Below are 57,671 nucleotides of genomic sequence, written 5' to 3'. Positions count from 1 at the left end.
GGCCATACTGCAGCTGCATCACATTCTCGGGGGCATACCACTGGTCGTAGAATTTCAGCAGATTAATGGGGCTCTCGCAGGCGGAGGTGATGCTCAGGTTGCCGGAGTTGATGCCGCCGCCGTCACGCACGGTCACGTTGCTGGTTCCATCCGGGCCGGCCAGCACAGGCAGGAACACATAGTCGGAGGCATGGTCGCCCATCAGCTCCTCAATGTACCACCAGGTGGCAACGCCAACCTGACCCTGGGAGCATTTGGCCATGTACTGGGTATCGGTCTGGCTGAAGGCCTCCTGATCGATCAGGCCCTCGCTGAACCAGTTGTGGAAGTATTCCAGCGCGGCGCGATAGTTGTCGTCGTCGCTCACAAAGTTCACGGTACCGTCCGGCTGCAGCAGCAGGTCGGCGCAGATGTCGTTGGTCCAGTTGGTGAAGCCGAAGCCGGCATAGAAGATGTTCTGACCCCAGCACCACTGGTCGATGCCGAAGGACATGGGAATGGTGGAGCCCGCATCGTTGCCGTAATAGGTGGCACTCATGTCGTTCTCCTTGAAGGCCACCAGCACATCGTGCAGCTCATCCAGCGTGGTGGGAACCTCCAGGCCCAGCTGATCCAGCCACGCTTTGTTGATCATGGAATACTGGGGAATGGTGTAGATGTTGTAATCCTCTTCCTTGCCGATGCCCGCGGTACCCATCTGCTCGCCGGCAGGCAGGCCGTAGATGCAGCCATCGTCCATGGTGATGGCCGCCCGGATGTCCGGGTGCTCCTCCAGGATTTTGGTCAGGTTGGGCATGTATTCCTCGGTGATGTAGGGGGTCAGGTCGATCAGTGTGCCGTCCTGACCGTAGTTGGTCAGCTCGTAGTTGGAAAAGCCCACCGCGTTGAAGGCGTCGGGCAGATCGCCGCCGGCGATGCGGATGTTCACCTGCTCGGTCAGCGAATCGCTCATGGTGTCCCAGGTGATGCTGATGCCGGCGTTCTCGGCCATGGTGTTCAGCACCTCGTTGGAATCATATCCGCCGGACAGTGCGGAAATACCGCTGATAATGTTGAAGGAGGTCTGCTCGGTGTTGGGATTGATGGTGCCGGGCTCCACAGTGGGCGCCTTGCTGCCGCCGCAGCCCACCAGGCTGGCGGTGATGCCCAGCACTGCAATGGCAGCGCCGATGCGTTTGACAGTCGTATTCATAAGTGCGTCTCCTTTTCATTGTATTGTTTCAAAGCCACGGGCCCAATGCCAGGCCGCAGTGAGGGAATCAACCCTTCACTGCGCCGGCCAGAAAGCCCTGCTCAAAGTACTTCTGAACAAAGGGATAGATAATCAGCATGGGAGCGGCCGCCACGATAATGGAGGCGAATTTGATCATCTCGGTGAGCTTGTTCAGTTCCGCATAGCCGCCGGAGATCATGCTGGCCTGGCTGGCGGAGGTCTCGCTGGCAATCAGGATATTGCGCAGCACCAGGGGCAGCGGGGCCCGGCCCTCGCCGGTCATGTAAATCAGGGCGGTGAACCAGTCGTTCCAGTAGTCCACCATGTTGAATACCACCATCACCGCCATGATCGGGCGGGACAGCGGGATGATCACATTGATGAACAGCCGCAGCTTGGAGGCACCGTCGATCTCGGCGGCTTCCTTCAGTTCCCGGGGAATGCTGGTTTCAAAATAGTTGCGGGCGATGATCATATTGGACACCGCCACGCCACCGGGCAGGAACATGGCCCAGATGGTATTCAGAAGGCCGGTGTCCTTTACGATCAGGTAGGTGGGGATCAGGCCGCCACCGAAATACATGGTGATCACGAAGAAGATATTAAAGAACTTGCGCCCGGGCAGATCCGGGTTGGACAGCGGGTAAGCGGTGATGTAGATCATCACCACCGAGAAGATGGTGCCCGCCACGGTGTATTTGATGCTGTTCCAGTAGCCCACCAGAATGCTGTCGTCGGAAAAGACCGCGGCATAGCCGTCCAGCGTGAACTGGCTGGGCAGCAGGAAGGTCTTGCCGGCGTAAACGTCGTAGGGATCGGACACTGAGGCCACCAGAATGTAATACAGCGGGTAGGCAACCACCAGCAGAATGGCGACGCACAGCACCACCAGAACCACGTCGCTGGCACGATCGGAAAGGCCGCCCGGCTTTTTGCCCGGATGCTTGGTTTTTGCGAACATGGCGTTCTCCCTCCTTTATACAAACTGCACGTCGCTTGCCTTTTTGGCGATGCGGCTCACGATGATCAGCAAAACGATGTTCACCGCCGTGTTGAACAGTCCGATGGCGGTGGAATAGCTGTATTCCGCGTGCTGAATACCCTGTTCGTACACATACACGGCAATGATGTCGCTGGTGGCCTTGTTCAGATCGGTCTGCAGCAGGAACACCTTTTCAAAGCCGATGTTCATCAGATTGGAAGCGCTGAGGATCAGCTGCAGCACCGCCATGGGCACCAGCGCCGGCAGGTCGATGTGCAGAATCCGCTGGAACACCGAGGCACCGTCCACCTTGGCCGCCTCATACAGCGCCGGATCCACACTGGACAGGGTGGCCAGATAGATGATGGTTCCCCAGCCGGCCTCCTGCCAGATGCCGCTGGCAACGTAAATGGTGCGGAACATGGTGCTCTGGTTCAGAAAGTCGATGCTGGTGCCCAGCAGCAGGTTGATCAGACCGCCGGTGGGGCTCAGGAAGATGCGGAGCATGCCGCAGATAATCATGGTGGAGATGAAGTGGGGCGCATACAGCACCGTCTGCACCACCCGTTTGAGCTTGTGAAACTGCAGCTGGTTGAGTGCCAGAGCCAGAAGGATGGGCACCGGGAAGCTCCACAGCAGACTGTAAAGGCTGAGCAGAACGGTATTCTTGATCATCCGCCAGCAGTTGGGCGAGGTGAAGAATTCCACAAACCATTCCAGGCCCACCCATTCGCTGCCGGTGATGCCCCGGCTTGCCTTGAAATCACGGAACGCGATCTGGATGCCGTACATGGGGCCGTATTTATAAACAATGGTAACGACCACCGGAATGAGCAGCAGCAGATACAACTGCCAGTTTTCTGTGATGCGCTGCTTGAGCGGCTTGCGGTGTACGACCGCATCGCCGTAAACTGCGGCAGCCCTGGGCTCAGCGGCCTTGGGCGCGGCGCGCAACTTGTTCATAGCTGATTCCTCCTTAACGCCAATCGTCGTGAACTCCTTTTTCGTGAATCGTTTCACGCTCATCGTGAAATCAAAATACCACCCGCGAGCAGGATTGTCAATGGAATTTCCGCCGCTTTTTTGCAATTTAGCGGATTTCACAAGATAAAATCCGCTGAATTGGTTGTTTTTACTGTGAACAAATCGGTGAAGCCCGTGAAATCATTCTAATAATTTCATGAAATCTATTTACATCCCCTTGCAACAGGAGTATAATAATGGTAACAAGAAATACGAGGTGAACCATTTATGAAAGGAGCAAACCAAACCGCCACCATGAGCGATGTGGCCCGGGAAGCGGGCGTGGCGCTGGGCACTGTGTCCAAAGTCATCAATGGTCTTCCGGTGGGCGAAAGCTATCGCCTGAAGGTGGAGGCCGCGGTGAAAAAGCTCAACTATCAGGTGAACCCCAGCGCAAAGGCACTCAAAAGCAATCGCACCAGTACCATCGCACTGATCATTCCCAACACCATCACGCCGTTTTTCGCCCTGCTGACCCATCATGTAAATGTGGCGCTGGAAAAGCGCGGCTATAAAATGATGCTCTGCTTCACCGAATACGATCGGGACCGGGAACAGGAATTTGTGAGCATGGTGGTGCACAACCGGGTGGACGGCATCATCGCCCTGACCTACAACCCCACCCTGAAAATCCCCGAGGGGATCCCCTTTGTGACCATCGACCGCTTTTTCAGTGTTTCGGTGCCCTGCGTGGCCTCCGATAACTTCGGCGGCGGTCAGCTGGCCGCCCAAAAGCTGGCCGAACTGGGCTGCCGCCGGGTGGCCTGCCTGCGCACCGGCTCTTCCCTGACCAACGAGCCCAGCAAGCGCAAGGACGGCTTCGTCAGCGGCTGCATGGAGGCCGGTATCCCCTTCGAGATGTGCAATCTGCCGGACGGCTCGCCCCTTTCCGCCTTTGAGGTATTCCTGCGCCACAACCTGCTGGAAACCGACACCCCGCTGGACGGGCTGTTCTGCGGCACCGATCTGATGGCCTGGCAGGCCGCACGCATGGTCCGCTCGCTGGGTCTTCGGGTGCCCGAGGACGTGCAGATCATCGGCTTCGACGGCGTGCGCATGTTCGGCGACAAGGACTATATCTGTTCCACCATCGTGCAACCGGTTCCGGATCTGGCGGAAACCGCAGTGAGCATGGTGCTTTCCACCGACTTTACCGGGCTTCCGCCCCTGGTCTGCCTGCCGGTGCGCTATCAGCCCGGCGGCACCACCCGGGACTCGATACCCGAAACCTGAGCAAAGGAGGGGCACATGAATCTGTTTCGTCCGTTTCAGATGGGTGAACCCCAGCGGGATGAACGGGGTCGCCTGGTGGGCATCGACCGGTATCAGGACGTATTGGGCCGCTGCTGGAAGCGGTTCGCCCTCACCGGTTTCGCCACCATTCTGGGCTGCCTGCCCCTGACCGCCGGGATAGCCTGGGCCATCCTCAGCAGCAGTGTGCTGGTGCTGGTTCCCGCCGCGCTGGTGGGCGGCGCCATCGCCGGGCCCTTCCTGGCCTGCCTGTACGACACCGTACTCCGCGCTTTGCGGGATGCACCCGGCTCCTGGGCCAAAAATTACCGGCGCAGTTTTGCCCAGAACGCCCGGGCATCGCTGCTTCCGGGGGCCTTGACCGGCCTGTTTCTGGGCAGCTCCGCCTTCACTGGCATGCTTTTCTTCGGCTGGGGGCTCGCTGCTCCCTCGACAGGCACCGTCGCTCTGTTCCTGTTCAGCTGGCTGGTATTTCTGGTGCTGTCCACCCTGTACTGGCCCCAGCTGGTGCTGTTCGATCAGCGGGCTTCGGTGCGGTTGCGCAATGCGCTGCTGTTCACCATCCGGCACTTCTGGCTCACACTGGGCGTGGCCCTGCTGCAGCTGGTCTGGTGGCTGCTGATGGTGCTGTTCGCCCCCTGGACACTTTTGCTGCTGCCCTTTGTGGGCGTCTGGTTTGATCTGTTTGCCGCTCTGTTCCTGCTGTACCGGCCGCTGGACGAGGCATTCTCCATTGAGGATTCCATCGCCCGGGCGTTTCCGGAGCAGGCGCCGCGGTATGAGGAATAAGGGAGGTTTCTATGAAAGATGTTGTTGCTTTGGGGGAACTGCTGATTGACTTTGCCCCCGTCTCCACCGACGATGCCGGTTATCCCACCCTGAAGGCACAGCCCGGCGGTGCGCCGGGCAATTTCCTGGCGGCGCTGCAGCAGTATGGCTGCTCCACTGCCCTGATCGGCAAGGTGGGCGACGATGCCTTCGGCCGGCTGCTCATCGGCACACTGGATTCTCTGGGCATCGGCACCCGGGGCATCATCGCGGACGCCTGTGCCTTCACCACCATGGCCTTCGTGACGCTGGACGGCACCGGCAACCGGTCCTTCAGCTTTGCCCGCAAGCCCGGCGCGGATACCTGCCTGCGCACCGACGAGATTAACCGATCTCTGATCGAGGAATGCCGGGTGTTCCATTTCGGTACCCTGAGCCTCACCGACGAACCCGCCCGCTCTGCCACCCAGGCCGCTGTGGCCTTTGCGAAAGAGCAGGGCAAACTGGTCAGCTTCGACCCCAACCTGCGCAAACCCCTGTGGCCCAGTGAGGATGCAGCCAAAGAGCAGATCGAATGGGGCCTGCACCAGGCGGACATCGTGAAAATCAGCGACGAGGAAATTGAGTTTCTGTGGGGCCTGAGCCCCGAGGAGGGTGCTCAGAAACTTCTGCGGGAATACGGCGTCAAGCTGGTTTACGCCACCCTGGGCCCCAAGGGCTGCCATTTCGCCAACCGGCAGGGCTGCGGTCAGGTGGATTCCCCCAAGGGCCTGCATGTGGTGGATACCACCGGCGCCGGCGACATCTTCGGCGGCAGCGCCATGAGCCAGTTTTTGCGGCTGAACAAGGCCCCCGAAGAGCTGACCGTGGAGGAAATGCGCGCCGTGACCCGCTTTGCCTGCTGTGCAGCCTCTCTCTCCACCCAGACCCACGGCGGCATCACCAGCGTGGTGCCGGAGGAGCAGGTGTGTGCAATCCTGTAACGTTTTTCCTTTTTCCCTGTATACTGAAAAACCCGGCCCCGCATCATCGGTATAAGATGATGCGGGGCCGGGTTTCACTTTTTCGTATTTTGGTCAGAGCGCTCTTACACTCTCTGATAAAGATTCACGCCATACGTGTCCTTGCCATAGTACACAACGCCGGGAATGGCGCCCCGGTCAACCATCTCGCGGAACCATCGCCCCCACAGCGCCTGCGGGCAGGAGATGCAGTCCCGCAGATAAAACACGTTTCCGGCCTTGAAACCGCGAATGGTCGTCTGAATCTGTGCAAGGCGACTGAGCCATATCTTACTCATTGCATCTTTCCCCTTTTCTGATTCTCCAGAATTTCACACAACATCTCGTAAATTCGATCCAGTTTTTCCCCGTTATCCAGGCAGGCAAACTCCATTTCCTCAGCCGTTTTCGTCCCGGAATCTGTTTGAGCAGGAGTTTCATCCCTCCGACTGGACTGCATTTTGAACAACCGCTTGTTTGTAACAAATGCACTCAGGTTCCCGGGGGTCGTTTCCGCCGCCAGATACTGACTGAACAGTCGGAGCGCTTTGGACGCCGTAGCCTCCTGAAGCTCGTTTTTGCTGTTCAGTACCACCTCCAGCGTCCGGCTGTCCTTCAGGCGGTACGAAACAATTTCCTTTGGATTCAACGCCATTCTGGAATGAGCGTTGTAGTAGTCCACAGCTCGCCCGATTACTTCCATGTGCTGATCCATGGCAGGGGCATCGCCTTTCATGAATTGAATCAGAATCGAATAATGAAACATTTTATTCCCTCCATCCGCTTTCCATTTTGTTCCCTGCTGCCTCCCATAATATCACCTTGAATTCATCTTGTCAATGGCGTGACGATTGCGTAAATAGTTATCATTTTGCCTGTATCAACGCAAAAAGAGCCCTTTCCAATGTTGGAAAAGGCTCTTTTGCAGGTTTATTCAATCTGTTTGTCCGTTCTTATTTTCACCCTGTTCTTCGCAGGACCAGATGCGCACCATCAGCTCCTCGCTTTTCGGGATCGGTTCCACCAGCCCCTGCAGCTTTCCCGCAAAGAGCGGGGCAAGCGTCGGACTGTCGGTGATCACCGTGGGCGTGGTATGAATCGGCCCCGGTCCCGGTGCCATCAACAGGGCGGAATTTTCCACAAAAATTCTGCAGGGTGCTCCGGTACCGTCAACTCCCTCCAGCATATAGCGTGCGGAAAGCGTCAGCCTTCCGCTGGATTCCGTCTGTGTATCCACTCCGCCGGGCAGAACCCGCCCTTTGAAAAAGCGGGAATCCGCATCGCCGTCGAACAGGATCATCCGGGCGGTTGAATTTCCGTTACACACCTCCTGCATCTGAAGGATGCGAATCCGGATCTTCAGCAATTCAGTCAATGCGCTCCTCCCCTTCCATCTTTTCCGGCGAATGCATCTGCTTGCGATACTCATTGGGCGTCAAGCCCGTCTGCTTTTTGAACATGGTTGAAAAATAGGTAAAATTGTCAAACCCCACCGCCAGTGCAGCGTCACTGATCCGGATCCCGGGCCTTTTCAAAAGTTCCCGGGCCTTCTGCAGTCGGTACTCTGTCAGGTAATCTTTAATACTCGTTCCCGTCTCTTTTTTATACATCTTTCCCAGATGCTCCGGAGACAGATACATGGCCGCCGCAATGCTGTTCCGGTCGATGGGCTCGGAAAAATGTGCCCTGATATACCGCTGCACCTTTTGCGACAGAGTCTGCTGCTGTTCCAGCTCCTGCTTTTTGCCGAAGGCCGTGGTGAGCAGGAAGCTGGCCCAGCGTACGAAATCCAGCATGGATTGGGACGCTTTCTGCTCCAGATCTGCCAGCGAACCACCCTGCTGCAGAATGGAAATCTGAATATCATCCAGCGCCAGATAGGCATGCACCGCCTGCGTCAGCTCCGTCTGCATCTGATGCAGCGAGGTCTCGGTCAGAGTTCCGGTGTGCAGGCGCTCCTCCATACGAGCCTTCAGATACTCCAGAATCTGCTTTTTGTCCTGCTCGGCCAGCATGGTTTTGAGGCGTTTCAGATCCAGATGCACCTGCATCGTGGATGCCTGTTCGGCCTTCGTAGCAGCGTGAAACCAGCTGCCATATTTGGCCACATTGTTTCCGATCTGATCAAACGCTTCCCGCCAGGCCCGGCAGAACTGATCCGGCGTACACGGCTGGCTGATGCAGCAGGTCATCACGCCCTGCATCACCCGTTGATAGCTCAGAATCAGCCTTTGGCACTGCTCTTCGATTCGCCTGGCTTCCTGTTCGGGGCAGATGGTGATCAGCACCAGACAGTCCCGTTGCATCCGGCTGAATACATAGTCCGGCTCCAGCTGGCCGGACAGGATCTCTGCATGAATGTTTTCCAGCGCAAACAGCAGCAGCTCCCGGCCAAACCGTTCCAGATCCCGATCGAGATCCGTGATGCGGCTGACCACCAGCTGATACTTTCGTGAGACAGCATCCTCAATAAAATGCTCCTGCATGGCCTTCTGCATACGGCCCGGATTCCCCTCATAATGGCCTTCCAACAGATCATTCCAGAACACGGCCTGCATTTTCCGGCGGTTTTCCCGGCGCAACTGATCCTGCTCGCTTTTGCGCAGAACGATCCGTCGCAGCGCAACTTCCATTACCTCCACTGAAAACGGCTTGAGCAGATATTCTGTGGCCCGGTCATGCAGTGCCTTGGATGCATAGGAAAAATTCTCGTGGCAGGTCAGCAGAATAAACTCGTTCTCCCCGCCGGACTGCCGATACCAGTGAAGCAGATCCAAACCACTGCCTTTGGGCATTTCGATGTCACTGATGATCAGATCCACCGTGCGGGTTGTAATAATCTGTTTTGCCTGGTCGATGTTGTATGCCCGAAGTACCGTTCCGATCCCCAGCTCTGCCCAGTGTACCGCGGAAGCAATGGCATCTACGGTGGGCTGATCATCATCCACAATCAGCACACACAGCGTTGTACCGCCTTTTTCCGGTTTATTCCACTGCATCGGTTGCCACCTCATCCTTTATTATTGCCACCTGCGGGATCCAGAAACGGCTATGGGCACCGTGCGGCTCCAGATTTTCCAGCTCCATAAGATCTGTTCGGCCATACATCAGCTCCAGCATCTTGGCAAGACTTTGCAGGCCAACGTGCTTGCCCTCCCGAAGAAGATCGCTGTTTTCCTGCTTCCGGATCCGTTCCAGAAACTCTTCTGGATAGCCCGGGCCATCATCTTCAATCTCGATGCACAGCATTGTTTCCTGCCCGCCGTGCTGCTCCAGCCGTGCGCTGATCAGCACCGTACAGATGTCACCACCCACCGTCACCGCATATTTATAAACATTCTCCACCACAGTATGGATCAGCATGTGGGGGATGGGCCACTGTTGTGTCTGCGGCTGCGCCTGAATACAGTAGAACACCGTACCGGGATATTTCAGCTCCTGCATTTCGAAATAGGCCTCAATGTTCTGCAGCTCCTCACTCAGTGGCACCGTGCGCATACCGGATTTGAACATGTATCGGATATTCTTGGATAATACATCAATATACTGGCGAATCTCCAAATTCTTCCCCTGCATACTCAAACTGGAAATAGTGGTGATAGCATTCAGAAAGAAATGCGGTTTGAGCTGCAGCCGGATGGCCCGCAGTTCAGCATTGCGCACCTCAATCTGCCGCTCGTAGCTGCGAAAACGCAGGCCGATGTTTTCCTGCATCAGCGTATTGAAGGCATCCTGCAGGATGGAGAATTCTCTGTTTTTGCAGGGAATATGCAGACTCAGATCCTGCTCCTGCGGGTCAATCTGCTGCAGCACGCATACCATCTGTCCCATGGGGGAAAGAATTTGCAGATAGATATACCGCACCAGAATCAGCGCAAAGGTAATGGTGACCAAAAGGATCAGAATCAATCCGATCATATTGCCCTGAAGCGCATCCCACACAAAATCGGTCTTGGTGCAGCAATACAGCCGGATGGCGCCGTCTGCCAGAGGGATTCCGTCCTGCAGGTAGGCTCCCACGGGTTCTTCCTTTATGGTACAGCCCAGCTTAAGCGGCAGCTCCTCCCCCTGCATGGCCCACAGATACCCGCTCGGATCGGTCAGAAGCCAGGTCAGATCCTCATACTCCGCGTTCACATCGGTTTTCCAGAATTCCTGCACCGAGATAAACGCCGCAATTACCTGATGATTCCAGCAATAGGCCCGGTACAGATAAATGGTATCGCCAATCCGGGCGAATCTCCAGCGATTTGCCTGCTGGTTCGGCTCCAGCAGACGGAGCGCAAACTCCTGAAGACGTTCCTTCTGCTGCACCCCCAGCGTGGAATTCTGGGTCATCAATGCACTGTAATACCGGTTTTCCGCCACCAACAGAATTTCCACCGTGTCATCATTGGTGGTGGCAGCCCGCATGGATTCAAACAGCTCCACCCTGGCGTAATAGCGTTCGCTTTCCTTGTCACTGGTGATCAGATCCAACTCGGTACTCTGGTTCAGCGTAATGTTTTCCAGAATGCCGTCCGCCCGCTGGATCCTGTTTTCCAGATTCTGCCCGTACACGGTCAGAAGATTGGACAGCATCTTCTCCTTTTCCACCCGTGCATTGTGGATGGTATATGCAATAACCAGCAGCAACACCACAATCAGCAGCAGGATCTGCGCGGTAAGCATGATCGCCAGCTGTCGGATCAATGAACCTTTTTTCATTTCCCGTCTCCGCATTCCAGTTGATATTCTATCATTCTACCGAAATCTCCTGAATTCAGCAAGAGGAGCCGGCCTCCAGCCGCGCAATATGCTGACAGAGCTCCTCTGCCATCTTCCTATGGGTTGCAGCGCTCGGATGCCCGCAGGCACCAAACCCGTCCGCCGGGCTCATTCGGAGATATTTCAGGCAGGACACATTGAAATCGCCTGTCTCTTCGCAATGCTTCTTCACGGCACGGCAGATGGAATCAAAGAAATAATGATCCATGCTGCCCAACGCACAGATAATGTGGGTGCGAGGGCCGTTGCAGGCCCGTACCATTCCGAGAAAGCGCAGATAGTCCTGCTCAAAGCTCTCGCTTGTGGGGGACGGCACCCCCTCAAAAGCGGCGGCAGTGGAATCGTTGGTGCCCAGATTGATCACCACATAGTCCGCCGGAGCTGCGGCAAAGTCCCACAGCTGCGGCTGCAGGCCCTCGGCCGTCTGGCCGGGATAGTCGGTATAGCGGTACAGATCCTCCATGGCGTAGTCCATGGGCAGGCTTCCCCGACGTGCCAGACAGATGCCGGAGATGCTGATCATCCGCCAATCCATGCCCAGTTTGCGGGCGGCCAGCGGACCGTGTGCCTGCCAGGCATCCTCATCCGCATCATAGAAAAAGCGATCCCGCATATCCGTCAGGTTGCCGAATCCACAGGTGATGGAATCACCCACCAGCTCAATCCGTTTTTTCGGCGGCTCCTCCGGCAGCTGTTCCAGCTCACCCTCCAGCCAGATGCCCCGCAGCGCCAGTCGGGTTTTTGCATTTTCGGTGAGTTTGACGACGTGCAGCGTTTGCGCATCGGTCTGCTGCGCCGCAAACAGCAGCTGGCTGTGCTGGGTTTCAGTAATTTGAAACCGGCGATCCGGGGTTTCTTCGCCGGCGCGGAATACTGCCGCCCAAGGCCAGTTCTGCCGCTTGCGCACGCCCGGCTGATCGGGAATTCCATCCCATTCATCTCCGCATGCGGCGCAAAAATCCGCCACCACCAGGGTGGCCCGCACCCGCAGCGAAACGCCGCAGCAGCTCCAGTTGAAATGCAGCATTTCCGGCTGCTCCCAGCATCGCCCGTGGGTTTTCACCCAGGCGCGCAGCTCCGACCAGGGAATATAACGCATCGCTTACATCCTTTCCGCGTTCAGCATATAGTTGTAAAGATCCTTGGTGGGCAGATACTTCACCGGCAGCGCATGCTCCACCAGTTCGCTCACCCAGTCCGCCGCGAAGCGCATGCCCAGTTCTTCCATATTAAAGTGACCGATATTCATCACCGCCTTGGTCTTGCCCAGCGCCACGGCATCCCGCACATAGGAGAGGGCGGTCCATTCGATGATCTCGCCGGGAATAACGGCATCCACACCCAGGTCCATGGCGTGGATAATCTTTTGACCGTATTCCTCCTTATCGTCGTCGCCAAAACCGGGAAACAGATGCCCAACAATGGCTACAGTCTCTACCACCGCGTCTTTCTTGCCTACAAAGCGGATGCCGTTCAGATCCAGTTTCTTCATCAAATGGGCGGCCAGATCCCCCACCGTGGTTTTTGGCAGGCAGAAAGCGTAGCCCATGGGTACCGGCTGCTGCTCTGGCGCGAGGCGGTAGTCCTCCCACCCCAGATAACGGATTACCCCGGTAAAGATAGAATCCGGCTGATGGGCGTGCATCCGGTCGTGATCCCGCCAGACGGTGATCCCGCACTCTTTCAGCAGGGCTGCTTTTTCCTCCTGAACCGCGCTGAAGAAAGGCTGGCTGCCCTCTGCTGCATCCAGCGAGGTAAAAAAAGTAGGTTCATGAACGACCAGAAGATTGCATCCGGCTGTTGCAGCTCGACGAATTACATCTACCGTGGGCACCAGCGCAACGGCAATGCCGGTGCACTCCGCCTGAGGATCTCCGCATTTGAAGCCATCGCAGCCGTTATAATCCGCCGGGAAAGACGGATGGTAAGCGATGATCCGATCAATAACATCAATAATTTTCACAGAAAAGCCTCCTTATACGCATGTTTCAGGGGTTCAGTCCGTGCATGGCAAGCCATTCAGCGCAAAGCTCACCCCAGTGGGTAATATGTGGAACCTGCTGCTCCAGATCGTTTTGTCCGTCTGCCATGGCCAGACCATGCACGCCCCCCTCGAAGATGTGCAGCTCATAGGGAACGCCGGCATCCTGCAATGCCTTTGCCAGACAAAGCCCGTGGCGTCCGTCATCGCTGAGGGTCTGCCAGATGAAAAAGGGCGGGCTGGCGGGCGACACATGCTTTTCCGTCGCCAGATAGAACCGCTCCTCTCCTTCCCCAAACAGCGGATCCGGCGCAGCACCAAAAGGCGCTGGAAAGGATACTCCGCTCATGGCTCCGTATCCCACCACGCAGGCGTCCGGCCGGCAGCTGAACCGCTCCACCGGATCCTCCGCTTCAAGGCAACCGTTGTCAAAATGAGTGGCGCAGTTACCACTGAGCATCCCACCTGCGGAAAAACCCATGGTCACCACCGCATCCCCAATACCAAACCGATCCTTTTCCGCACGTAACAGCCGCACCGCCCGCTGGATGTCTGCCAGAGCCGCCATGCGGGAATAAGGGCGCAGCCGGTAGGACAGAATCGCGGTGTTATACCCCATCCGGTGAAAAAACCAGGCCACATTCGGTCCTTCGCAACCGGTTCGCCACAGAAAACCTCCGCCATGGGAAATCAGCAAAGTGGGGCGGCCAGGCACCGCTGCCGGAGATGGAACAAACACCAGATATGGTTCCCCCTGCAGCGGATCCCGTTCGTCCCAGCCGGGTGTTTGTTCCCAGAGCGGCGTTTTTCGAAACGGCTCCATGGCCCGATTCCACTGCTCCAGATTTCCCGCCACATCCAACGAACCGTCCGCAAGCCGGTGCCGGGCAATAGGGCGGATAAACCAGCCCTCCTGCACTGCCTGCTTCAGCAGACGAGCATTGCTTGCAAACTCACTCATGCCTTTTCCTCCAGCAGCCACCGGATTGCGGGCTCAATGTGCTCCCGCCAGAAAACAAAGTCATGGGTACCGGGGCCTTCCCGATAAACCAGCGGCACCTTGCGCTCTTCCAGAAAACGGCGGAAGATCTGGTTTTCTTCATAGAGAAAATCCTCAGTGCCAATGGCCTGATACAGCCCGGGCAACGAACGGCCTGCACGCAGCAGTTTCTCCACCAGAACCTCCGGATTGGCCGGGCTCTGTTCCACTGTGTCCAGATCACCGAACACCAGTTTATAATATTCGTAATTGGCCATCGCATCCTCTTCTCCGGGGTGCAGCTTCTTCAGGTTGTGAATGATCAGCGCGCCGGAGAGGGTGAACGCCTTGGCAAAGGTTTCCGGCCAGGCCAGCGCTGTGTGCACCGCGCCGAACCCGCCCATGGACAGACCTCCAATGAAGGTGTCCTCTTTCCGGTCGGAAAGGCCCAGCACCGACCGGGTATAGTCCACCAGTTCCTGCCCCACATAGGTTCCGTATTTGCGGCCGGTCTGCACACCGTCCAGATAGAAGCCGTTTTCCCCCGCCGGGAAAATAATGTTCAGGTTATACTTCACAGCCAATTCCGCCATGGGCGCATTCAGCATCCAGTCACTGCTGGTGCCGGAATAGCCGTGCAGCAGATACAGGGTCTTTGCCGGCCGATCCCAATGGGGTGCGCGGCGCATCTGCGGCGGCACATCGTTGGGCAGGATCGCTCGAAAGGTCACTGCCCGGCAAAGGGAAGCAGAGTAAAACTCCATTGTTAAAACTGCCATGATCTCTTTCCTTTCTTTTTAAAAGAGCCGGGCCCGCAGGGCCCGGCTGGTAGTTGGCTTAACCTTTCACGGCGCCCACAACAACACCGCGAACCAGATGCTTTTGTACAAAGGGATACACCAGAAGAATGGGAAGGATACCGATAACCGCCATGGCCATACGGATCGCCGTGCCCGGCAGATCCACAGCTCCGGTTCCCAGAAGCGATGCGGTGGAATTCGCACGCAGCGCCTGAATGTTGTTCATGATGTTCATCAGCAGCATCTGAATGCTGTACAGCTTCTCATTGCTGATGTAGTACAAACCGTTGGTCCAGTCGTTCCAATAACACAGACCGGTGAACAGGCTGATGGTGGCAATTGCCGGCACGGCCAGCGGCAGCATGATCCGCCGGAAAATGGTCATCTCACTGGCACCGTCAATCTGCGCGGCCTCCAGCAATGCATCGGGCACATTGTTGGAGTAATAGTTTTTCACCAGAATCACATTGAAGGCGTTCACCAGATAGTTGGGAATCAACAGTGCAAAAATGGTATTTTTAATGTGGAAGATCTGGGTCCACATGATGTAGGCGGGAACGATACCACCGTTGAACAGCATGGTGAAAAATACAAAGAATGAAAGCACGTTCCGGTATTTGAACGATTTGCGAGACATGGGGTATGCCAACATGGTGGTGATTAGAACACTGCATAGCGTACCCACCACGGTGACAAAGATTGATACGCCGTATGAGCGCAGAATCACTGCCCCCTGCTTCACCATATAATAGTAGGCATCCAGGCTCCATTCCTGCGGCCAGAACGAATAACCGTTTTGAATCAGCGCATCCTCCGCAGTGAAGGACGAAATAACGATCAGCACAATAGGCAGCAGAGTGATGACCACCAGACAGCCCAGAAAAATCGACGCAAACCGGTCAAAGGCTTTGCTTTGAAGCATATCGTGTCCTCCTTAGAAAAGTGCATTGTCGGCGTCGACCTTGCGCACGATTTTGTTCGCAATGAGCACCAGAATAAAGCCTACGATGGACTGATACAGACCGGCTGCAGCAGACATGCCCACGTCGTTCAATTCCATCAGGCCACGGTATACATAGGTATCAATGGTTTGCGTGGTGGCAAACAGAGCGCCGGAATTCTGCGGAACCTGATAGAACAGGCCGAAATCAGAATAGAAAATACGGCCGATGGACATCAGCGTCAGCATGATTACCGTGGGCTTGAGCAGCGGCAGAGTAATCGCCCGGATCTGACGCAGTTTGCCCGCGCCATCCATGGCTGCAGCCTCATACAGACTCTTGTCAATGCCGGAAATGCTGGCCATAAAAATAATGGACTGATAACCGATGTTTTTCCACAGATTCACGATAATCAGAATTGCTGGCCATGCACCCGGTTCGGAATACCAGGAAACCGGATCCAGCCCCAGCCAGGCCAGGAAGGAATTATTAATAAAACCCGTATCGGCATTCAGGAAAGCGTAGGCAATGAAGCCGATTACCACCCAGGACAGCAGATTCGGCAGCAGCATGGCCGCCTGATAGAACTTGACCCGCTTACGCTCGCCCAGTTCACACATCAGAATCGCAACAAAAATAGCCACTGCGGTGCCAATAATAATAAACGCCAGATTATACAGGATCGTATTGCGGGTCATGATAAAGGCATCTTTGGTTTTGAACAGGAACTCAAAATTCTGGAACCCGCACCAGTCGCTGCCGAAGGGGCCCTTGATCAGGCTGTAATCCTTAAAGGCCAGAAAGATGCCCAGCATGGGTGCATAGTTGTTAATGAGTAAGTAGATAATACCCGGCAGCGCAATCAGTAAAAGAGGTGTGTTGCTGGCCCGGGATGATTTTGCCGCTTTGGGATGAAGCAGTTTCTTCACTTGCGATTCCTCCATCAAAAGAAAGATTGAAAATGCGCCGAATGGTTCCGGCGATCCAGCGGGAAACCATTCGGCGCATTTGGGGTTCGCCACAAATCAGTATTATTGCTGAGCCAGCCAGGCATCCAGCTGCTCCTGCTTGGCATCCAGAATATCCTGATAACCCGCATCCATCAGAGCCTGTTCGAACTTTTCCAGTTCGGTGTCCGGATCCAGACTGCCGCAGAGCAAACCGGGCAGGTACTGGCTGATCACGTTCTTCACCGCAGTGTACTGGGTCTTGAGGCTACTGGAGTCAAAGGTGAAGCCCATGGCCACGGAGGTCTCGGCCTCCTTGTTCTGGGCCTCCTCCCAGGCCAGAGATTCCGGATTGGTGCCCTCGGTGGGATACATCTTGAAGAAATTACCCAAAGTACCGCAGCTCAGCTGTGCGGTGTAGGGAACTGTAGTGGAGTCCTCGCCTTCCGGGTAGGAAACGGTGCCGTCCTCATTCAGCACATAGTCGCGGCCTTCGATGCCGTAGATCAGCAGGTTGATAATGTCCTCATCGGTATAGGTTAGATCCAGGAAAGCCAACGCAGCTTCGGGCACGTCGGTGGTGGAGGCAATCATCCAGGACACCGCGTTGATATCACCGGTGGACAGGAAAGCATCATCCAGAATCTTGGCTGCAATGTCATAGTTGCCGCACTGCGCCTGCAGGGACGCGGCGGTGTCCTCTTCCGGGTAGGAGTAAGCTGCAATGTAGCCGAAGTAGTTACCGGAAGCCATGGCCTCTGCGGCGGTGGTGGTAGTGGTGGCCGCATCCTTCATGACCAGATCGTTTTCATGCCAGGTGCGGGCAAGCTGTGCTCTCTCCTTGAACACATCCGAAGTGTAAAGATCGGTGACGGTGATATTGTTGTCCAACAGAACGCCTACGGGGTTATAGTAGTCGTCAGAAAGCCAGTCCACATCACCCATGCACATGTGCAGACCAATGGTACCGCTCTGAACCGGAGCAAGCGGAGTCATGTTGGGATATGCGCTCTTGACCTGTTCCAGCAGCGGGGTGATGTCATTCACGCTCTGGATGCTGTCGATATCCAGGCCCAACTCCTGCGCAATGTCCTCCCGGTAGATCAGCATGGGAGTCAAAGCATAGGGCTTGTAGGTGGGAATGCCGTACAGCGCGCCATTCACCCGGCAGGCATCCAGGAAATTGTCGCCAACCACTTCCTTGGCGCCGGCGCCGTACTCATCAATCAGCTCAGAAATGTCGTAGCACATGTCGCTGGCCACACAACTGTTGAAGTTACCCAGAGACTGGTACACATCAATTTTTTCTCCGCCTTGCAGCGACAGGCTCACCTTACTGGTGTAATCCGCTACCGAGATGGGCATCAGTGTAACTTCAACGCCGATTTTCTCCCGAGTGATCTCATTGATCGCCTCCTGTACGGGAGCCAGATCCTCTGTGGCAGGGATATTATTGAAGGTTGCATACGCATACACAACCTGATCGTATTCCCCTTCGCCGTTTCCGGTGCCGGACGTTTCCCCGCCGCCACCGCAGGCGGTAAGCCCCAGTGCAATTGCCGCGGCTGCCAGCGCCGCAAGTATCCGTTTCATGTTTTTCATGGTGGACGCCTCCTTGTGTTGTTGCTTCCTTTGCTGTTTCCAGTATAGCAATTTCCCACAACGAATTCTTTCATTTTGGAGAGGTTTTCTTGCAAAAACAGGAGCATTCCCGCTGGCTTATACCTGCGAAAAAAAGAAAGATGTCAAGCGATTGACATCTTTCTTTTTCGGTGCTACGCTAAGGGTGATTTTTGACCGGAAACAGCTTTTCAAACCAGAAAAGGAGGCTACAATGAGTATTCGGCTAATCACTCGGGCGGACGATTTCGGTTCCTGCCACGCGGCAGATCAGGCAATTCTTGCGGCATTAGAGGCCGGCGTTCTGATTCGAAATGTTTCCTGTATGGCGGTAGGTTGCACCATTCAGGAAAGCGCAGAAGCTCTCTCCATCTTTGCTAATCAGGTGGATATCGGGCTGCACTTTGTGTTAAATTCCGAGTGGGATCCCGTAAAGTGGACTCCCTGCTCCCCCCGTGCCCAGATCCGTTCTCTGCTGAACACGCAAGGTGAGTTTTTTCAAACCCGGGAGGAGCTTCTGGCCGCCGCCCCAGAGTGGTCGGTCATCGAAACCGAGCTGAACGCACAGCTGGAGACACTTCTCTCTCTGGGCCTGCCGATAAGCTATGTGGATGGTCACATGGCACCGGACGGGCTACTGCCCGACCTGGCAGAACGAATGCGTGCATGGGCCCAAAGCCACGGACTTTTGTATGTGCGGGATCATTCCCGCTTCCCTGCCTGCGGCATGCCTGCATTCGCGCCCTCTGAAGCAGCATATCAGGCCAACGTGGAGCACTGGCTGAGCGATATGGAGCAGGGGCAGCAATATCTTTACTTTATGCATCCGGCCCGCATGAGCGACGAGACGATTCTGTTCTGTAACGCGGAATTCGCGCCGGGTGTTGTGGCCTGGGAACGGGAACTGGAAGCCCGCTCCGCCGTCTCTTCCCTGTGGGCCTCACGCCTGGAGCAGTATGACCTGGAGCTGATCCGCTACCGAAACGCACACCCCTCTCCCGAACTGCCCATGGGCGGCTATTTTTAACGAAAGGAATCTGCTGCAATGAATTACCGCGTTTTTGAACTGGACGCCCATACCTGGCGCATTGAGGAATACGACGAAACCTCCAGCGTGTATTTGTATCTTCTGGAGGGTGAACAGTCCGCTCTACTGCTGGATACCGGGTTGGGTCAGATTGATCTGCGCAAACTTGTTGCCGGACTCACCCAACTGCCGGTGCAGGTTCTGAACACACACGCCCATTTTGATCACATCGGAGGCAACGGTCTGTTTGACCGGGTAATGATTCCCCGGGCGGATCAGGAGATGTACCGACTTCACACCAGTCCGGAACTGCTGGCGCAGTTTCCCCAATACCATTTCCCTGCCGCCTGCACTCGAATCGACTGGATCGACGGCACCGATACCATTTCACTCGGCGGGCGCACCCTGGAGCTGATTCCCACTCCGGGCCATACTCCTGGCGCAATCGCACTGCTGGATTCGGACAGGCGCTGGATCTTCACCGGCGATACCTGCTGCCGAGCGGATGTGTTACTCAATATGGAAGGCTCGACCACCGTTGAAACCTATGCCGAAAGCATTGCCCGCCTGCAGCAGTACCGCCCCCGCTTTGATCTGGTCTGGCCTTCCCATCATTCCGTTCCCCTGACACCGGATATTCTGGATCTGTTCCAGCAGGCGGCACAGCAGATCTGCCGCGGCACTGCTCAGGGTGATCGGATTCAGACTCCCGTGGGCGAAGCCCTTGCCCTGCAGAACGGTCCAATTCGGGTTGTTTATCTCGCTGACCGAATCAGTAACCAAACATCGTCGTAATAAGGCAATCCGGCATTTCCTGCCGACCGAATCATCCTTTTGAACAAACTCCAGACAATCTTTCATATATGCTCAAAAAAGGGGTACCTACCAGAAGGTACCCCTTTTTTGACTCACATCTCCGCATGCGTTCCCGGTCATCCCTCACACGGCAGGAATATGCCGTTTTCTCCAGCATGTCATCGTAGAAAAAATCCCCCTGCGCTGTTTGTCAGCGGCAGGGGGATTGGCGTATTACAGGTATACTTCCAGGTCGATGTCATGCCATCGACTGGGCTTTCCCACGCAATTTCGCGCTTTCTGGAACGCGTGGGCGTCCTCAAAGTGCAGCGTCAGCTGCATGAGCCCGATCGGATTACTTCCGGGGGTTCTTGATGGCTGCCTGCCCTGTTCCAATTCTGCCGCTGATATGTCCCCATTCGGGTTTCCCTCCCGATCCAACAGGAAGGGTCGGTCGGGAGGTTCGTCTTGTATGTCGGGCCATGCGCCCGGGAATAAATTGCTTTCCAGCGAGATGCGGGGGTATTCCTTTCGCCCGGTGGCTTCGCAGAAAACCGTCTGGGGCTGCGGGGCCAGATCCAGCACCCAGGCAAACCGGGTGCCGTCCATGGGAACCACCTTCTTCACAAAGGTCTGAATGAACCACTCACTCACCTTGCCGTCGGTGAAGGTCACCGCTTCGCACAGGGAAGCCTCGATGGCGTCGATGTCCAGCCCGCCGTCCTGGCTTTCTCGGGCCAGCAGCTCCTCCCGCTCCCGGGTGGCCCGGCTCTGCTGGGCGCTGATCTCGTTGCTCTGTTCCAGAAACTGCTTCAGGGTGATCTGGTTGGATGCCTTCATCAGAATCAGGTTGTTCAGCTTTTCGTTCAGTCCGTCGATGCGTTTGTCCAGTGCGTTTAGCTTTGTCGGATCGGCGGTCTCCCGCTGGTAGCAGGTACTCAGCATCCGGCAGGCCTCCAGAACCGCCTCACGGCGACTGCCCCACACGGCTTCAAAGATTTTCACTGCCATCAGCTCCAGCTTCCACTCCGGAAAATCCTTTAAATCACAGAGTCCCTCCGGCAGTCCGTGCTGCTGCAAAAACTGAAGGCTGCGCTTGGTGTGGCGGTAACACTCAAAGCCCCAGGTCTGGGTGCCGTCCGCCTTGGTCTGCCACAGACAACGGCGGAATTTTGCCCCGCAGCTGCACACCAGCTTGGTGACCCACACATTTTTTGCAATGGTGCCGCCATAGCGGCGGGGCTTTCCGTTTTCATCCAGCAGATGGCGGGTGCGCCCTTTCCGGATGGCGTTGCACTTATACCACAGTTCTTCGTCGATGATGGCGGGAAAATCCCCTTTTACCATCACATAGGTGTCCTCGTCGGTGTTGTTCACCCTCCGGTGTTCCAGATAATCCACCGTCCGGGACCGGTTGTACACGCAGTAGCCCATGTAGGTGGCTTTCCGCAGCACCCGGGTCACCTTGCTGGCATCCCAGTTCACATGCCCGGCCCCGTCCTTGCGCCCCTTTTCCATCAAGGTTTTGGCCACCTTGGTCAGGCCGTCCCCGGTGGCGTACTGCTCAAAAATCATCCGCACGGTTTCGGCCTGTTCCTCATTGATGACGTAGGTGTTGTTGGCCTTGTCCAGGTCATAGCCCAGAATGTTTCCGTTGCCGTACAGCACCTTCTTTTCCCGGCTCATCCGCTGCCCGGCCAGCACCCGCTCACTGATCTTGCGGCTTTCTTCCTGGGCCAGCGTGGCCATCAGCGACAGGCGGAGCTCACCGTCATTGTCCATGGTCCAGATGCCGTCGGCGGCAAAGTAAACCTCCACCCCCAGCTTGGCCAGTTCCCGGGTGTAGGAAAGGGTGTCCACCGTGTTCCGGGCAAATCGGCAGACCTCGCGGGTTACGATCAGGTCGAATTTTCCGCTTTTTGCGTCCTCGATCATCCGCAGAAAGGATGGCCGTTTTTTCGCCTGCGTTCCGGTGATGCCCTCGTCCACATACTGATCCACCACCGTCCAGTTGGGATGGCTGGAGGCCAGCTCCTGATACCATTCCATCTGATTGTCCAGCGCGGAAATCTGAGCCTCATGTTCAGTGGATACCCGCCCGTAAAATACCACCTTGCGCGGGCGGGCCCGGTCTTGTTTGATGTTGTTCATAGAACTGTCCTCCTTTTGTATGCGCCCATTGTAGCGCAGCTTTTTCTCCCTGAGAAATGTACAAATTCCAATTCAATGTTCGGACGAGGGCGGTGCGCCGTAGGTGGCACAGACGCATTCGTAGGTCGCCCGGTTGATGGCTCCCTGCTCATACAGCAGGGCGATCAGCTTGAGGGCAATGTAACGGGAATCCACCACAGCGTCAGGCATTGTTGTTCGCCTCGCTTTCCATGGGGATGGCCTGCCGGGGCAACACCGCATGCTGCATCGCCAGCAGGGTGTGGTCCAGAGCCTGCAAGGTGTTTTGCAGAGCAAAGGGATCAGTGCCGTTTTCCGGCTGCGCGGGGGCATTGATCAGGCAGAGCTGAATCTGCCGGAGCTGGCGCATCAGTGCCCGGTAATCGGCAGGCGGAAGCTCCACCGGTACCCGGTGTGAGATCAGCAGGCGGAGATAGGTTTCCCGAGACAGGCCGGTTTTGGCCACATTGTCATTCAGGCGAGCCAGTTCGCCTTCGGTCAGGCGGATTTTTACTTCTTTCTTTTTCATCAATGGTTCCTCTATTGCAACAACGCAACAATACACGAGTCAGCAGTTTTTGCCGCCTTGGCATGATGCGCTGCGTGATTTCATGGTTGTTCTTCCAGCTGCCACAGCCAGCCGTCTTTGATTCTAATGCTCTTGATTGGCAGATTGCTTTTGGCCAGCTCCACAGTCCGTTTGCTGATGCCCTGCCGTGAAAAGTGCAGGATGATCTCCTTGTGGCTCACCGGGCCATTTTGCAGCAGCTGCAAAAGCCCTTGTTCCGCCTGCTGCTGTTTTGTGGGCGCAGCCGGCCCCTGATTGCCGTTCAGCAGCTGGTCTGCATCCGCTTCTTCCAGCTGATCGAGCCACTCCACATGGTCGGTCACCTCCAGCAGCAGTCCATTGCCTGCGGGGGCAAGATTGCTCTTGACCGGCACCAGCACCCGCTGGGTGGGGGACTTGCGGTATTTGGTCACTGTGAGGATGGAGCGCACCGCACCGGCCACATCAATGGAACCGCTGGTGCGGTACAAAGCCGAGGTTCCGTTCATCTTGTTCATGTGTGCCACGATCAGGACGGCGCAGCCGGTGCGCTGGGCCATGGCGTACAGGCTGCGGAAGGCGCTGCGCACCTCGTTGGCCTGGTTCATGCTGATCGATTCGCCAATGTACGCGGAAAGCGGGTCCAGAATCAGAAGCCGGGCATTTTCCTGCCGGACGGCGGCTTCCAGCCGGGTGTCATCGAAACGCAGTGGCGTTTTTGACTCGTCGATGATCTTGATGCGGGTGCAGTCTGCCTGCGCCCGCTCCAGACGGGGCTTTATGGTGTCGGCAATTCCATCTTCCGACGTCTGGTAAAGAATTGTAATCGGTTCGTTTGCCTGCGGTGAAAAGGGGAGAGCTGCACCGGTGGAAAGCATTGCCGCCAGCGACAGCGCCACCATGGTTTTTCCGCAGCCCGGGTCGCCCTGTAAGATTGTAATTTTTCCATAGGGAATGTAAGGATACCAAAGCCAGTTCACCTCCTCGGTTGGAATGTCTGCAAAGCAGAGGATTTCTTTGTCGTTCGTGAGGGTCACCTCCATTAATATTAAATTTCACGAACCCGTCCCGCCGCGCAGTGGGCAGGATGATAGGCCCTGCGTGACTGCGCGGCCGCGACGGGAACGCGGATCATTGGGGAACATGGATATTCAGTTATCAAGGTGCCGTGAACACAAGATACCACGGCTTGACCGAAAACGCTATATGTGTTATCTTGAATTCATGTAATGTTGAAATTACACAATAAATTTGTACCGATACACATGAAAAAACGGCTTTGTTGAGCCATTTTTGAGGCTTTCGAAAAAAGCGAGGATTTTACGATGTCCACAAGTTTTGTGTTCCGTTTTCAGGAAAAACTGCTGTGTCTGCCCACCCTGATACACCGCAATCCGCCTCCGGAGCAGACAAAAAAAGAACCCCGCCGAAGCGGGGAACGGAGATCTGTAATCGAAGTAATGAACCAGATTCAGCAGAGCATGAAAGACCCGGAGTATGTGGAGCACAACCAGGCCCGGATCTGGATCGAAGAATCCTGTGCTTTGGGCGATCTGGTATTTGCCGGGCTGGATATGCCCTGGCAGGAATTCTACCAGAAGGCTCAGTCGCTGCTCCAGCAGTTTTCCGGGTGTGCGATTTCGGTAAACGCGGAGTTGCTGGAACAGATGGACTGGCAGAATTACCAGCCCCCGGAACCAGCTGAACCCGCTGCTGCCGAGACGAAAAAACGCAGATCGTTTTTCAGCCGGTTCTCCAAAGCGCCGGAAGAGGCGCGCCCTGCGGAACCCCAGCCGGAGCCGAAACAATCAGGCCGCAGCATCCGGCAGGCATTGGAGCATCCGGAACAGGCCCTTTATTATCAGCTGGCCCGGCTGTATCAGGAAATCCAAACCGCGCTGGGGGATTATCCGGCCATGCAGACCTTGCTGGAGCGGTATTGCACCCAGGCTGCCTCGGACGTTTACCACCAGATGCTGAAAAAGCTGGGATTCCATAACCTGACCCCGGAAGAGCAGGGGCTGGTGGCGGAAAATGGATTCGGCAGGATTCTTCAGCAGGAGATCCAGCTCTGCTATGCGCTGGAACAGTCCAGCGAGTGTGTGGAGCGGTACCTGACCTGCTGGCCCAAGCCAGATGCAACCATGGTGAGTTATGCCGATATGGATGACCGGGAGTTGAGTGCCGCCGCGTATACCTCACTTTCTTTGCTGGCCGGTCAGCTGAAACAGCTGGCAAGTTTTCAACCATCTCTTGCAAGTCTGGTGGAATACACACTGGCCGCAGCGGATGCCGACCCGGAAAAACCGGCAGATTATCGCTATGGAGATGCACTGATCACCAACCACCGGGCCGCAGTGGAAGGGAACCGGCTGTACGAAAAGCTCCACATGCGGATGCTGGGGCGGCTGTCCATGCCGAAAGAAGACCCGAAAGCCCGAAAGCATCCGGACATCGCCAGCCGTTCCTATCTGGTGGCAGATTACCTCACTTCGGTGGTGATGGCGGAATTCGTGCAGATGTGCGCCCAGCACCAGACCGCCCGCCCCTGCCAGCGGTGTGGGAAGCTGTTCGTGCCCTTCAGCGGCACCGCAAAATATTGCAGCCGGACAGCCCCCAATCAGGGGAAATGCACCTGCAAAAAAGCCGCCTCAGACGAGGCGGCGGAACAGAGCCAGCGGGAGAACCCGGCCCTGAAACTCTATACCAAAATCGGCAACCGGCTCAACACCGGCCTTTCCCGTGTGGAAGGGCTTACCGCCGAGCGCCGCAGCAAGGTGATGAAATGCTGGCGGGCAGAGGTAAAACCGCTGGTGCAGCAGTTCTCAGCCGAAGGGGAAGACTTCGACGCCGCGGCATTCGAGCAGCTGCTCACCGACCACTTCGACGATGTATGGAATCGCAAGAAAACGGAATGGGCCAAAAAGAAGAGGGGTACATAAGACCAAAGCTGGTTCAAAAACAATATTCTCTTTTACTGGTAGCGAAAGATCAGAGCGCTATATGGAAAGTGGAAATTTTGAAAAAACGCTTCCACCAAAAAGGCGCCACAGCAATAACTGTGGCGCCTTTCTCTTAGCTATGATTGCTTTCCAAATGCCGCTGAACATCCTCTTCATAAACCAAGATCTCTTGCAAGCATTTGTCCAGACAAGCAAAAATCTCTTCTTTGGTTGGATTCTCACTGAAACGCATTGTTTTTGTTCTGAACAGTGTGCGCCATTGCCATTCCTTTCTTTCCAATTTTGCCGGATTCAGCTCATTAATCTTATCGCTTAACTCAATGAAACTTGACGTTGCATTTTTTGCGCTAACTGCTAATTTGATATATATGCTGTTTCCTGTGGAATTCACGATTTCATAGAAATACCGATTGGGTGTATTCCATCCGCTAACAGCATCTGGCGTATCCGGAATAATCTTTGACATTGCTTTTGTTGTAAATCGTGTCAGCTTACGTCCGCTTTTTTCAGGATGTTCCTGCACCAAATCACAACTAGTAGTCCACTCCCGCAATATCGATGCAATTGCATCCAGCTTTATCTTTCCTTCGTCATCCATACTCAAATATGGCAGCATCGCATTGCAAATCTTATCGCTCCACTCCGCATGGAATTTTGCCATGCGTGGCCAATCTGCCTCTTTCATCACATTTACATCTTTCAGATGGAGGCATACCCAGGAAATCTTGTATTGGTTTGCCCTTTCCCAAACCAGTTCCATCCCCAATTCTTCTTCGATTTCTGCTTTGTGCGAAAACAAGTTGTCAAATGCTTCCTTGTTTTTAGCCGGGTCGCTCTTTCCCAGGCAAAAATCGATTCTTGCAACGCTTTGATTTGCCACACAGCTAACGTAAAATCCGCTTATTCCAAAAAAACCCGCAATAGAATTTGTCGCCCGTGGACTTACGCCACTGAATGTTCCTCGATGACAATTTTGCCTTTGAATTAGCGGAAGCGCATATTCCCAGTATCTTCTGCAAATCTCGAGGCGTGTAGTTTCTGCATGTTTTTCGTTTTCCGGTTCCTTGAGGTAGAACACTAAATCTGTCGGATCTTCCCCGTATAGTGCAAAAAGACGCCTAAGAATCGACAGCTTCAGCGCTGTACTAGTGTTGCGTTCCACATAAATATTATCGCTGATCAGTAAGGCGCTACGTAAACGATCTGCTTTTGGCGAAACATAGCCGGCAAGGTCGGTATCATCTGTACAGTAAGCAAGGCGCATCAGCACAGAAGTATCTCTTTGGTGCAGAGATTTAACAATTCTCTCAAACATATCTACCCAACTAGATGCCGGTTGCTCACTATTCCGATAACTAAACTTTGCCAAATCGCGACCTGTCAGATCCACATCTTCCTCATCCAAAGTACACGAATCAAATTCGCGTACCGCCGGCTGGAAATCTGTTTGCGGATACGCCCAAATATGAATTGCCCGATCCATCATTTCTTGGTTTCGCTCTTCCAGTTCCGCTAATCCCCATTTCGTTTTTGTTGCAATCTTTTGGTTCATACGAAGGCCACTTTCTTTGTAGCCTGTATTGGCTGCGTCACGTTTTTCCGAAAACGTATTATTACTCAAACTGGGGTTATAGCCCGTCAGGGTCAGGTTTGCCAAGCGATGCAACCATGTTGCGTGAATATCCGCATAGTTTGGCCCGAGATCTTCAATCCATTCAGGCGTAAGATGTTGCGGCATAATATGCTCGATGGTATATGTATTTTGATCCAAATGTCTAAAAACATCTTTTGTTTCTACCGTACCAAAATTTTCGAATCGTTCAAAAAGATATGCTTTGTACTTCCCTCGCATCTGATAAACCTGCTTGTTTGCAAGCTCAGTCACAAATTCTCGATCATCTGGAAAACGACTACTTTCTTTTTTTGCTCGCAAAGAGTACGCTAATTTATCCACGTAGCGATCCGTCGTATTGTCAAACCGGAGAATCTCTTTGTTTAGATTCAAAAATACTTTATTTAGCGCATTGGTGGGAACCTCACAGATGTTTCTACGGAACAAATAATTTTCCACCATCAGGAAAATCTGCTGAACATCAGTAGCAGATATTTTCCCGTCCAGATTCAATTTCAAAATCTGCATCAGAAACGGCCTTGTCACATTAATTTCCAGCCGTTTCATCCGATATAGGCAAGCATCCAATTGAGGAGCATCCAATTCGCTTCTACAGGTCCACAATTTTTGAAACAGCCTTGCGTAACACAGCATATCTCTCAGCAAAGATTCTGTAGGTAACATGCTTGTCTCTGCATATTCTTTGAAGGTGCGGTATACTGCGCTGATTGTGGGAGTTGTTTGCTGTTTAATGCTTAGATAGTCACGTACGAACACACTAACATCATCATTGGTGCACGTTTCAATCTTGCACCAATAGTCTTCATATAATTGTTTCTGCTCACGAGGCGATAGTCCCATCAAAACGTAATTGCGAATCTTATCACCTTCTGGAAGAGCGAGCCCTGTCGAATTCAAACTTTCAAAAATTAGTTGCGCATCATCCCCCTGCTCCAGGGTAATGCTAATAATTTCCAGTTTCCCAATTGCGGCATAAAGCGCATCTACCGACAATTCTTCCTTAAGAATTTCATTACAAAAAAACTGATAGTTTTGAGTCAGTGGCGATGTGGGATCAAAGTCTTCCGTTGGCCCAAATAGCTTTTCCAATGCATCCCGATCACTCTTTACTAGATGGAGCTTTATCGTGTCTCCATCGTGCGACCAGGGCGCTGTAAGGAACCGCATATTGATCTCTTCGTCCAACTTACCGAATTGCGACTTCACTTTTCCTGCAATCACAAGATTTCGAATGGCTAATAGTAGCAACGTGATTGTCGTTAAGCGTTGTTGCCCATCGATGATATGATATTCAATTTTAGCTCCATCTGGCATAACCGAAGACACAATACTTCCAAAAAAATGGCTATTACGGTTTTGTGCAACAACTCGTTTTAAATCCATATATAGTTGCTGGCAATTGTCCTGCTTCCATTCGTATTTTCTCTGATAGACTGGAATCACATAACGATTATTGGCGCCTTCCATAAATTGCAGCAAACTAATTCCTGACCCTCTCATCACAATTCTCCTTCATTTCGTACTTATTCCGTGTATCCCCACTTATTTAACTAGCTTCTGGGAGCCAATCCGCCCAAGGCTTGGTGTGATGAAGTACTTATATAGTTTCATACCGTTTGAAAAGGCTTGATACCCTATCTTATACCACAGCCATAATTCAGCCTCCATCATTTTTGACACGCCGTATTACTTTTACTCTCAAACTTTTCAAACGATTTTCGCCACAAGGTATGCGGCATCGTCTTAGAAACTTCACATATTAATTCTCTGGAATACGGTACTGCAGGTGTTTTCCCGCTCCGTCCTTCACTAGCATACCCTTGTCTACCATCTCTCGCAGAATGAGAATTGCGGAAGACTGAGACACCTTCAAGAGTGTTTCCACATCCTTGCGGGTCACAGTGCCTTGCTTTTGCGCCAAATGAAGGACAGCCTCCTGCCGTTGCATTTTATCCATAGACCTTGCCGGCGCGGCGGGCACTGGCTCTTTTCGTTCGCCAGCAAAATTCCTGTTCGGCAGAGTGATCTTAAAGGCGTTGTTAGTTACTTCAAACAGCGGTTTCACTTCACTGTCTGCATAGCACTCGTTAATTCGCAGGATGCCAGTACCATAAGCCTCGATCAACCGTAGGCGATAAAACACATTGGCCAGCTTTTTGTTCCTCAGTGCCGATACCCCCAACATAATATCATCGAAGGTCAGGCCACGAACTAGGCCCCCGATAGTCACAAACTCGATCCGATCATCGAAAATGCTGATGAGGGTGGAGCTGCTGAAGCTGTAGTCCCTGTGCGTAATCGCATTAAGCAGCGCCTCGCGTACCGCTTCAGGGGGATAATCCCGCTTGTCGATGCGATCCAGACCGACAAACTCTGCCCTGGTTCGGTTGAATTGGTCAATATAGGCGTAAGCATCTTCCAACTGTTCCAGTAGCGATCCTCCCAGTTCTCTCCGATCTCGGAAGGTGGTCTTTTGGCTCCCTTCAAACACGGCCAGCTTGATGGTATGAACACATTCATCGGAGAGCAACAGTCCCAGGTTGGTATACATTCCATCCTCGCCAATAATCCCCAGAGTTCGTTTCTGGCTTTCACCAAAAGGCAACTCATGGCGCGAAAAATACTCCTCCGTCTTCTGAAAGGATAGCCGTTGATTCAGAGAACGAGCATCCTCATAGCAGTCGCCGCTGGTCTCCTTGATCATGTTCAAGATAGCTGTTTCTGATGCTGGCACCGAGGATGCCCCCTGACGGAGGTATACGCCTTCCGGACGGATACCTTTTCCCGCCAGATAATAGGGCCGAGCAGTACCACGCTGGACCGTAAGGACTACCACCGATTTTCCGTCGATAGCCTCCACACTGCACTCGGTGAACATGGTGACATCTGGGCGAATCGTGTCACGAATCATATTGGTGATGCGCAGCATCACGGTATCGGTATTATTTACACCCTGAACACTGCCGTCATCATTGATGCCGATGTAGATTTTTCCACCATCAGTGTTGGCAAACGCGACTGCCGTATATTTGATATCCTCCACATATTCCCGTTTGAATTCTGTGGTCTTGCCTTCCGTCATGGAATCATCCTCCATTCTAACAATCAGTTCTAATCATTATTATAATCATTGTCAGAAAGAGTGCAATCATTGTTAGCAACAGATTTTCAACAGATTTTTTGGCCGTACCTAGTGCGGGGTTAAAAGTCTGTTATAATGAGACTAAAACAGATAGAAGGAGCGATCAGTATGGTGTTCTACACAGGCGATCCTCATGGTGATGTAACAGAAATCGTGGAATTTTGCCGCCAGATGCGGCTGCAACCAAGCGATACCTTGGTGATTCTGGGGGATGTGGGGGCCAACTATTACCTGAACGAACGGGATAAATGCGTAAAGGAACAGCTCAATAACTGTGGTCCCACAATTCTTTGCATCCATGGTAACCATGAGTGTCGGCCTGCCCGTATCTCTAGTTATGTACTGCACGATTGGAACGGAGGACAGGTGTATATCCAGCCGGAGTATCCTCATGTCCTTTTCGCCATGGATGGCGAGGTTTACACGCTGGAAAGCCGGGACCATCTGGTGATTGGAGGAGCCTATAGTGTGGATAAGCACTACCGCCTCATGCGGGGATTCCGCTGGTGGCCGGACGAGCAGCCCGACAAAGCAACAAAAGTCAAAGTTGAACAGAGATTGGCCGATCGAAACTGGCAAGTCCCGATCGTACTAAGCCACACCTGCCCCTTCAAATACGAGCCGACAGAAGCATTTCTACCGGGTATTGATCAGAGCAGTGTGGACGACTCCACAGAGAGATGGCTGGACACCATCGATGACCGGCTAACCTACGATGCTTGGTATTGCGGACATTGGCACATCAACAAGCGGATCGAAAAAATGCACTTTTTGTTTCACGAATTCGAGGCGGCACCGGAATTGTAACGAAAGGAGAAAAACGACAATGCTCACGTCTGGAGAAAAGGCATCCGACATCGTGCGGGAAAAACTTTTGGTCAATGGCGGCACTGCCGTTATACCGCTTCAAAAAGGAGATTTCTGCACGATCACCTCTACAGATAACGGCCGTGCTTTTACTAGCGACAAGCTGAATCGCCACAACTTCAAATACGAATTTTCTGTTTTTGATGTAGTTGTAGATCTCCTAAAAAAATCTCCGCAGCGGAAAGCAAAAAAAGGAAATGCTCATGGCAAAGGGGACAAGGTCGGATATGGCCGTTGCACAGCTGACACTGTAGTTGGCACCATTGCGATTCATTATTTTGGAAAGAAACCCGGCGAATCCTGTTTCGATCCTGTTTTTGTGTTGGCTGCCGTTTTGGAATGGGCTGGTATCGCCAAAAACGGATGGGGATATATTCAACTACTTTAATATAAGTATTTGAGATTTTCGCTGGTGTCGAGCAACTCTATGTAGCCTCCAGCCATTTCAAACACAGCTGTACAAGAGCATCATTTTTCACATTATTTTGATCACAGCAATTAGCTTTCCATATTTCAGGTAAAACGGGAACTTACTGTAGGCCCATTCTTTATCTCTTTAGCGCTTCTATGATTAACTTTTTTCCACCCAACTATATCTTTCATTCTCATATTGGGCAATAAATTCGTCCCGGTCATCAAAATGATGCCTAATTAAATTCGGTCGAATATAATCACGAACAGCAAGAATCTTATCTTCAGCGATATTATTATCTACTAATGCCATCATCGCAAGGACATATCCTATATACATTCCATCCACATATCCTTCCTGGCGAAGATTAGAAACCAACAGTTTGTCAGACAGACCACTATAGGTTTTAGGCACAAGCCCCTCTTCAAAAAGTTGTTTTGACCATAGTGCAGCCACTCTCTGTTCTATCTCTGGATTATTACGCAACCGTTTGATAGAATTCGGAAGATCTTTTATCTTATCTTCCAAACAATCAAAAAATATATTAATTGTCATTTGGACCATCTTTTTTGTCCTGCTATTAACCGCGTTTTTTGCTTCATCCAAAACGCCATCTCCAAGGCGTACATTTTCGCTCATAGGTATCCTCCTTAAAATTCACTTGCATTACTTAATTATTACGAAAAGGAATGGGAATGACCCAGCAAAACACATACACCTCTGTTTCATATGACTCTATACAACACTATCCGAAAAAGAACTAGCCATACAACGGAAGCCGTTTTTTCTACTATTTTCCGTCAAAATATTGAATGAGAATTTCCTTGATGTAATGGTATCGGCGAGCATAGGTGTTGTCGACGCGGATCAGCTCGAAACCATGTTCTTGACAGATTCGCGCTTTCTTAGCATCTCGCGTTTGAACAACCGGATCGTCCCTATGCTCGCGGCCATCCAATTCTATGGCCAGCACAGGCGTAAGTTGGCGCCCTTCCCGTTGATAGACCACAAAATCGAAGCGTCCTGTGTAAAACAAATCAATTGCTCCCGGATTATCCCGGAACACATGGGCAATAGAGACTTCTCTTCGCACCACGCATCGGCTACCCGCAACGAATACATTGTCCAACGCATGGTTGAGATTCTCCAGAAAAGCAGATTCTGTTTTTGTGCTGTATGGTTTAATTCCAAGAGCACGAGACGCAGCGGGTTTTGGCGCTACTTTGGACACACCACTGGTGCGCACATACTGATACAGATCATAGAGATCATCGTCGGCCTCATTCGCATGCAGTCGTTCCAGCTCTTTGCTGCTGGATAGAACGATTAGCTGCTCCCGCGCCCGTGAGGTGGCCACATTGATAAGTTCTTTGTTGTTTCTCAACCAGCTATACGTCTTGGGACTGGTCTTGTCCGTCAGTGCCAATGAAAACAGCACTACATCCTTCTCGTCGCCCTGGAATGCATGTACTGTGCCGCAGCTGGCATTCTTGTGCCCATGTTCTTTCAGCATCTGTTCGATCTGTTCACGTTGGTTCGCAAATGGGGTAATGATTCCTACAGAACGCTCTGGATTTCGGGTCAAATACCGGTCAATCGCCGCCACCTCTGCTGGTGCCACATTTTTCTCCGTACTGGTATTATTCGGTACATCCACAAAAACCAGCGGATGCTTACTGGCACCCTCACTTGCTACCTTGAGCTTTTGATTATAGTATTTTCGGTTGTTGAAGCCGATGATCTTTGGGTCACATCTATAATGATACCGTAACAAGACTTCATCACTCACGGCATCACATGCCAGAAAACATTTGTAAATGGAATTTTGAATGTAGTCATATTCTTCGCTCACATGATAGCGCCGGCGGAGCACCTCGTTGTCATGAGGGTCCAACAGAATAACCGGCTGTAATTGCTGGGGATCTCCCACTAACATCAAAGATTCTCCACGCAAAATCGGAACCAGAGAAACTGCTGTATTGCACTGGCTCGCCTCATCCATAATAATCATGTCAAAAACCGGTTCTGCACCACCCAGTCTCTGAGCAGAAATGCAGGTTGTTGCGACAAACGGGAAAATACGCAAAAACTTTTTCAAATTTTCCGTTTTGGACAGGTATTTGTTGAACGCTATAATGGTCTCCGGGTCTTCCTCGTCCTCATAGATGAGTTCCAGAAGTTCACTGTTTTTGGGTTCTCCCAACCGTCGGATATACTTTGCGGAAGTATAGTACAAATACTTTAGAAAGTCTTCTCGATTTTGGTCAAGCAGCGTCATCGCATCTGCGGTGGTCACCGTGCCGCAACGCTTCAGCTCCGCTTCCACCTGCGGAAGTTGCCCGACCTGTAGTTCATACTGGAAGTTCATGTGGCTGCGAACTTCCAAAAGGCGCTGAATCGTCTCTTTGCGCTCCTTTAAATCCAAGATTGTATCATACCGTTCTAGCAAGTCAGTCAAACGACGTGCGCGTTCGGCACGCTCCGTATGGTTACGATCCAGCGTCTTTTCATAGATGGTGATTTCCTTGCAGGTTTCATACATCTTGCGAATGGCACGGAATGCCTCTTTTACGCAATCTCGATTACCCAATCGCACCAATGGGAACGGAATCTTTTTCCCTCGATAGGTCAGGTTTTGCAGTTTTTCTACCACACCATTAATTGGATGGTTGTTATACGATGCAAAAAGTACTGTTCGCCCATTGAAGAAGGCCGTAGTCATGGTATTGACAATAGTACTGGTTTTTCCTGTACCTGGTGGCCCCTGTACATAGGCCAACGGATATCGCATCGCATTGTTGATGGCCAAAAGCTGATCCAGATTGGCTCGATCATTGATTAAAGCCAAAGGGAACGATTTTTTCCGCCGCGGTCGGGCGGTCATTTCTCCAAAGAATGCACGAATGGGCGCAGTAGGACCGTCTCCATCCGTTGATTCAAACATGGCGGTGATTCCTTTGTATTCGTGATCCAGATCCACAAGGCAATCCCAGCCGATTGCCACCAAGTACGGCATGTCATTTACACCGTGTCGCTGGCAGCTGGTACGGGTAATACAATCTTTAATTCGCTCTGCGTTGCGTTCAAAATCCTCCAAAAGGTCATAGTCTTCTGCATCCAAAAACGAATGTGCACTGACCTTGATCCCATCCAGCGTAAATTCTCGGCAAATTACCGCCTTATCCGTGACACGGAGGCAACGTTCTGCTACGTCCAGTGCAAGAGGTTGATATGCAAGTACATACAACCCGCGAGGTGTTTCCACACTCAGCAAATTAAGAGCTAGCTGGCGAATCTGCGTTGACTTTCCCTCTGCTTTTCTCTCACTTTTCCGCTGGAAGTTTTGCACAATCCCGCGAAATTGCTCTTCCGTCAGAGTTAGCCGACCATCAAAAAAACTGTCCCCATCCAACTGATGAATCAGTGCATACTCTGTCTTATAAGGCGTTGTATCCAATTTATTGCAGAGTGCCAGATATTCCAACACCCGAAGGTTGGTGGTGTTTCCAAACCAAGCCTCATATCGATGAGGATTTTCCAGAATATCCTGCACCAGCTCCTCGTTGATTGGGCACCAGGAACCATCGATCACTTCAGCTGATTGAATGCCTTCCACTCGAACAAGCAGTTCCTGCACAGACAGTTTTCCAAGGTGAAGTCCTTCCACGACCATTTGCCCTGTTCGAGGCGCAAAAGATTTTATAGACATCCAATACTTGGTAATCTGCCCATTCTTATTCTTGTACTCAACACTCAGCCATTTTCCCTCATGGATCGCTTTGAAAATAGCCCTGCAAACGCTGGTCACTAGATCCGCCTCCCTTGCCGGGATTTCTTTCTTTTATCATGGCTGAATTGCACCGAATTGTCAATTATTTCCTGGTGTATAGATCATACCGGCCTTATACTGCGATATTACTATCTTGTAAGCAAACATCCAGAGACCTCTGATAATTCAGAAATCTCTGGATGTTGCATTACTTGATATTTTTAGATACCGTCAGAATCCTCCCCGTAGTCGAAAAAACTACTGTGTGGCATCTTTTATTATACAGAATTACAGCCCCTGAACAACCTCCAAATCAAGCTGTTTTTTCCTTTCTTTCCAATCAGGCATCTGTATTGTCAGAAAATTATAGAAGTCAGCATTATGATATGGGTGAATTAGATGTGTTAGTTCATGTAAAACAACATATTGTATGCAGCGAAGATCTGCCTTGAGTAGATACTGATTTATTGTAATTTTATTTTTGGATGGCGTACAACTTCCCCACAATGTTTTCATTTTTCTGACATACAAAGTGGGCTTTTCTATTCCATATTTCTTAAAAACTTTGGAGTATATCTCCTCCATTTCATTAGTATAAACTTTATATGCAGTCTCGCGCCACCATTTTTCAAGGGTATACTGGTGAAGATTCTTTTCTTCATCAGCATAGACAAAAATGTATTTTTCCTCCTCCACAACGTAGTTCTTCTTGGAGTTTTTTTTGATAATTCTACGATCTTTTCCCAACAATTGAGTAGACGAACCACTTTTGACATTCGTTAAGCTGTTATATCCGCTTGACTCCTTATATTTTTGCAACTGTTTTTCAATCCAACTTGATTTACTGAGAAGGAGACTAATCACCCATTCATCTGTTACTTGTAGCGGCACAGACAAAACGACCTTTAGCTCTCTAAATACTTTTAGATGAACATTTTTTATATTCTTATGCTGTACAGAAACCGACACTTTTTCGAACGGAGGTGACAGCTCTAAATCATAGTGATCCATTAGTATCTTGCCACCGCCACTTTCATTGTTTCGTCAATAATTAAATCAAGCATATCGATGTTGGATTTATCAATAACAACTCCCATTTCTTCGAACATATCAAAAAAGCAGTCATCCAGGCTTCTATGCATTGCTTTATGCACTACTTCGTTATGTTTCCAATCTCGTTTTGCATTTTCGCTAATAACCTCTTTTATCCTAAAAGAATACCGCGCTATCAGCTCCTCGGTAGCCGATGTAATTTTTACCACATCACTCTTCTTCAATTGGGTAATGATAGCACCATAAAAGGCCTTAGAATCACTGTCGCTTGCAATCTGAGAAGGATAATCCTGAGATGTTATTCCATTTCTGAAATCATCCGCCATTATCTTCATAGTCTCAAGATATGCATCTGCATCACGAGTTTCATTATACAAATCAATTGTTTTTTTTATTTTTGAAGAGAATTCCTCAAACAAAAGGGGATCATCGTAACGAATCTGCTTCAACTTCGATTCTATCCTAGTTTTGATTGCGTCTGCTCTTGATTCATCAGAATCCATATGTTCAAGTAACTTTTTCATGGCTTTTTCGTCGCCAATAGAAACAGGCTTAACAACCGTCGTAATATCTGTTGCATTTACAAATGTGTCAATCAGATTTTTAATTCCTTGCTCATATCTGGACAAATCAATTTCGTCGTCATAACGCATCATAACGCTATCTTTTAGTTTTCTGTAGAACAGATATTCTTTACGATATTTTTCAATTAGATCAAACCCGACCTCCACAAAAATATCACGATTAGATAATGCCAGATTCAAAAGGTTCGCAAACTCTTTGAGTCGATTGTAGAATTCTTTCCGCCTTTTTTCATCTGCAAGGCTCGTCTGCCAATCATCGGAAGAGGAAGAACTCTTAACATCATCGAACATAGCAATCAAACTTGCATATGCCGCGGCCAGCTTGTTCTTCTCATCTATCGGTCCAAAGATCGCTCCATCAATATCAGCTTTATCAAATCCATTCATTCCAGATTCAGCATCTTCATACATATCGATAGCTTTATTCAGTTTTCTGAAAACGCCCCAGTAATCTACGATCAATCCAAAATCTTTACCTTTGTAAACCCGATTGACTCTTGCAATAGCCTGCAAAAGGGAATGCTGCTGAATGGACTTATCTAAATACAAAACACCCGCTACGGGAGCGTCAAATCCAGTAAGCAACTTATCTTTTACAATAAGCATATTGATTTCGCCTTCAGGATTTTTGAAATCTTCGCAGACATGGTCATCATATTTTTCATCATTATCGCCGAACAAAGGTTTTACCATCTTCTGATGATAAGCTTTTATCTTTTTGATTGCATCGTCCGTAGCCTCATCATCATCACCCTCGCGTTTGTCTCCAAACGTAATGACCACACGTGGAGTAATTCCTGATACACCCTTTAGCACCTCGTACATTTCGACAGCAGCTGCTCGAGAAGAGCATACAACGATTGCTTTCAATCCTTTTGGAATGCAATAGCTTTTGAAATGATCTGCAATATCAAAACCAATTAAATTAATCCGGCTTCTGGCTTCCGAAATCGCTTTGAATTTGCTGAATTTATCCGAAAGTTTATCTTTCAGTTCCTGCGGTAGATCTTCTGTTAGGCTATCAAAATAGTTATTGATTGTTAACGATGGCTCTTCCTGTCTTACTTTTCGGCCTTCATACACAAGCGGAACCGTAATGCCATCTTCAATGGCCCGTTTCATAGTATAGTTATGAATTGGCTCACCAAAAGTTTTATAAGTGTTCTTCTTTGCCTTGGCAATAAGAGGCGTGCCAGTAAACGCAATTAGCGTTGCATTGGGCAAAACCTCTTTCATATAATTAAACATCGACTTATACTGTGAGCGATGCGCCTCATCTACCAGCACATAAAATTTATCGCTATCCGGCTCCAAATATTTATTGCGATATACCGTTTCGAACTTATTGATCAGCGTTGTAATCACAATATTATCTTTGTTTTTAAGCAGTGCATTAAGTCCTTTGCCCGTTGCTGCACGCACAGGAGCCATCTGAGAATTGGCAAAATTATCTCGAATTTGTTTATCCAGGTTTACGCGGTCCGTTACAATAATAAACCTCGGGTTTTCCTGCCCTTTTTCAGCTTGAATCTTTTTCACAAGCATAACCATGGTCAACGATTTTCCGCTACCCTGTGTGTGCCAGATAACACCGCCTTTGGAGGTGCTGCCATCTTTTCCGTTGATCCGGTCCATAGATTTATTAATTGCAAAGTATTGCTGATGCCGCGCAATTTTTTTAATATTGTTGTCAAAAAGAATGAAATTTTGCACAAGATCTAGAAGCCTGTGCTTGCTAAGCATTGATGCGGCAACTTTATCCTGTTCTAAGATTAACCCGTCAGGCGAACATTTTTTGCAAACCTCATTCCGCCACTCAACATCATCCTCACGCCATTCCACAAAATAATCTGCACTCGTACCTCCTGTGCCATATAGCACCTTTTGCGGATTGACAGCCATAACAATCTGGGCAAATTTGAAGAGCTGCGGAATGTAATCGGGCATCATATTGCGAACATTCTGATGCACACCCTCTGCAACATCCACACTGGATTTTTTGCATTCAATTACAACAAAAGGAATACCATTGACCAACAAGACAATATCAGGGCGGGCATAGCTACTGTTAGGACGCTGAACACTGAATTCTTCAGTTACTTGCCAGGTATTATTTGCGGGATGATCAAAGTCGATATAACGTAAATCAAAAGACCGCTTTACAGGAATGTCACTGTCTATCGCAATACTCTCTTCCAAGCTGATTCCCAATGTCAGGTGATTATAGATTTCTTTACTAGCCATAGAAAGCCCCTGTAAAAGGGAGGCGTCCAGCTCCTTCACCGCTTTAGTGATAGATTCCCCGGAAAATAGCAACTCATGACCATTGTAGGTATAAGTTTGCTTTTGTAAAAACCGAATTAGTTCATCCTCAAATAGAACGGAAGACAGATTTCTTCTTTTGCTTTCTGCTTCGCTGCGAGAAACATAGTCGTATCCCATATTGATTAGAAACTGAATCAGGCGATCCTGACATTCCGGACGCTCGTTAAAAATAGTATGACTCGGCATAACTCTATTCCTCCTGCATAAGCAGCAATAGCCGGACTGAAAAGTCCGGCTTTTCTGCGCTCATTTTTCTTTCGTTACGCCCTTAAAAGGCTTATTCGAAGAGGTTTTGACATCCATAAATCTTTCAGTGTCACTGTCCCTTTTACCCACAATCAGATTATCGAGTTCTGAATCTGTGTTCTATTTTTCACTGCCCCCATACGAGCATTATCACCATAAGGCTTGTTCTTAGCCACAATAGATTCCTCCTTACACTCTCACAATTCCAGTTAACAGTAACTGCTGTATTGCTTTTTGCTGTTGCTTTAAAATTTCAAGCTTTTTTGTTTCAAGACTGTGACACCGAGTAAATACTTTTATTTTTTCTGCTATTAGATCTTGAGTTTTTCGATCTGGTAAACAAACAGTAATTTCCTGAAACAAATCCATATTTAGATTTCGTCTAACAATACTCGCTCCCTGTTCAGAAGACAATGCGTAATTATAAAGCATCCTCGGAGTTTTCATCAGTTCAGCAACCACAACTGGATTAAATTCTTTTTCAACCCTAAAAATCTTATATGAAGGTGATACGATTCCCATTTCATACACGTCATTAAAATTTATGTTGCCTAGCCAAAGATTTTGAGGACTCAATACTATTCGATTAATTTTCAGCACTTTGTAGCCTGTATTATCTTGTGACGCAACCTGTTTATCGAAATATTCGCTTTGCAAATAAAGTCCTTGTTTGGTTGAAGATATCACTGGGTATTGATTATTTATTTTTGTTCTGATAATTTCTTCACGAATGATTTCTCTTAAAGACCATGCTTTCCAACCCTTTGTAGGCGCAAGTAATCTTTGAACCAACGCTTTCTTCTGCAATTCCAGCCTTGCAATCAGTTGTCCCTGCAACTCAATGGCTTTATTCCATTTCAATAGGATTTTTACAATGCGTTCTTGTTCTTCCTCTCTTGCGAGACAAACACTCACTCTTGCAAGGGAATCCTGGCTTACATTAATGTGCTGAGATCCGGCTGCGTACTTGATAATCTGCCGACGAACGCCAAGGATTTTTAGAAGTTCATTCAGATAAACGGGATCATAGTCTGCAATTTTCTTTCCTCTGATGACGAAACCGCTATATGTTGCGGTTTTGTCCCGATCCAAATAAACATTTGATTTTCCGGCATCTTCCACGGTTTCGGAACTTCTTTGAAAAAGAATATCTCCGTAGGTTACGCTATAATTGTTTAGTGCTTTTTCGTCTATATCTACCTGTCCTCTGATTGCATCATAGACGATAGGACACTCGTCCAGAATGTCCATAACACTGATCATTTTGACACCGCTGTTGAATTTTTCTTTTTCTGCATTGACTCCATTCTGAAATTTCAACAGGTCTGATAAGCATTTTTCGTGCCATTCATTCGGAACAATTCCTACAACAGTTTTTTTATAGCCGTCAGGAACTTTTCCAGCTTTGATGGCTTCAATCCTTTTCTGTATTTCTTCGGTCATACGCCGACCTCCTAAACGATGATTCCAATCACAATTCCGGCAATTCCGATAATGGTACCGATAGCAAATGAAACCCATCCGAAAATCTTGTTTTGCTTTGCTTCTTTTGCGCTGCTCTCTGCCTCTGCTTTGGCCATTTCATAGAGCTCTTTGAGGGTAGAGTAGTTTTCCTTTAACGCAGCATTATTCTCTTTCAAAAGGCTATTCTGCTCTTTTACTTCTTCCAGCTGCCGCTCAAGTAATTCCTTCTGTGCTCGGCTTGCCTCAGCAGTTTCAAAAAGCGCCTCGTCCTTTTTTCTGTTATACTCTACTACACTGTTCATCGTAGCAGATATTTCAGCTGCCTGACAAACACTATTGCTCCAGGCAGCATGAAGTCCTGATAGATTAATATCATTCATATCAATTATAATGTTACTTACTTCAGCTTTTTCTTTTCCATTTCACGTTCAATCTGTTTGATGCTTTTTTCGGGAGTTGGCAAATCTTCCGGCATTGTGCCACCCAGCTCTTTGATGGTTTTACGCACCTTTGCGCCAACTTCATAGTGTGTTTTGTTGGCATTCTCCTTGCCTTGAATGTTTTCTCTGCGAAGTTTTTCCTCAGTCTGCGTTGCACGGAACAAATTTGCAGCAAGCTCCGTACTTCCCATGTAATCGAGAATTTTCTGGCTCTTTTTCAGGCCCTTATGTTTATGGATCGCCTTCATATCCATTCCGCCATAAAGGCCCTTATAGCCATAATTTTGGAATATGGCATATTCCAAAGACTCAACTACACCTGCTTTATTTGCAGCATCCGCTAACAGCTTATTATGCTTAATCATCTCATTGCGGATTGCTAAGCGGCGCTGTTCCTCTGTGAGCCGGTCAAAATCATCAATCATTTCCTGCTGCCTTGTTTTAACAGCAAAATAGGTCTGACCTACGGCAATAACTTCTTTTTTAGGATCGCTGTTCATTACAATTAGATAACACGCATAGCGAGAAAGCATGATATCATCGATTTTACGCCCTGCGCCAGAACCGATCTCGACCATTTTGTTGACATCAACAAAATGGTCCTGCGTATCAATCCCACTGGTTCCACACGCAGTCTTAGCTTTTTCAATAACCTTGTTAAAATTACGCCATTCAGAATATTCTAACGCAAACTGCAGTTCTCGTGCATACCAAAATTCCTCGCCATATTCGGTGGTATGCTTGATATCTTCAAATGTCTTTTCGCTATAATTCACAAGATCATTCATAATCCGAGCTCCTTCATGCATTGCTCCATTTCTTTTTCAAGGGCAGCAATTTGTCCCTTGATGTCGGCAATTTCCTTATTAACACTTTCAAGATCAATCAATTCCTCTTCCTCAAAAGTGTCAACATAGCGAGGGATATTTAAATTGTATTCGTTTTCCTCAATCTCACTACGAGATGCAACATGACTATATTTATCCTGTTCTGCATTTTCGCCATTCGTAAAAGCCTTATAGGTGTCAACAATTTTTTTGATATCATTAGGCTCACCGTTGGTGCCATCGCGAAGTTTATTCTTGGCCTTTTCTTTTTTAAATCCTTTAGAAGCATCCACAAAAAGAACATCTGTTGTAGTACGGCCACGTTTAAATACTACGATGCAGGCCGGAATGGATGTGCCATAGAATAGATTTTCCGGCAATCCGATAACAGCGTCGATCAGGTTCTTTTCAATGACTGCCTGGCGAATTTTCCCTTCCGATGCACCTCTGAACAAGACACCATGGGGAGCAACAGCGGCTACTCTTCCATTTCCGCTCATACTATGAATCATATGCAGCAGGAAAGCCCAGTCGCCTTTGCTGGCAGGAGGAACACCCATATCGAATCGATGGAAGCGATCGAGAGACGGTTCCATCTTGAATTCTTTTTTCTTGCCTTTTTTATTCGTTTTAGATTGAGTTTCATCTTCGTCAACGGAAACTTCTCCACCAGGATTAAAACCTTCCGCCCATTTGTCCTTGCTGAACGGCATATTAGCAACGATACATTCAAATTTCATCAAATTTCCATCGCCGTCAAGATGCTGTGGATTTGCAAGGGTATCACCCCAGGCAATGTGTGCATCCTTAATATCGTGAATGAACATGTTCATTCTGGCCATAGAAATAGCCGAATTGTTTACTTCCTGACCATAAATAGAAACCTTATCCAACCCACCTTTTTTTGCCGCTCGAATCAGCAAAGATCCAGATCCGCAGGTGGGATCATAGACTCGATCCTTTTCCTGGGGGGCAACGATTTGTGCCATTACTTCTGAGACTTGCTGAGGGGTGAAGAAACTACCTGCCTTTTTGCCTGCCATAGTTGCGAATTCGCCAATCATATATTCGTAAGCATCGCCAACAACATCAGCCGGAACCTCATTGTCTTTTGTTTCAATGTGGCTCGGTCTTAAATCCAGATCTGCAAAATCGTCAAGCAAGTTTCGCAAAAGGGGGTTTTTCTGTTCCTTTTTTCCCAAGTTGTTTTCGCTGTTAAAATCAATGCCTCTGAAAATTCCAGAAAGAATTGCATTCGAGCTTTCGATGCCAGTCAATGCTTCACTGATTTTAGAGCCAATATCAACGGCATATTTGTTTTTTAGCAAATAATTAAAGGTGTACTCTTCCTTCAAAACAAAGGGGAGGTTGGCAATCTGTCTTTCAAGTCGGATGCCTTCATACTCTTTTTTCAGATTTTCAACACTCTCATCAAAGGTGTCGCTCAAGTATTTCACAAACAACATGGACAACACATAGTCTTTATAGTTTGATGCATCAATGTTATCTCTGAAAGTATTTGCACCTGCCCACAATGCATTTTTGATATCTTCAAAAGTTGTTTTCTTGATTGCCATTTCATTTTCCTCCGTTTATTACTTGCTCTAAAGCACCCTTTGCTTGGGTTAGTTCTAGCTCATTCAGTTTTCTTTTTAACTTATAAAGCTCTATGCTTTTGTGCCAAAAATCACCCATCGCTTTCTGCTTTTTTATTGGCAGAATCGGAATCTGGATTTCCTCCAAATCGCCTCTACCAACTGAAGGAATTTTTGAACCAGATAGCGATTGCGTGATTTTAGGAATTTCTGTGTTCAGAATATAGGCGAGATATTTCGGATCAACTGTTTTTGCTGTAATGATGATTAGATTGCCTGCAGCATAGACATCATCCTCAATTCTGTCAATATAGTTGACAAATGAAGGACAGATCCTTTTTATGATAATGTCGCCAACGCAAATTTTGGTGGCATCATCAGCTCGTACCCTGCTGTCTAAAACGAACCCATCCACAACATTGTTCTCGAGCAACTTAATTGGAGTTAGCGCTTTATGCACTTCATCCGATGTTGCCTTTTGCGTTAAGCACAAACGAATTTCCGCTACATCCTTCAATCTCTTTTTCATAAAATCACCTTCAAAAAAGGCCAACGAAGGCTGGGCTTCGTTGGCCTTTTCATTAGAACCTCGGAAGTTCGCCGAGGTTGTCCGCCTTAATATTATTGGAATCCGTTCGGAGGTAGGCGTCAGCAACTACTCTGACATCCTCACCTTCGCGCCATCCCCAAAACGCATTATAGTACTTGGTCTTGGTGCAACCAGGGTTTCTTTCAACAAAGGAAATCATCTTCGCCTTTGTCCAAACATTAACCCCTCGTTCCGTCAAAGTGTTTGCCCACTTCAGCTCGGAAATCACTTCATATCCGTGTGCATCAGTTTCGTAATGTACCGCATCGATATAAATCATAAACAAGTTCTCCTTTGAGTTTATTGACAAATACGGCATCTTACGTTATACTGTTTTTGCGAAAGAGCATCGCAAGATGCCAGGCCCCATGTCCTTACCCAGCGTCAGGATGTGGGGCTTTTTATTTGTTGTATCTATTGTATCACACACATTCCCTTATGTCAAGTTTATTTAATGTAAATCGCTTACACAATACTTGTCTTAATAAAAACATGCGGTTTTTGTGTTTTTACACCATTTATCGACAAGGGGGAACGTCTTTTGCAATTGCTTAAAAGGCGCTCATACATGAACTCGCTTCCAGCCGCACGTTTCCCTAAGACGACCGTTCTCCAATCAATGCCTTAATGCTGGCATTCTGCTACGGTAAATTCATCTTCGCTTGTTTTCACAGCCTTTTGCCCTTTTTCTGTGTTATCGTTCTTCCCGATAAACTGTACGTTGCTGCTCCTGGGTGTTCAACAATTCAATTCTCTCCCGCATCCGGTCTGCCCGGGGCGGGATTTTTTGTGCGGTGCGCAGCTCTTTGCGTACCGCACAGATTTTTTCGGTGAGCTGGTCTTTCTCGGTATGCAAGTTAGCGCATTCTGCCTGATCGCGGCAACGGCGCAGCCGGTTGCGGCAGTGGGTGCGCCGGGCCTCCAGAGTTTGCAGCTCCTCGGTTTTCTGCGTGATGAATTGCTCCACTTCCTCCCGGGTTTGCAGCGAATATCGCTCCAGCAGATGCAGCTGGGCTTCGATCTGCTCCCAGTGGCGCAGGTCCTCCCGCATGGCCGGATGGGGCGGGCGATGGTTGGGGATCTTCTCGGGCAATCTGCCCAGCAGATAGCAATAGTACAAATAGGTACGATAGATGCCCAGCGTTTTGAGCAGGGCCTTTTTGAACTCCTCCTGTTTCCACCGATCGTGGGGATGAACTGGAGGATAGCACCTGCGGTACCGTTCCTGCCGCGTAAAAAGGGAAGAATACACAGTGTTTTCGCAGACACGGTCAAAGAGGACCTCTTCCGTGTACCATTCGCCCAGAGTTTTGAAGCGAACGGCATGTGCGTCACCGGGCATTTTAATGGTGGCGTACTTGCGGTTCGGGCTGAAATTCACCTCATAGCCCATTTTCCTCAAGCGGGTGGGCAGCTCTTGGAAATGGTTGCATTCAAGGACTGCCCGGTCGATGTCCTGCCGCATCACGTTGTAACGTGTGGGTTCGCCCGCCTTTTCCGCCTGAAAGAGATTCCGGGGTGTGCGGTGGCGGGAGGGGTCTTCCACCACCGAAAGCCCATATTCCCGGCAGAGCGTATCCGACGCCTTTTGCAGCGCCCGATAGGTTTTCCGGCAATCGTTGTACCGTTTGCCGTCCACAAAGGAGACGGAGTTCAGCACGAAATGGTTATGGCAGCAATCGGTATTCAGGTGGGTGGCAACCAGCACCTGAAATCGGTCGCCCCAGAGCCTGCGGGCCAGCTCCACCCCGATGGCATGGCATTCTTCCGGGGTGACTTCTCCAGGCGGAAAGCTCTGGTAGGCATGGAATGCAACGATGCCTGCGGTGTCCCCAAACTGCCGTTTGGTCAGCTCCATCTGCTGGCGGGCGATCTCGGGCAGGCAGTTCACTCCGCTCACAAACAGCTGGTGATCTTGTGTTGTTTTGGAATGGTTGGCTGCGTACTGGAGCACCTCGGTCAGATCGTCCTTTGCCGGAGCCAGTCCCGTCAGGTCCGGCATTCGGGTTTTCTCTTCGTTTTCGGCGTAGCGGATGAGGGAGTCCAGACGGCCCCTCACCGGCCAGATTTTGGTCACGGCCACAGGTCAGGTCTCCTTTCTGGGCAGGGTAGTGGCCTGGATGGCCAACAGGGTATTCAGCAGTTCTGCCTGCACCTGTGGGGTATTCTCCCGCTGGTAAAGCTCGGTGAGGCGGGCGAGAATCTGCTGGTATTCCACCGGCGGAGTGGGCTGGGGTACTCGCCCGCTCAACCGCATCCGCACATAGCGGGACAGGGACAATCCGCAGGCTTTAGCGGCCTGCTCAAACCGCTGTTTTTCTTCCTGGGTCACGCGGATATTCAGCTGGATGGTTCGGTTCAGCATGTGTTTTCTCCTTTGCTAATGAAAAAGGACCGGGCGGTCTGGCCCGATCCTTTTGTGTTGTTGCGTTGTTGGGTTGATCGGGGGTTACAGGGGGATTTCCCCCTGTGCAGAGCTAGGCTCTGCGGCGGCGTATGGCTTCCAAAAAGCTATACAAAGCCAGTGCTCGTTCCCCCTGTGGACAGGCGTTTTTCTGTCCGGTCATTCCAGAGCTTCCGGATAGAGAAATTCCGGCAGAATCGCCTGCTCCGCAGCGTCCCGGATCAGGTTCATCCGGCGCACCCACTCCATGGGATTTGCGCGCTTGAGAGCTTCGTCCACCTGTTGCTGGCGGGCCATTCGGGCCACGCATTCCTGTACTGCCTGCCGGGCCTCTTCGTCCACCTGGGACAAGTGGCGGTTGAGCCGGTCCTCCAGCAGCAACTGATCCAGCAGATCGAGGTGATGGTTCTCCAGAAACTGACGGCGCATCTCGCCGTAGCGGCCAATGGGACGGACCGTATCGGTGGACAGCAGATTGGGCAACAGATAGCCGTTGACGTTTGTGTATTGCATGGTAAGACCTCCGTTATCGCTCTGGTTGATTTTTGTTGTAGCCTCGTTTGTGCTGCCAGTTACGCAGCAGAAGCAGGATGGTATTGTGCATCTGTTCCGGTGTGTAGTTGGGCGGGAAGAACTTCTTCACATCCTCCTGATTCAGAAAGAACTTCTGCCGCTGATTGGGCTTTTCCTCGGTGAGCAAATGGTGCAGGTATTCTCTCGTCAGGGTTCCGGCCTGACTCATCTGCTTGAGGGTGCGGGACTGGGTGAGAGAGGGCGTAGCCTGGCAGGCATCCATTTCGTCTTTCAAAAGTTGCTGATCTTCCTCGGTGAGATAAGAGATTTCCACCGCCGGATTGAAGGCGATTCGGCCTTCGTCCACCATCTGAAGAATAGAGGGAATGAGACAGGTCAGACGGATGTAACGCTGGACGGTTCGACCGCTTTCTGTTTTGGAAAGCGTATCACGCGACTTGTGGCCAACTTGTCCACAAGTCGAATTTGCCAAACTCTGGCCCTGATGCTTTATCGCCTCCATTTTCATTTTGTACGCAAAGGCTTTTTCACTGGGCATAATATGTTCCCGCTGGATGTTGCTGTCCACCAGAAGGATGATCGCTTCATCGTCGGTCATCGGGCGCACCAGCACCGGCAGTCGGGTGATGCCCAGCGCCTCGCAGGCAGCTTTGCGGCGATGGCCGCTCACGATCTCGTAGCTTCCGTTCGGCAGCGGACGGGCCAGCAGGGGAGAAAGCACCCCGTATTCCTGAATGCTTTCCTTCAGCTGGTCCATTTCTTCGCCGGTGGCGACCCGGAACGGCTGGTTTTGAAAAGGCACCAGCGCTCCGGCATCCAGCATGGTCACCACCTGAGAATCGGAGGTATTTTGTGTGGTTTCGTTCATCTGTAACACGGCTCCTTATATCTGCAAAAATGATAGGTTGCAAAGGGGGAAATGGGCCCGAAAATGTACACCGCAAAGTGGGTACATTTTTGAAAATACGGGCCGTGGCCCCTAAGCCTTGTGAAAAATGGACAGAAAAAATCCCCCTGCGCTGTTTGTCAGCGGCAGGGGGATTGGCGTATTACAGGTATACTTCCAGCTCGATGTCATGCCATCGACTGGGCTTTACCACGCAATTGCGCGCTTTCTGGAACGCATGGGCGTCCTCAAAGTGCAGCGTCAGCTGCATGAGCCCGATCGGATTACTTCCGGGGGTTCTTGATGGCTGCCTGTGTAGGTCTGTATCTATAGGGAGCGTAAAACGACCTCATTAGGCAGCTCTGACAGAACAATAAAAAGCAGCTACAAACCATGGCATTTTCTTGCCAGATTACGATTCTTTGTGCCGCAATTAATCTTTCTATTTCACATTTTATGAAAACCATATCCGCACTCATAACTTTTCCCCGCTTTGATGTAACGCCGGTGTAAGCGCCCCTGGATGTGAACGTTTCAGGCGGTTGTTGCACCTTTTATATGCTTATAAAAAGCATATTATGGCTAGCGTACCATTTTAATATTTCCTCACCCAAGCCGGTTCCGCATGTCGGGATTGGCTTTTCATTTTCTCTTCAACAAAACAGTCAGGAGGAGTTCGTCCGTGAAGTGTCTGCTCAAATACCAGTGGGTTAAACTGCCCAGAAACCAGCTGCCCCAAGGCAAGGGGGTACTGGGTTATTGGGCCAAACTTGCTGCCCGGGCAGCATTCCGGAAAGGCACAGCCTTCTACTGCGGATACAAAAACGAGGTCGCACCCGGCATGTGGTCTGGCGGCATGGTAGGGCTGAAAAGCATTCTTGGTGTACGAAGCCGTATGCTGGCCCTGCAAATCATGGACAAGCTGCAACAGCTGGGCTACCTCACCTACTCGCTGGATGCCCAAACCAAATGCCTGGAGTATCGGATTACGGACTGGGTGGTCCGTTGCTCCGGCCAGGAATGCGAAACCGGGGCCGTGTACGCCACAACCGGTTACGGATTTGTGTGTATCCCCCGAAGCATACCCCAGAGGCTTGTCCATCTGAATTATCGCTTTGAAGAAGCAGATGCGTTGTTGGATCTGTGGTGTCATACCACCTGGAACGATCCACGCAACGCATTTTCTTTTTTGGCCCCCACCATTCAGCTGGACTCGTACAACGCTGTACTGACGCTGGAAAAGCTGGGCGAACGCTGGGGCTGGGAAAAAACAAAGGTGTGGCGATTCTTTCAAAAGCACTCTTCTGTTTTCGCCCTGCACCGTCTCCCCGGCTCGTTTGGTTGCCTGATCTTTCATTGCCAGTACCCAACGGGCCAGGAGATTCTGCGTCCCAAACAGGCGGAAATCGACTGCATTCTCACCAAAATCCGAAATCTGAGCGCAGGCACCCCTGTTGCCGGCTCGGATAATACCCGCCTGTGCAAGTTGGTCTTGTGGTTCAGCCGCAAACTGAAACTGCCGGAACTTCCGGCCACCATACCCACAGAATTTGGCCGCGTTGCAGTTTTCACTCTTATTAAACGCGCGTATTTTTCTCTGTGTTGGAATTGTAAGAATTGTGTTTATGACTGCGGTGTGTGTAACATTACAGCCGGAAATGCAGAGCAACCCGGAAATCCTCAGCACCCCAGCCGCAGCCAGGATAAAAAGGAGCAAATTCATGAAAAAGCAACAAACCACCGAGCAGACTGTAAATCAACAAAAAGGGCAACCAATCCCGGACAAATCCGATGCAGTCATCCAGCTGTTGACCCAGCGGGGAATTCTTGCAAACAATCAGATCAAAGATCCCCGCATCCGGCAGGCCCAGCAGGAAAAACAGCGCAGGATGTACCACAACACCCAACTTCTGCTGGAGCAGTACCGAAACATCGCCTGGGCACTGGAGTGTTTTCCCGATACTGTCGCCGAGGAACTGGATCATCCGCTGGGCGACCTGGATTCTCTGCTCGGAAAGATGGATGTGGAGATGAGCCTGGGCAATCAAAAGCTGGAGAGCCGACTGGAAAGCATAAAGAAATCCCGCCTGCTTCTGGATCGGGTCAATGAAGCGCTCACTGTACTGAAGAAAAAGCCAGACAACGGTCCGAAAATGTATGAGCTGATCTACCAGACCTATCTTGCCCCGGAAAAGCTGAGTCATGCCGATCTGCTCTACCGACTTTACATTTCCTCACGCCATTACTACCGGCTTCGCCAGCAGGCCATCAACATTCTGGCCATCCGCTTATGGGCAACCCCCTCCAGAGAAATGGATTCATGGCTTGAGCTTTTGACATTGCTGGACAACTTGTGAGACGAACACTCTGAAGTATATAGGCAAGCTGACCTTTTTCTTCCCCTCAAAACATAAAAAGCATAGCTTCAAGGGAGCCTCCCCTTGAGCTATGCTTTTTCTCTTGTGCCGTAACAATAATTTCAAAAATTCATTCTCTGGCTTCGTTGATTCCCTGAAAACAAACTTGCTAGGCTCTGTAATACGTCTGTTTCGGACTACCCGGACGATCCGGTATCGTCATCTTCAGTTTCCCTTCTTCCAACAGAGGCATAACGTACTGACGGATAGCATAGGAAGGTGTCTTGATCCCCAAGAACTCGGCAATTTCCTGTCGGGTTCGCGGGACACTGCAAAAGGAAATCAGGTCCGGCTGCGTGCTGGCAGTACTCGTCTCCGCCGCATCCATGCCATTATAGAGTGTTACCACAAACTCTCCGCGCCGATTTTCAAACACAGGTTCAGGCAAACCACAGGCCGCCATTGCCTGCCGTATGGTGGGGATACCGGAATAGCGGTTTTCGGCATCGGTCAAAATCTCCGCCATCACCGCCAGTGCCGGATTTCGCAGATCGGGCCGAGATCGTCCCAGCTGCTCCACCGTGGTTCGACCATATAAACCGCCCGGGCTGTGGATTTCCAGTCTGTCTGCAAAGAAATCCAGCTGAACTGGAGTTCCCTCAGTATAGCTGCTGTAATCCCGATGAATCAGCGCATTCAGAATAGCTTCCCTCAATGCATTAATCGGATATTCGGTCTGATCGGTACGTCGTCCCGTCTGAGGATCAATAATGGTACGGACTTTCATGTTTCGTTTACAGAAAGCGAGCGCTTCCTCCACCATCTCTGCGATGGTTCCCTCAATCCGTTTATTGTCCAGAAAACGGGCGGAATCCTCTTGGGCTGTCTCTCCAATCTCTTTGCCCGGCACCACAATGGCAGTGATTCCAAGCTGCGGAAGATATCCTTGCGGGTAGATTCCAAAGTTGAGTACCGCTGCCAATGTGGGAACTCCCTCTCGGGTGATGTTTAGCATTTCTTCCTGCTGTGCCTCGTCCAAACGTCCAAATCCAGGCCGTTCCACTCGCCGCTCCAACAAGTACCGCTGAACAGCATCCTGATTCAGTGCGGAAAGACTGGCTCGCTGAATGGGGCGCTCATCATCGTGCAGGTGTTTGCGGAAGGCTTCATAGCTGTATAATTCGTAGTCCGTCATGAGCAGATCTGCATCGCCCACCCGGATATACGAGCCTCTCATCCGCCCTGCACCCTTATAATAGCAGGGCCGTTCGGATAGATCGATAGCGGGTATTTCTGCCGAACACACCGGCAACCCATCTACCTCTGCAATGGTAAAGACTGCTCGCACCTGCGGTTCCATCTGGTTACACTGCTCTGTCACCTTTTTCTGCAGGTCCTGAAGGTCATAAACGCCCACCACCTTGAAATTCTGCTTTTCATCCAGACCGAACAGAAGGACTCCTCCGCTGTCCTGGTTGGAAAAGCTGGACAAGGTATCATACAGACGTTTGGGACAATCTACATGCGCAGCTTTCACCTCCACAGTCTGGCTTTCCGCCTTTTGTCGTATCGTTGTGTTCACGAGTTCTAAAAGCTCTTCTGCCAGCATGAACATTCCTCCCTTCTCATTTTCATTTTATTCAAGGTTTTAAAACTTGTCAACGCAGTCTCCATTTCATGTTTCAAATTTCTTTGTTTTTTTCAAGTTTTCTTTAAAACTTATCACAAAAATTCAAATCTTTTTCAATTCTCAAAAAGCATTTTAAAAATTGACCAACTATTTACCCGGAATGTCCCCGACTAAAGTTTCTAATTTTCAGCTATTTTTGATGTAAATCCCATGGCATAAGGGATGGCACAAAAATGGCAGGTCCACGCGGATGACATGCAAATGAAAAAAGGTTATACTGGTACTGTCCCAAACCGGGACTCCTCGAAGAGCGCCGCTTTTGAAACCTATGGTTTTGAAGGCGGCGCTTTGTTTTGCCCATTTTTCTATAGGGAGGTAGTTCATGCGCGGAGTCAGCAAAGCCCAAATCGAAGCCGCTCGCCAAATCAGTGTCCTGGAGTATTTTCAAATCTACATGCCCCAGGAACTGGTCAAAATCAGCCCCCATGATTTTCGTACCCAAACCCACAGCAGTCTTGTGATCAGCGACAACGGCCTCTTTCACTGGTTCAGCAAAGATCTGGGTGGACGGAGCGCGTTGGATTATCTTCTCAAGGTGGAGCAGATGGATTTTGTGGGCGCTGTTCTCCATTTAAACCAGATGGAGCCTTTTCGCATTCCTCTTTCACCTGCTTTTCTGATGCCTGCAAAATCACCTGTGCCCTTTCAGCTTCCCCCACCGGCCCCGGATTGCAAAACCGTACAGCGTTATCTCTTCCGCCGTGGAATCAGCCGCAAGGTTTTCCAATTTTGCATCGATGCAGGTATTCTCTACCAGACAACCTATGGCCGTCATACAAACTGCGTGTTTCTGGGTCTGGATGCCGACGGAATTCCACGGGCCGCTTTTCTGCGGGGATGTGAAGGCAGCTGGCGGTGTGATACTCCCGGCAGTCAGAAAAAATACGGTTTTCTGATTCCTGCCGAACATGACAATTGTACTACTGTAGCGATTTTCGAGGCTCCTATCGATGCTCTGTCCGGCGCTTGCCTGATGCAGCATCAACGGAAAATACCCTGGCGCAGTCAGTTCTACCTGTCTTTGGGCGGTTTGAATTTCCAGGCGGTAGAGTACTTTTTGGAAACTCATCCGCAGATTCGACACATCCAGCTTTGCCTAGACAATGACGAACGAGGAAGAGCCTTTTCAAGCCGTCTGTTCGTATCTTTGTCTGAAAAAGGGTATCGGGTAACTGACTGCCCGCCCCAGATTGGAAAAGACTACAACGAACAACTCCTTCTTCAAAAACAGCAGTTACCCTGCACACCCATTCGATAAACCTACTTCATACAAAGGAAATTACAACTATGAATCAGAAACAAAGTTATGTGACCAAAGCTTATTACCAAGGCATTCAGTGTGCCGAACATCTCACGCAAGGGCTGCTTCAGCTTCCTGTCCTGCACCCTGAAGCAGACCCCCGTGCAATTGGTGTCGCCATATATCTTCTGAACTATTACAGCAATGACCGGGACTGCCTCCAGATGGTTCCCACCTACTTCCACATCCTTGGCATGAAAGCACCTCGGTTCATCCGCCGTTTCCATCAGAACACCGACGAAAGCACCAAAACAGCTTTCCGTATGGGGCTTTGCACTGGATTGGACAATTTGGTGCGCAGTCTGGATGACACTTTGAGATAAAGGAGAAAGCCCATGAAAACCATTGCCATTGCCAATCAAAAGGGCGGTGTGGGAAAAACCACCACCGCTGTGAATCTGGGTGTGGCTCTTGCACAGCAAGGCTACAAAGTTTTGTTGGTGGACGCCGACCCGCAGGGTGATCTGAGCTGCTATCTTGGCTGCTATGACATGGAATCCGGAAACGGCACACTCAGCACCATGATGGATGATGTCATCAACGACCGCCCCATCACCAATGCGGTGCGCCATCACGAAGAAGGCGTCGATTACATTCCCTCGGACATCGAACTGTCCGATATGGAGGTGCGGCTGGTAAATGTAATGGCCCACGAACGAGTACTGGAACAGGCACTGGAGCCGTTTCAAGATAAATACGACTACTGCCTGATCGACTGTATGCCCAGCTTGGGGATTCTCACGGTTTCCTCACTGGTTGCTTCCGACAAGGTTCTGGTACCTGTACAGGCGCAGCACTTCGCCATGAAGGGCCTAATTTCTCTGGTAAAAAGCATTCAGCAGGTGCGGCGGCGAATCAATCCCCGTCTGGAACTGGATGGTATTGTAATCACCATGGTGGACAGGCGCACCAATCTTTCCCGCGATGTGAGTGCCGCCCTGCGCCGGGCCTATGGCCATCAGATCAAAATCTATGGGTCTGAAATTCCCATCAGCACCAAAACCGCTGAGAGTGCAGCCACCGGGCGCAGCCAACTGAGCTATGACCCCAATGGCGCTGCCAGCAGGGCATATCAATCGTTGGCAAAGGAGGTCACACAGGGTGAACGAAAAAATGTACGGGCAGAACATCCATCTGCCCTCACTCGATAATCTGTTTAGTTCCGAATCGGACCGACAGGACGCAAAGCTCGAAAAAGTACAGAATCTTCAGTTGTCAGAACTGTTTCCCTTCAAAGACCATCCCTTTCAGATTCGTGACGATGAAGAGATGGAGAAGATGGTGGACAGCATCAAAGATCATGGCGTACTGACCCCTGCCATCGTGCGCCCTCGCCCGGAAGGCGGATATGAACTGGTGTCCGGCCATCGGCGGCATCGGGGCTGCACACTCGCGGGGCTGGACACCATGCCCTGCATTGTGAGGGAAATGGATGATGATAGACGAAAACGATTCTCCCGATGATTTTCTGGACATCGAAGATTTTGATACCATTGCATCGGCCACCATGCTGGGCAGTGCCGTAAATCAGGTTGCACGTCCCCTGTTTGCAGAGATTGGCCAGATTGTACGAGAAATCGACAGCGTTGCAAGAGAGTCAAAAGACGCGCATAATAGAGCCGTCAAAGAAAACCAGTCATACAGCGCAAAGGAGGCAAATACAAATGGACTTCCAATACACGAACATCAACGGATTTCTGATCCCCAATCTAACCCTGGGCAACCAGCCGACACAGCCGCTGGGCAAGTACGGGATGATTCGCAGGGACTTTCTGGAACAGAACGCACCGGCAACCTTCGATCTGATGACCTTGCAGGGAACGTTGTACCCGCATCTGATCGAGATGGACAACGCCGCGCGCCAGCAGGTGCAAGCGACCATGCAGCAGTTGTCCGCTCAGAGCAGCGCACCGAATCGGAAGACCGATCCGGTAACCTGGACACAGTGGATGAACCAGCTGAAAGCACAGGCGGAGGAAATGGTTCTTCCGATGCTGCACACCCTGTAACAGATACACCCACACCAGCGGAGAGTGAAATTTCACCCTCCGCTTTTTCTATGCCCGAAAGCACCGGGCGAGGATATGTTTCCGAGGAAATCGTACAGGATCTGGAGCTTCCCGATACAGAACAGCAAACCTTCCTCATGGAAAAGGCAGAAATACCACCCAGCTTTTCTCCGCTCCCTGCTCCTACGGAAGATCTCAGCGCAAGCAAGATAACCGATGCCGAAATCTTCCGGGCCATGTGCGATGGCAGCGGCTTTGAACATGGGAAAATGCGAATTCAACAGCATTTTTCTCAACCAGTCCCCCCTGCCATAAAAGATTCTGCCACATGGCTGAAAAAAGAATATGGAATCGGCGGGCGTTCCTGGTACTTTGCCGATGGCATCCACGGTTGGCTTTCCTATGACAGCAAAGGATTTGAAATCCAATGGCAAAACAGTGAACAGCGACTGAAACGCCATTTCAGCTGGAATGAGATGGCACAGCGGTTGGGACAGTTCGTGCAGGAGAACCGCTACCTCACCCCAGATGAACAAAATCAGTATATACAATGGCTTAGCCAGCAAGAAATGCAGGACTCCCCTGACATAGGACCCGCTGCTGACTCCGATCATCCCACTTCGCCCCCCAACCCAGAAGAAGTTCGCACCTGTGAGATCGGAGATATTGTATATCTTGAAGATGGAAGTCCATTTCTCATACAAGATATCGGGCGTCACGATATTCATTTGCAGGATCAGTCCATGCCTTTGTTCAGTCGCGGAATCTCCCGTGAGGAATTTGCCCGACTTCTGGCACTGGACCGGCGCAATGCACATTTATTGGCTCCCCCGGACGATGTAACACAGGGCGAACCTTCGGCTCCTGGGCACATGGAATCCTCTCCCTCTGAATCGGATTCGCCTTTTGTGGAGCAGGTCATAGCGGATGCCAAGGCATTGTCCGAGCCTCGTATCTATGAGCCCATCAACTATGTTGCCCCATATCGACCGCAACTGCCCGGCTCACCGAAAGAAAAGTACGCCGCTAACGTAGCCGCGATCCGAACCCTGAAAGGAATTGAAGAGCGGGTAGCACAAGGCGGCGATCCTGCCAACAGCGAGGAACAAACGATACTGGCAAAATATTGTGGTTGGGGTGGTCTGGCAGATGCCTTTGACCCTCAAAAATCCAACTGGACACAGGAATACACAGAACTGCAAAGCCTGCTCACTGAGCCAGAATATCAGTCTGCCCGCAGCAGCACTCTGACCGCCTTCTATACCCCTCCTGAGGTTATCCACTGCATGTATCGTGCATTGGAGCGCATGGGTGTTACGGGCGGCAATATTCTGGAACCCAGCATGGGAACCGGTGCTTTTTTTGCACACAAACCCAATAGTTTCGACCGGCACAGCGCAAAATTGTATGGTGTAGAGCTGGACGATCTAACCGGACGAATTGCCAAACAGCTGTATCAGAAAGCAAAAATTCAAGTTACCGGTTTTGAAAAAGCGAATTTGCCTGATAGCTTTTTCGATTGTGCAATCGGCAACGTCCCCTTCGGAGATTTCTCTGTCAGCGACCGCGCGTATGACAAACTCCATTTCCGCATCCATGATTATTTTCTGGCCAAAACCATTGATAAGGTACGAAACGGCGGCCTCATTGCCTTTATTACCACCAGCGGAACATTGGACAAAAAGAGCGAAGAGGTGCGTCGCTATATCGCCGCCCGCTGCGACTTTATTGGTGCGGTCCGGCTCCCCAATACCACATTCAAACAAAATGC

The 57,671-nt window shown here is 50.7% G+C and carries 53 protein-coding genes (1 of these 53 running past the window's edge); 16 read left to right on the top strand and 37 right to left on the bottom strand.

What is annotated here, in order from left to right; genetic code table 11:
- From ACESYO_RS10270 to ACESYO_RS10260, 3 genes are all read right to left on the bottom strand, one after another.
- On the bottom strand, positions 1 to 1,192 hold the 5' portion of the coding sequence (locus ACESYO_RS10270; RefSeq protein ID WP_373209950.1) for a type 2 periplasmic-binding domain-containing protein. The gene continues 482 nt to the left of window position 1, outside the view; 1,192 of the gene's 1,674 nt are visible here — the first part of the coding sequence; it begins with the start codon at positions 1,190 to 1,192; its stop codon lies beyond the left edge, outside the window.
- A gap of 67 nt (positions 1,193 to 1,259) precedes the next feature.
- Complete coding sequence (locus ACESYO_RS10265) at positions 1,260 to 2,174, bottom strand: carbohydrate ABC transporter permease (RefSeq protein ID WP_373209949.1); 915 nt, start codon at positions 2,172 to 2,174, stop codon at positions 1,260 to 1,262.
- Between the two features lie 15 nt (positions 2,175 to 2,189).
- Complete coding sequence (locus ACESYO_RS10260; protein ID WP_373209948.1) at positions 2,190 to 3,158, bottom strand: ABC transporter permease; 969 nt, start codon at positions 3,156 to 3,158, stop codon at positions 2,190 to 2,192.
- A gap of 288 nt (positions 3,159 to 3,446) precedes the next feature.
- Between ACESYO_RS10260 and ACESYO_RS10255 the strand changes: the two genes are divergently transcribed.
- The 3 genes from ACESYO_RS10255 to ACESYO_RS10245 are packed head-to-tail and all read left to right on the top strand — an operon-like array spanning position 3,447 to position 6,220.
- Positions 3,447 to 4,451 (top strand): LacI family DNA-binding transcriptional regulator, encoded by a 1,005-nt coding sequence (locus tag ACESYO_RS10255; RefSeq protein ID WP_058963303.1) that lies wholly within the window; start codon positions 3,447 to 3,449, stop codon positions 4,449 to 4,451.
- A 15-nt stretch (positions 4,452 to 4,466) separates the two neighbouring features.
- On the top strand, positions 4,467 to 5,258 hold the full coding sequence (locus ACESYO_RS10250) for a hypothetical protein (protein WP_058963304.1): 792 nt from the start codon (positions 4,467 to 4,469) through the stop codon (positions 5,256 to 5,258).
- 11 nt (positions 5,259 to 5,269) lie between these two features.
- Entirely contained in the window at positions 5,270 to 6,220 is a 951-nt protein-coding gene (locus ACESYO_RS10245; RefSeq protein WP_283128177.1) for a carbohydrate kinase family protein, read from the top strand.
- Positions 6,221 to 6,324: 104 nt separating this feature from the next.
- On the opposite strand, the gene ACESYO_RS10240 is transcribed toward ACESYO_RS10245, so the two are convergent.
- The 12 genes from ACESYO_RS10240 to ACESYO_RS10185 form a co-directional block, all read right to left on the bottom strand.
- Positions 6,325 to 6,537, bottom strand: coding sequence for a hypothetical protein (locus ACESYO_RS10240; RefSeq protein WP_058963306.1), 213 nt, complete (start codon positions 6,535 to 6,537; stop codon positions 6,325 to 6,327).
- A complete protein-coding gene (locus ACESYO_RS10235; RefSeq protein ID WP_373209947.1) occupies positions 6,534 to 7,004 on the bottom strand; it encodes a hypothetical protein in 471 nt (156 codons plus the stop codon). The genes ACESYO_RS10240 and ACESYO_RS10235 overlap by 4 nt, the downstream gene beginning before the upstream one ends.
- A gap of 168 nt (positions 7,005 to 7,172) precedes the next feature.
- A complete protein-coding gene (locus tag ACESYO_RS10230) occupies positions 7,173 to 7,613 on the bottom strand; it encodes a DUF3237 family protein (protein WP_373209946.1) in 441 nt (146 codons plus the stop codon).
- Complete coding sequence (locus ACESYO_RS10225; RefSeq protein ID WP_373209945.1) at positions 7,606 to 9,237, bottom strand: response regulator transcription factor; 1,632 nt, start codon at positions 9,235 to 9,237, stop codon at positions 7,606 to 7,608. The genes ACESYO_RS10230 and ACESYO_RS10225 overlap by 8 nt, the downstream gene beginning before the upstream one ends.
- Positions 9,224 to 10,945: a sensor histidine kinase gene (locus ACESYO_RS10220; protein WP_373209944.1), complete on the bottom strand. Its 1,722-nt coding sequence runs from the start codon at positions 10,943 to 10,945 to the stop codon at positions 9,224 to 9,226. The genes ACESYO_RS10225 and ACESYO_RS10220 overlap by 14 nt, the downstream gene beginning before the upstream one ends.
- A 55-nt stretch (positions 10,946 to 11,000) precedes the next feature.
- Positions 11,001 to 12,104 carry an SGNH/GDSL hydrolase family protein gene (locus ACESYO_RS10215; RefSeq protein ID WP_058963311.1) on the bottom strand — a complete coding sequence of 368 codons (1,104 nt, stop codon included), beginning with the start codon at positions 12,102 to 12,104 and terminating at the stop codon, positions 11,001 to 11,003.
- Between the two features lie 3 nt (positions 12,105 to 12,107).
- A complete protein-coding gene (locus ACESYO_RS10210; protein ID WP_373209943.1) occupies positions 12,108 to 12,968 on the bottom strand; it encodes a Nif3-like dinuclear metal center hexameric protein in 861 nt (286 codons plus the stop codon).
- A gap of 25 nt (positions 12,969 to 12,993) precedes the next feature.
- Positions 12,994 to 13,947 (bottom strand): alpha/beta hydrolase, encoded by a 954-nt coding sequence (locus ACESYO_RS10205; RefSeq protein ID WP_058963313.1) that lies wholly within the window; start codon positions 13,945 to 13,947, stop codon positions 12,994 to 12,996.
- Positions 13,944 to 14,744: an alpha/beta hydrolase gene (locus ACESYO_RS10200; protein ID WP_346672349.1), complete on the bottom strand. Its 801-nt coding sequence runs from the start codon at positions 14,742 to 14,744 to the stop codon at positions 13,944 to 13,946. The genes ACESYO_RS10205 and ACESYO_RS10200 overlap by 4 nt, the downstream gene beginning before the upstream one ends.
- Positions 14,745 to 14,802: 58 nt before the next feature.
- Positions 14,803 to 15,687 carry a carbohydrate ABC transporter permease gene (locus tag ACESYO_RS10195; protein ID WP_058963315.1) on the bottom strand — a complete coding sequence of 295 codons (885 nt, stop codon included), beginning with the start codon at positions 15,685 to 15,687 and terminating at the stop codon, positions 14,803 to 14,805.
- Between the two features lie 12 nt (positions 15,688 to 15,699).
- Positions 15,700 to 16,635 carry an ABC transporter permease gene (locus ACESYO_RS10190; RefSeq protein WP_242868310.1) on the bottom strand — a complete coding sequence of 312 codons (936 nt, stop codon included), beginning with the start codon at positions 16,633 to 16,635 and terminating at the stop codon, positions 15,700 to 15,702.
- 102 nt (positions 16,636 to 16,737) lie between these two features.
- Positions 16,738 to 18,255 (bottom strand): ABC transporter substrate-binding protein, encoded by a 1,518-nt coding sequence (locus ACESYO_RS10185; protein ID WP_373209942.1) that lies wholly within the window; start codon positions 18,253 to 18,255, stop codon positions 16,738 to 16,740.
- 232 nt (positions 18,256 to 18,487) lie between these two features.
- Here ACESYO_RS10185 and ACESYO_RS10180 point away from each other — a divergent pair, with 232 nt between their 5' ends.
- Together ACESYO_RS10180 and ACESYO_RS10175 are read left to right on the top strand one after the other, a co-directional pair.
- Positions 18,488 to 19,300: a ChbG/HpnK family deacetylase gene (locus ACESYO_RS10180; protein ID WP_373209941.1), complete on the top strand. Its 813-nt coding sequence runs from the start codon at positions 18,488 to 18,490 to the stop codon at positions 19,298 to 19,300.
- A gap of 18 nt (positions 19,301 to 19,318) precedes the next feature.
- The gene (locus tag ACESYO_RS10175) at positions 19,319 to 20,095 is read left to right on the top strand and encodes an MBL fold metallo-hydrolase (protein WP_373209940.1); all 777 of its coding nucleotides are present in this window, start codon (positions 19,319 to 19,321) and stop codon (positions 20,093 to 20,095) included.
- 234 nt (positions 20,096 to 20,329) lie between these two features.
- Here ACESYO_RS10175 and ACESYO_RS10170 read toward each other — a convergent pair whose 3' ends face one another.
- From ACESYO_RS10170 to ACESYO_RS10155, 4 genes are all read right to left on the bottom strand, one after another.
- Positions 20,330 to 22,246 carry a recombinase family protein gene (locus ACESYO_RS10170; protein ID WP_373209939.1) on the bottom strand — a complete coding sequence of 639 codons (1,917 nt, stop codon included), beginning with the start codon at positions 22,244 to 22,246 and terminating at the stop codon, positions 20,330 to 20,332.
- A gap of 72 nt (positions 22,247 to 22,318) precedes the next feature.
- Positions 22,319 to 22,456, bottom strand: coding sequence for a hypothetical protein (locus ACESYO_RS10165; RefSeq protein ID WP_156417368.1), 138 nt, complete (start codon positions 22,454 to 22,456; stop codon positions 22,319 to 22,321).
- Positions 22,449 to 22,793, bottom strand: coding sequence for a plasmid mobilization protein (locus ACESYO_RS10160; protein WP_373209938.1), 345 nt, complete (start codon positions 22,791 to 22,793; stop codon positions 22,449 to 22,451). The genes ACESYO_RS10165 and ACESYO_RS10160 overlap by 8 nt, the downstream gene beginning before the upstream one ends.
- An 80-nt stretch (positions 22,794 to 22,873) precedes the next feature.
- Entirely contained in the window at positions 22,874 to 23,854 is a 981-nt protein-coding gene (locus tag ACESYO_RS10155) for an AAA family ATPase (RefSeq protein WP_373211268.1), read from the bottom strand.
- Between the two features lie 417 nt (positions 23,855 to 24,271).
- Between ACESYO_RS10155 and ACESYO_RS10150 the strand changes: the two genes are divergently transcribed.
- Complete coding sequence (locus ACESYO_RS10150) at positions 24,272 to 25,753, top strand: DUF6076 domain-containing protein (RefSeq protein ID WP_373209936.1); 1,482 nt, start codon at positions 24,272 to 24,274, stop codon at positions 25,751 to 25,753.
- Positions 25,754 to 25,886: 133 nt separating this feature from the next.
- Here ACESYO_RS10150 and ACESYO_RS10145 read toward each other — a convergent pair whose 3' ends face one another.
- Both ACESYO_RS10145 and ACESYO_RS10140 read right to left on the bottom strand, forming a co-directional pair.
- Positions 25,887 to 28,886, bottom strand: a complete 3,000-nt coding sequence (locus ACESYO_RS10145; protein ID WP_373211266.1) for a DUF4268 domain-containing protein — start codon at positions 28,884 to 28,886, stop codon at positions 25,887 to 25,889.
- A 280-nt stretch (positions 28,887 to 29,166) separates the two neighbouring features.
- Positions 29,167 to 30,489 carry an RNA-binding domain-containing protein gene (locus ACESYO_RS10140; protein ID WP_373209934.1) on the bottom strand — a complete coding sequence of 441 codons (1,323 nt, stop codon included), beginning with the start codon at positions 30,487 to 30,489 and terminating at the stop codon, positions 29,167 to 29,169.
- 168 nt (positions 30,490 to 30,657) lie between these two features.
- Between ACESYO_RS10140 and ACESYO_RS10135 the strand changes: the two genes are divergently transcribed.
- Positions 30,658 to 31,356, top strand: coding sequence for a metallophosphoesterase (locus ACESYO_RS10135; protein ID WP_373209933.1), 699 nt, complete (start codon positions 30,658 to 30,660; stop codon positions 31,354 to 31,356).
- Positions 31,357 to 31,375: 19 nt separating this feature from the next.
- Positions 31,376 to 31,804 (top strand): hypothetical protein, encoded by a 429-nt coding sequence (locus ACESYO_RS10130; RefSeq protein WP_373209932.1) that lies wholly within the window; start codon positions 31,376 to 31,378, stop codon positions 31,802 to 31,804.
- A gap of 183 nt (positions 31,805 to 31,987) precedes the next feature.
- On the opposite strand, the gene ACESYO_RS10125 is transcribed toward ACESYO_RS10130, so the two are convergent.
- From ACESYO_RS10125 to ACESYO_RS10060, 14 genes are all read right to left on the bottom strand, one after another.
- Complete coding sequence (locus ACESYO_RS10125; protein ID WP_373209931.1) at positions 31,988 to 32,467, bottom strand: hypothetical protein; 480 nt, start codon at positions 32,465 to 32,467, stop codon at positions 31,988 to 31,990.
- 151 nt (positions 32,468 to 32,618) lie between these two features.
- Entirely contained in the window at positions 32,619 to 35,636 is a 3,018-nt protein-coding gene (locus tag ACESYO_RS10120) for an AAA domain-containing protein (RefSeq protein ID WP_373209930.1), read from the bottom strand.
- Positions 35,637 to 35,885: 249 nt separating this feature from the next.
- Positions 35,886 to 36,608 carry a M48 family metallopeptidase gene (locus ACESYO_RS10115; protein WP_373209929.1) on the bottom strand — a complete coding sequence of 241 codons (723 nt, stop codon included), beginning with the start codon at positions 36,606 to 36,608 and terminating at the stop codon, positions 35,886 to 35,888.
- Positions 36,608 to 39,745, bottom strand: coding sequence for a type I restriction endonuclease subunit R (locus tag ACESYO_RS10110; RefSeq protein ID WP_373209928.1), 3,138 nt, complete (start codon positions 39,743 to 39,745; stop codon positions 36,608 to 36,610). Before ACESYO_RS10110 ends, ACESYO_RS10115 begins: the two co-directional genes overlap by 1 nt.
- Before the next feature lie 249 nt (positions 39,746 to 39,994).
- Entirely contained in the window at positions 39,995 to 41,248 is a 1,254-nt protein-coding gene (locus ACESYO_RS10105; protein WP_373209927.1) for a restriction endonuclease subunit S, read from the bottom strand.
- A gap of 11 nt (positions 41,249 to 41,259) precedes the next feature.
- Entirely contained in the window at positions 41,260 to 41,649 is a 390-nt protein-coding gene (locus ACESYO_RS10100) for a hypothetical protein (RefSeq protein ID WP_373209926.1), read from the bottom strand.
- Between the two features lie 17 nt (positions 41,650 to 41,666).
- Positions 41,667 to 42,497 (bottom strand): DNA damage-inducible protein D, encoded by an 831-nt coding sequence (gene dinD / locus ACESYO_RS10095; protein ID WP_373209925.1) that lies wholly within the window; start codon positions 42,495 to 42,497, stop codon positions 41,667 to 41,669.
- Positions 42,494 to 44,113, bottom strand: a complete 1,620-nt coding sequence (locus ACESYO_RS10090; protein ID WP_373209924.1) for a type I restriction-modification system subunit M — start codon at positions 44,111 to 44,113, stop codon at positions 42,494 to 42,496. Before ACESYO_RS10090 ends, dinD begins: the two co-directional genes overlap by 4 nt.
- A 1-nt stretch (position 44,114) precedes the next feature.
- On the bottom strand, positions 44,115 to 44,660 hold the full coding sequence (locus ACESYO_RS10085) for a restriction endonuclease subunit S (protein WP_373209923.1): 546 nt from the start codon (positions 44,658 to 44,660) through the stop codon (positions 44,115 to 44,117).
- Between the two features lie 52 nt (positions 44,661 to 44,712).
- Entirely contained in the window at positions 44,713 to 45,000 is a 288-nt protein-coding gene (locus tag ACESYO_RS10080) for a DUF3892 domain-containing protein (protein WP_373209922.1), read from the bottom strand.
- Positions 45,001 to 45,414: 414 nt separating this feature from the next.
- On the bottom strand, positions 45,415 to 46,803 hold the full coding sequence (locus ACESYO_RS10075) for a relaxase/mobilization nuclease domain-containing protein (protein WP_373209921.1): 1,389 nt from the start codon (positions 46,801 to 46,803) through the stop codon (positions 45,415 to 45,417).
- Between the two features lie 3 nt (positions 46,804 to 46,806).
- Positions 46,807 to 47,085 (bottom strand): plasmid mobilization protein, encoded by a 279-nt coding sequence (locus ACESYO_RS10070; protein WP_373209920.1) that lies wholly within the window; start codon positions 47,083 to 47,085, stop codon positions 46,807 to 46,809.
- 198 nt (positions 47,086 to 47,283) lie between these two features.
- Positions 47,284 to 47,637 (bottom strand): TnpV protein, encoded by a 354-nt coding sequence (locus tag ACESYO_RS10065; RefSeq protein ID WP_373209919.1) that lies wholly within the window; start codon positions 47,635 to 47,637, stop codon positions 47,284 to 47,286.
- A gap of 13 nt (positions 47,638 to 47,650) precedes the next feature.
- Positions 47,651 to 48,526, bottom strand: coding sequence for a ParB/RepB/Spo0J family partition protein (locus tag ACESYO_RS10060; protein ID WP_373209918.1), 876 nt, complete (start codon positions 48,524 to 48,526; stop codon positions 47,651 to 47,653).
- 127 nt (positions 48,527 to 48,653) lie between these two features.
- Between ACESYO_RS10060 and ACESYO_RS10055 the strand changes: the two genes are divergently transcribed.
- The gene (locus ACESYO_RS10055) at positions 48,654 to 48,848 is read left to right on the top strand and encodes a hypothetical protein (RefSeq protein WP_373211264.1); all 195 of its coding nucleotides are present in this window, start codon (positions 48,654 to 48,656) and stop codon (positions 48,846 to 48,848) included.
- A gap of 291 nt (positions 48,849 to 49,139) precedes the next feature.
- On the opposite strand, the gene ACESYO_RS10050 is transcribed toward ACESYO_RS10055, so the two are convergent.
- Positions 49,140 to 50,267 carry a hypothetical protein gene (locus tag ACESYO_RS10050; RefSeq protein WP_373209917.1) on the bottom strand — a complete coding sequence of 376 codons (1,128 nt, stop codon included), beginning with the start codon at positions 50,265 to 50,267 and terminating at the stop codon, positions 49,140 to 49,142.
- Here ACESYO_RS10050 and ACESYO_RS10045 point away from each other — a divergent pair.
- The gene (locus tag ACESYO_RS10045; RefSeq protein WP_373209916.1) at positions 50,266 to 50,901 is read left to right on the top strand and encodes a hypothetical protein; all 636 of its coding nucleotides are present in this window, start codon (positions 50,266 to 50,268) and stop codon (positions 50,899 to 50,901) included. The two genes, ACESYO_RS10050 and ACESYO_RS10045, sit on opposite strands and share 2 nt — an antisense overlap.
- Positions 50,902 to 51,070: 169 nt before the next feature.
- On the opposite strand, the gene ACESYO_RS10040 is transcribed toward ACESYO_RS10045, so the two are convergent.
- Positions 51,071 to 52,510 carry an ATP-binding protein gene (locus ACESYO_RS10040; protein ID WP_373209915.1) on the bottom strand — a complete coding sequence of 480 codons (1,440 nt, stop codon included), beginning with the start codon at positions 52,508 to 52,510 and terminating at the stop codon, positions 51,071 to 51,073.
- 403 nt (positions 52,511 to 52,913) lie between these two features.
- On the opposite strand from ACESYO_RS10040, the gene ACESYO_RS10035 reads away from it, so the two are divergent.
- From ACESYO_RS10035 to ACESYO_RS10010, 6 genes are all read left to right on the top strand, one after another.
- Positions 52,914 to 53,849, top strand: coding sequence for a toprim domain-containing protein (locus ACESYO_RS10035; RefSeq protein WP_373209914.1), 936 nt, complete (start codon positions 52,914 to 52,916; stop codon positions 53,847 to 53,849).
- Between the two features lie 29 nt (positions 53,850 to 53,878).
- Positions 53,879 to 54,214 (top strand): hypothetical protein, encoded by a 336-nt coding sequence (locus ACESYO_RS10030; protein WP_373209913.1) that lies wholly within the window; start codon positions 53,879 to 53,881, stop codon positions 54,212 to 54,214.
- Between the two features lie 12 nt (positions 54,215 to 54,226).
- Entirely contained in the window at positions 54,227 to 55,042 is an 816-nt protein-coding gene (locus ACESYO_RS10025; RefSeq protein ID WP_373209912.1) for a ParA family protein, read from the top strand.
- Positions 54,993 to 55,355 carry a ParB N-terminal domain-containing protein gene (locus ACESYO_RS10020; RefSeq protein ID WP_443984190.1) on the top strand — a complete coding sequence of 121 codons (363 nt, stop codon included), beginning with the start codon at positions 54,993 to 54,995 and terminating at the stop codon, positions 55,353 to 55,355. The genes ACESYO_RS10025 and ACESYO_RS10020 overlap by 50 nt, the downstream gene beginning before the upstream one ends.
- 200 nt (positions 55,356 to 55,555) lie before the next feature.
- Positions 55,556 to 55,900, top strand: a complete 345-nt coding sequence (locus tag ACESYO_RS10015) for a TnpV protein (protein WP_294454119.1) — start codon at positions 55,556 to 55,558, stop codon at positions 55,898 to 55,900.
- The coding region (locus ACESYO_RS10010) for an N-6 DNA methylase (RefSeq protein ID WP_373211262.1) at positions 55,837 to 57,671 on the top strand (1,835 nt) is incomplete at its 3' end. The genes ACESYO_RS10015 and ACESYO_RS10010, both read left to right, overlap by 64 nt.

The sequence above is a fragment of the Allofournierella massiliensis genome, assembly GCF_964241245.1.
GTDB lineage: Bacteria > Bacillota > Clostridia > Oscillospirales > Ruminococcaceae > Allofournierella > Allofournierella massiliensis.
Note: the sequence above shows the minus strand (reverse complement) of the source record. Positions and strands in the feature narration are given on the sequence as shown.

Coding starts and splice junctions, on each gene's coding strand:
- ACESYO_RS10115 (WP_373209929.1), bottom strand. CDS start 36,608: ATGGATCACTATGATTTAGAGCTGTCACCTCCGTTCGAAAAAGTGTCG.
- ACESYO_RS10045 (WP_373209916.1), top strand. CDS start 50,266: ATGAAAAAGCAACAAACCACCGAGCAGACTGTAAATCAACAAAAAGGG.
- ACESYO_RS10240 (WP_058963306.1), bottom strand. CDS start 6,537: ATGAGTAAGATATGGCTCAGTCGCCTTGCACAGATTCAGACGACCATT.
- ACESYO_RS10195 (WP_058963315.1), bottom strand. CDS start 15,687: ATGCTTCAAAGCAAAGCCTTTGACCGGTTTGCGTCGATTTTTCTGGGC.
- ACESYO_RS10205 (WP_058963313.1), bottom strand. CDS start 13,947: ATGAGTGAGTTTGCAAGCAATGCTCGTCTGCTGAAGCAGGCAGTGCAG.
- ACESYO_RS10200 (WP_346672349.1), bottom strand. CDS start 14,744: ATGGCAGTTTTAACAATGGAGTTTTACTCTGCTTCCCTTTGCCGGGCA.
- ACESYO_RS10015 (WP_294454119.1), top strand. CDS start 55,556: ATGGACTTCCAATACACGAACATCAACGGATTTCTGATCCCCAATCTA.
- ACESYO_RS10155 (WP_373211268.1), bottom strand. CDS start 23,854: ATGGAGGTGACCCTCACGAACGACAAAGAAATCCTCTGCTTTGCAGAC.
- ACESYO_RS10175 (WP_373209940.1), top strand. CDS start 19,319: ATGAATTACCGCGTTTTTGAACTGGACGCCCATACCTGGCGCATTGAG.
- ACESYO_RS10040 (WP_373209915.1), bottom strand. CDS start 52,510: ATGCTGGCAGAAGAGCTTTTAGAACTCGTGAACACAACGATACGACAA.
- ACESYO_RS10245 (WP_283128177.1), top strand. CDS start 5,270: ATGAAAGATGTTGTTGCTTTGGGGGAACTGCTGATTGACTTTGCCCCC.
- ACESYO_RS10060 (WP_373209918.1), bottom strand. CDS start 48,526: ATGAACGAAACCACACAAAATACCTCCGATTCTCAGGTGGTGACCATG.
- ACESYO_RS10065 (WP_373209919.1), bottom strand. CDS start 47,637: ATGCAATACACAAACGTCAACGGCTATCTGTTGCCCAATCTGCTGTCC.
- ACESYO_RS10215 (WP_058963311.1), bottom strand. CDS start 12,104: ATGCGTTATATTCCCTGGTCGGAGCTGCGCGCCTGGGTGAAAACCCAC.
- ACESYO_RS10070 (WP_373209920.1), bottom strand. CDS start 47,085: ATGCTGAACCGAACCATCCAGCTGAATATCCGCGTGACCCAGGAAGAA.
- ACESYO_RS10035 (WP_373209914.1), top strand. CDS start 52,914: ATGCGCGGAGTCAGCAAAGCCCAAATCGAAGCCGCTCGCCAAATCAGT.
- ACESYO_RS10255 (WP_058963303.1), top strand. CDS start 3,447: ATGAAAGGAGCAAACCAAACCGCCACCATGAGCGATGTGGCCCGGGAA.
- ACESYO_RS10090 (WP_373209924.1), bottom strand. CDS start 44,113: ATGGCAATCAAGAAAACAACTTTTGAAGATATCAAAAATGCATTGTGG.
- ACESYO_RS10030 (WP_373209913.1), top strand. CDS start 53,879: ATGAATCAGAAACAAAGTTATGTGACCAAAGCTTATTACCAAGGCATT.
- ACESYO_RS10150 (WP_373209936.1), top strand. CDS start 24,272: ATGAACCAGATTCAGCAGAGCATGAAAGACCCGGAGTATGTGGAGCAC.
- ACESYO_RS10135 (WP_373209933.1), top strand. CDS start 30,658: ATGGTGTTCTACACAGGCGATCCTCATGGTGATGTAACAGAAATCGTG.
- ACESYO_RS10220 (WP_373209944.1), bottom strand. CDS start 10,945: ATGAAAAAAGGTTCATTGATCCGACAGCTGGCGATCATGCTTACCGCG.
- ACESYO_RS10250 (WP_058963304.1), top strand. CDS start 4,467: ATGAATCTGTTTCGTCCGTTTCAGATGGGTGAACCCCAGCGGGATGAA.
- ACESYO_RS10235 (WP_373209947.1), bottom strand. CDS start 7,004: ATGTTTCATTATTCGATTCTGATTCAATTCATGAAAGGCGATGCCCCT.
- ACESYO_RS10100 (WP_373209926.1), bottom strand. CDS start 41,649: ATGAATGATATTAATCTATCAGGACTTCATGCTGCCTGGAGCAATAGT.
- ACESYO_RS10110 (WP_373209928.1), bottom strand. CDS start 39,745: ATGCCGAGTCATACTATTTTTAACGAGCGTCCGGAATGTCAGGATCGC.
- ACESYO_RS10180 (WP_373209941.1), top strand. CDS start 18,488: ATGAGTATTCGGCTAATCACTCGGGCGGACGATTTCGGTTCCTGCCAC.
- ACESYO_RS10265 (WP_373209949.1), bottom strand. CDS start 2,174: ATGTTCGCAAAAACCAAGCATCCGGGCAAAAAGCCGGGCGGCCTTTCC.
- ACESYO_RS10170 (WP_373209939.1), bottom strand. CDS start 22,246: ATGAACAACATCAAACAAGACCGGGCCCGCCCGCGCAAGGTGGTATTT.
- ACESYO_RS10105 (WP_373209927.1), bottom strand. CDS start 41,248: ATGACCGAAGAAATACAGAAAAGGATTGAAGCCATCAAAGCTGGAAAA.
- ACESYO_RS10080 (WP_373209922.1), bottom strand. CDS start 45,000: ATGATTTATATCGATGCGGTACATTACGAAACTGATGCACACGGATAT.
- ACESYO_RS10130 (WP_373209932.1), top strand. CDS start 31,376: ATGCTCACGTCTGGAGAAAAGGCATCCGACATCGTGCGGGAAAAACTT.
- dinD (WP_373209925.1), bottom strand. CDS start 42,497: ATGAATGATCTTGTGAATTATAGCGAAAAGACATTTGAAGATATCAAG.
- ACESYO_RS10165 (WP_156417368.1), bottom strand. CDS start 22,456: ATGCCTGACGCTGTGGTGGATTCCCGTTACATTGCCCTCAAGCTGATC.
- ACESYO_RS10050 (WP_373209917.1), bottom strand. CDS start 50,267: ATGAATTTGCTCCTTTTTATCCTGGCTGCGGCTGGGGTGCTGAGGATT.
- ACESYO_RS10140 (WP_373209934.1), bottom strand. CDS start 30,489: ATGACGGAAGGCAAGACCACAGAATTCAAACGGGAATATGTGGAGGAT.
- ACESYO_RS10055 (WP_373211264.1), top strand. CDS start 48,654: ATGGACAGAAAAAATCCCCCTGCGCTGTTTGTCAGCGGCAGGGGGATT.
- ACESYO_RS10025 (WP_373209912.1), top strand. CDS start 54,227: ATGAAAACCATTGCCATTGCCAATCAAAAGGGCGGTGTGGGAAAAACC.
- ACESYO_RS10085 (WP_373209923.1), bottom strand. CDS start 44,660: ATGAAAAAGAGATTGAAGGATGTAGCGGAAATTCGTTTGTGCTTAACG.
- ACESYO_RS10125 (WP_373209931.1), bottom strand. CDS start 32,467: ATGAGCGAAAATGTACGCCTTGGAGATGGCGTTTTGGATGAAGCAAAA.
- ACESYO_RS10260 (WP_373209948.1), bottom strand. CDS start 3,158: ATGAACAAGTTGCGCGCCGCGCCCAAGGCCGCTGAGCCCAGGGCTGCC.
- ACESYO_RS10160 (WP_373209938.1), bottom strand. CDS start 22,793: ATGAAAAAGAAAGAAGTAAAAATCCGCCTGACCGAAGGCGAACTGGCT.
- ACESYO_RS10185 (WP_373209942.1), bottom strand. CDS start 18,255: ATGAAAAACATGAAACGGATACTTGCGGCGCTGGCAGCCGCGGCAATT.
- ACESYO_RS10225 (WP_373209945.1), bottom strand. CDS start 9,237: ATGCAGTGGAATAAACCGGAAAAAGGCGGTACAACGCTGTGTGTGCTG.